General features: G+C 65.7%; 55 protein-coding genes and 1 tRNA gene (1 of these 56 running past the window's edge). 27 read left to right on the top strand and 29 right to left on the bottom strand.

All coding sequences use genetic code 11. The annotated features are described in order from the left end of the window. Positions 1-114: 114 nt before the first annotated feature. The 7 genes from QZM67_RS31555 to kdpF all read right to left on the bottom strand — a co-directional run bounded on the left by QZM67_RS31555 (position 115) and on the right by kdpF (position 8,437). Complete coding sequence (locus QZM67_RS31555) at positions 115-888, bottom strand: ABC transporter substrate-binding protein (protein WP_043178037.1); 774 nt, start codon at positions 886-888, stop codon at positions 115-117. 291 nt (positions 889-1,179) lie between these two features. Further along, complete coding sequence (locus tag QZM67_RS31550) at positions 1,180-1,914, bottom strand: response regulator (protein WP_043178039.1); 735 nt, start codon at positions 1,912-1,914, stop codon at positions 1,180-1,182. Next, the gene (locus tag QZM67_RS31545) at positions 1,911-3,617 is read right to left on the bottom strand and encodes a DUF4118 domain-containing protein (protein WP_301809307.1); all 1,707 of its coding nucleotides are present in this window, start codon (positions 3,615-3,617) and stop codon (positions 1,911-1,913) included. The genes QZM67_RS31550 and QZM67_RS31545 overlap by 4 nt, the downstream gene beginning before the upstream one ends. Before the next feature lie 80 nt (positions 3,618-3,697). Next, the gene (kdpB, locus tag QZM67_RS31540) at positions 3,698-5,722 is read right to left on the bottom strand and encodes a potassium-transporting ATPase subunit KdpB (protein WP_301809336.1); all 2,025 of its coding nucleotides are present in this window, start codon (positions 5,720-5,722) and stop codon (positions 3,698-3,700) included. 80 nt (positions 5,723-5,802) lie between these two features. After that, positions 5,803-6,504 (bottom strand): potassium-transporting ATPase subunit KdpC, encoded by a 702-nt coding sequence (kdpC, locus tag QZM67_RS31535; RefSeq protein ID WP_301809304.1) that lies wholly within the window; start codon positions 6,502-6,504, stop codon positions 5,803-5,805. 10 nt (positions 6,505-6,514) lie between these two features. Continuing rightward, positions 6,515-8,218 (bottom strand): potassium-transporting ATPase subunit KdpA, encoded by a 1,704-nt coding sequence (kdpA, locus tag QZM67_RS31530; protein ID WP_301809302.1) that lies wholly within the window; start codon positions 8,216-8,218, stop codon positions 6,515-6,517. A gap of 138 nt (positions 8,219-8,356) precedes the next feature. Further along, a complete protein-coding gene (gene kdpF, locus QZM67_RS39975) occupies positions 8,357-8,437 on the bottom strand; it encodes a K(+)-transporting ATPase subunit F (RefSeq protein WP_063623159.1) in 81 nt (26 codons plus the stop codon). A gap of 336 nt (positions 8,438-8,773) precedes the next feature. Here kdpF and QZM67_RS31520 point away from each other — a divergent pair, with 336 nt between their 5' ends. The 3 genes from QZM67_RS31520 to hutC all read left to right on the top strand — a co-directional run bounded on the left by QZM67_RS31520 (position 8,774) and on the right by hutC (position 11,272). Beyond that, complete coding sequence (locus QZM67_RS31520) at positions 8,774-9,088, top strand: hypothetical protein (RefSeq protein WP_301809301.1); 315 nt, start codon at positions 8,774-8,776, stop codon at positions 9,086-9,088. 178 nt (positions 9,089-9,266) lie between these two features. After that, positions 9,267-10,394 (top strand): porin, encoded by a 1,128-nt coding sequence (locus tag QZM67_RS31515; RefSeq protein WP_301809300.1) that lies wholly within the window; start codon positions 9,267-9,269, stop codon positions 10,392-10,394. 182 nt (positions 10,395-10,576) lie between these two features. Further along, on the top strand, positions 10,577-11,272 hold the full coding sequence (gene hutC, locus QZM67_RS31510; protein ID WP_043178056.1) for a histidine utilization repressor: 696 nt from the start codon (positions 10,577-10,579) through the stop codon (positions 11,270-11,272). Positions 11,273-11,287: 15 nt separating this feature from the next. Here hutC and QZM67_RS31505 read toward each other — a convergent pair whose 3' ends face one another. Beyond that, entirely contained in the window at positions 11,288-12,529 is a 1,242-nt protein-coding gene (locus QZM67_RS31505) for a glycosyltransferase (RefSeq protein ID WP_301809297.1), read from the bottom strand. Positions 12,530-12,623: 94 nt separating this feature from the next. Between QZM67_RS31505 and QZM67_RS31500 the strand changes: the two genes are divergently transcribed. From QZM67_RS31500 to QZM67_RS31490, 3 genes are all read left to right on the top strand, one after another. Next, the gene (locus QZM67_RS31500; protein ID WP_205824252.1) at positions 12,624-13,244 is read left to right on the top strand and encodes a TetR/AcrR family transcriptional regulator; all 621 of its coding nucleotides are present in this window, start codon (positions 12,624-12,626) and stop codon (positions 13,242-13,244) included. A gap of 155 nt (positions 13,245-13,399) precedes the next feature. After that, complete coding sequence (locus QZM67_RS31495; protein WP_301809293.1) at positions 13,400-13,810, top strand: hypothetical protein; 411 nt, start codon at positions 13,400-13,402, stop codon at positions 13,808-13,810. Positions 13,811-13,990: 180 nt separating this feature from the next. Then, positions 13,991-14,344 carry a hypothetical protein gene (locus QZM67_RS31490; protein WP_175024803.1) on the top strand — a complete coding sequence of 118 codons (354 nt, stop codon included), beginning with the start codon at positions 13,991-13,993 and terminating at the stop codon, positions 14,342-14,344. A gap of 37 nt (positions 14,345-14,381) precedes the next feature. Here QZM67_RS31490 and QZM67_RS31485 read toward each other — a convergent pair whose 3' ends face one another. From QZM67_RS31485 to QZM67_RS31465, 5 genes are all read right to left on the bottom strand, one after another. After that, on the bottom strand, positions 14,382-15,227 hold the full coding sequence (locus tag QZM67_RS31485; RefSeq protein ID WP_301809289.1) for an alpha/beta fold hydrolase: 846 nt from the start codon (positions 15,225-15,227) through the stop codon (positions 14,382-14,384). Between the two features lie 109 nt (positions 15,228-15,336). Then, positions 15,337-16,254 carry a LysR family transcriptional regulator gene (locus tag QZM67_RS31480; RefSeq protein WP_039349252.1) on the bottom strand — a complete coding sequence of 306 codons (918 nt, stop codon included), beginning with the start codon at positions 16,252-16,254 and terminating at the stop codon, positions 15,337-15,339. 181 nt (positions 16,255-16,435) lie between these two features. Further along, complete coding sequence (locus QZM67_RS31475) at positions 16,436-16,681, bottom strand: DUF3717 domain-containing protein (RefSeq protein WP_043178075.1); 246 nt, start codon at positions 16,679-16,681, stop codon at positions 16,436-16,438. Between the two features lie 264 nt (positions 16,682-16,945). Next, positions 16,946-18,481, bottom strand: coding sequence for an amino acid permease (locus QZM67_RS31470; protein WP_089453502.1), 1,536 nt, complete (start codon positions 18,479-18,481; stop codon positions 16,946-16,948). Positions 18,482-18,889: 408 nt separating this feature from the next. Then, on the bottom strand, positions 18,890-19,084 hold the full coding sequence (locus QZM67_RS31465; protein ID WP_301809284.1) for a hypothetical protein: 195 nt from the start codon (positions 19,082-19,084) through the stop codon (positions 18,890-18,892). Here QZM67_RS31465 and QZM67_RS31460 point away from each other — a divergent pair. From QZM67_RS31460 to QZM67_RS31445, 4 genes are all read left to right on the top strand, one after another. After that, complete coding sequence (locus QZM67_RS31460; protein WP_301809282.1) at positions 19,071-20,603, top strand: sensor domain-containing diguanylate cyclase; 1,533 nt, start codon at positions 19,071-19,073, stop codon at positions 20,601-20,603. The two genes, QZM67_RS31465 and QZM67_RS31460, sit on opposite strands and share 14 nt — an antisense overlap. A gap of 163 nt (positions 20,604-20,766) precedes the next feature. Beyond that, positions 20,767-21,837, top strand: a complete 1,071-nt coding sequence (locus QZM67_RS31455) for an FUSC family protein (protein ID WP_301809280.1) — start codon at positions 20,767-20,769, stop codon at positions 21,835-21,837. A 328-nt stretch (positions 21,838-22,165) separates the two neighbouring features. Beyond that, complete coding sequence (gene argG, locus QZM67_RS31450; protein ID WP_031399031.1) at positions 22,166-23,500, top strand: argininosuccinate synthase; 1,335 nt, start codon at positions 22,166-22,168, stop codon at positions 23,498-23,500. Positions 23,501-23,721: 221 nt separating this feature from the next. Next, complete coding sequence (locus QZM67_RS31445) at positions 23,722-24,219, top strand: shikimate kinase (protein WP_301809277.1); 498 nt, start codon at positions 23,722-23,724, stop codon at positions 24,217-24,219. A 36-nt stretch (positions 24,220-24,255) separates the two neighbouring features. On the opposite strand, the gene QZM67_RS31440 is transcribed toward QZM67_RS31445, so the two are convergent. From QZM67_RS31440 to QZM67_RS31430, 3 genes are all read right to left on the bottom strand, one after another. Then, positions 24,256-24,621, bottom strand: coding sequence for a nuclear transport factor 2 family protein (locus tag QZM67_RS31440; protein WP_175024797.1), 366 nt, complete (start codon positions 24,619-24,621; stop codon positions 24,256-24,258). 111 nt (positions 24,622-24,732) lie between these two features. After that, complete coding sequence (locus QZM67_RS31435) at positions 24,733-26,043, bottom strand: MFS transporter (RefSeq protein ID WP_301809272.1); 1,311 nt, start codon at positions 26,041-26,043, stop codon at positions 24,733-24,735. A 219-nt stretch (positions 26,044-26,262) separates the two neighbouring features. After that, positions 26,263-27,345 (bottom strand): tartrate dehydrogenase, encoded by a 1,083-nt coding sequence (locus QZM67_RS31430; RefSeq protein WP_301809270.1) that lies wholly within the window; start codon positions 27,343-27,345, stop codon positions 26,263-26,265. Between the two features lie 108 nt (positions 27,346-27,453). On the opposite strand from QZM67_RS31430, the gene QZM67_RS31425 reads away from it, so the two are divergent. Both QZM67_RS31425 and QZM67_RS31420 read left to right on the top strand, forming a co-directional pair. Beyond that, positions 27,454-28,362, top strand: a complete 909-nt coding sequence (locus QZM67_RS31425) for a LysR substrate-binding domain-containing protein (RefSeq protein ID WP_175024795.1) — start codon at positions 27,454-27,456, stop codon at positions 28,360-28,362. Between the two features lie 36 nt (positions 28,363-28,398). Continuing rightward, positions 28,399-28,641 carry a hypothetical protein gene (locus QZM67_RS31420; protein ID WP_301809268.1) on the top strand — a complete coding sequence of 81 codons (243 nt, stop codon included), beginning with the start codon at positions 28,399-28,401 and terminating at the stop codon, positions 28,639-28,641. Between the two features lie 22 nt (positions 28,642-28,663). Here QZM67_RS31420 and QZM67_RS31415 read toward each other — a convergent pair whose 3' ends face one another. The 3 genes from QZM67_RS31415 to QZM67_RS31405 all read right to left on the bottom strand — a co-directional run bounded on the left by QZM67_RS31415 (position 28,664) and on the right by QZM67_RS31405 (position 31,100). Then, the gene (locus tag QZM67_RS31415) at positions 28,664-29,659 is read right to left on the bottom strand and encodes a LysR family transcriptional regulator (protein ID WP_301809267.1); all 996 of its coding nucleotides are present in this window, start codon (positions 29,657-29,659) and stop codon (positions 28,664-28,666) included. 95 nt (positions 29,660-29,754) lie between these two features. Next, positions 29,755-30,174, bottom strand: a complete 420-nt coding sequence (locus tag QZM67_RS31410; protein ID WP_301809265.1) for an ATP--cob(I)alamin adenosyltransferase — start codon at positions 30,172-30,174, stop codon at positions 29,755-29,757. Positions 30,175-30,299: 125 nt separating this feature from the next. Beyond that, positions 30,300-31,100, bottom strand: coding sequence for a helix-turn-helix domain-containing protein (locus tag QZM67_RS31405; RefSeq protein WP_301809264.1), 801 nt, complete (start codon positions 31,098-31,100; stop codon positions 30,300-30,302). Between the two features lie 180 nt (positions 31,101-31,280). Between QZM67_RS31405 and QZM67_RS31400 the strand changes: the two genes are divergently transcribed. From QZM67_RS31400 to QZM67_RS31380, 5 genes are all read left to right on the top strand, one after another. Next, positions 31,281-31,907, top strand: coding sequence for a LysE family translocator (locus tag QZM67_RS31400; RefSeq protein WP_043178086.1), 627 nt, complete (start codon positions 31,281-31,283; stop codon positions 31,905-31,907). Positions 31,908-32,080: 173 nt separating this feature from the next. Next, a complete protein-coding gene (locus QZM67_RS31395) occupies positions 32,081-33,070 on the top strand; it encodes an AraC family transcriptional regulator (RefSeq protein WP_301809263.1) in 990 nt (329 codons plus the stop codon). A 371-nt stretch (positions 33,071-33,441) separates the two neighbouring features. Beyond that, entirely contained in the window at positions 33,442-34,194 is a 753-nt protein-coding gene (locus tag QZM67_RS31390; RefSeq protein ID WP_301809262.1) for an alpha/beta fold hydrolase, read from the top strand. A gap of 23 nt (positions 34,195-34,217) precedes the next feature. After that, on the top strand, positions 34,218-34,643 hold the full coding sequence (locus tag QZM67_RS31385; RefSeq protein ID WP_301809261.1) for a nuclear transport factor 2 family protein: 426 nt from the start codon (positions 34,218-34,220) through the stop codon (positions 34,641-34,643). Positions 34,644-35,156: 513 nt separating this feature from the next. Further along, positions 35,157-36,341 carry an OmpP1/FadL family transporter gene (locus QZM67_RS31380; protein ID WP_301809260.1) on the top strand — a complete coding sequence of 395 codons (1,185 nt, stop codon included), beginning with the start codon at positions 35,157-35,159 and terminating at the stop codon, positions 36,339-36,341. A 217-nt stretch (positions 36,342-36,558) separates the two neighbouring features. On the opposite strand, the gene QZM67_RS31375 is transcribed toward QZM67_RS31380, so the two are convergent. From QZM67_RS31375 to QZM67_RS31355, 5 genes are all read right to left on the bottom strand, one after another. Next, complete coding sequence (locus QZM67_RS31375; protein ID WP_301809257.1) at positions 36,559-37,101, bottom strand: MarR family winged helix-turn-helix transcriptional regulator; 543 nt, start codon at positions 37,099-37,101, stop codon at positions 36,559-36,561. Positions 37,102-37,420: 319 nt separating this feature from the next. Next, positions 37,421-38,110 carry a DUF2848 domain-containing protein gene (locus QZM67_RS31370; RefSeq protein WP_301809254.1) on the bottom strand — a complete coding sequence of 230 codons (690 nt, stop codon included), beginning with the start codon at positions 38,108-38,110 and terminating at the stop codon, positions 37,421-37,423. A gap of 72 nt (positions 38,111-38,182) precedes the next feature. Next, complete coding sequence (locus QZM67_RS31365) at positions 38,183-38,569, bottom strand: cupin (RefSeq protein WP_089453518.1); 387 nt, start codon at positions 38,567-38,569, stop codon at positions 38,183-38,185. Between the two features lie 48 nt (positions 38,570-38,617). Continuing rightward, positions 38,618-40,096, bottom strand: a complete 1,479-nt coding sequence (locus QZM67_RS31360) for a 4-hydroxyphenylacetate 3-hydroxylase family protein (RefSeq protein ID WP_175024786.1) — start codon at positions 40,094-40,096, stop codon at positions 38,618-38,620. 36 nt (positions 40,097-40,132) lie between these two features. Then, on the bottom strand, positions 40,133-40,681 hold the full coding sequence (locus QZM67_RS31355) for a flavin reductase family protein (RefSeq protein WP_205187747.1): 549 nt from the start codon (positions 40,679-40,681) through the stop codon (positions 40,133-40,135). Positions 40,682-40,936: 255 nt separating this feature from the next. On the opposite strand from QZM67_RS31355, the gene QZM67_RS31350 reads away from it, so the two are divergent. After that, on the top strand, positions 40,937-42,148 hold the full coding sequence (locus tag QZM67_RS31350) for an IscS subfamily cysteine desulfurase (protein ID WP_175024785.1): 1,212 nt from the start codon (positions 40,937-40,939) through the stop codon (positions 42,146-42,148). A 58-nt stretch (positions 42,149-42,206) separates the two neighbouring features. Here QZM67_RS31350 and QZM67_RS31345 read toward each other — a convergent pair whose 3' ends face one another. After that, positions 42,207-42,749, bottom strand: a complete 543-nt coding sequence (locus QZM67_RS31345; protein WP_301809242.1) for a MarR family winged helix-turn-helix transcriptional regulator — start codon at positions 42,747-42,749, stop codon at positions 42,207-42,209. A 128-nt stretch (positions 42,750-42,877) separates the two neighbouring features. On the opposite strand from QZM67_RS31345, the gene QZM67_RS31340 reads away from it, so the two are divergent. After that, entirely contained in the window at positions 42,878-43,468 is a 591-nt protein-coding gene (locus tag QZM67_RS31340) for a nuclear transport factor 2 family protein (protein WP_301809241.1), read from the top strand. A gap of 38 nt (positions 43,469-43,506) precedes the next feature. Here the strand turns inward: QZM67_RS31340 and QZM67_RS31335 are convergent, their stop codons facing one another. Continuing rightward, on the bottom strand, positions 43,507-43,959 hold the full coding sequence (locus tag QZM67_RS31335; protein WP_301809239.1) for an SUKH-3 domain-containing protein: 453 nt from the start codon (positions 43,957-43,959) through the stop codon (positions 43,507-43,509). A 153-nt stretch (positions 43,960-44,112) separates the two neighbouring features. After that, the gene (rtcR, locus tag QZM67_RS31330; protein WP_175024782.1) at positions 44,113-45,732 is read right to left on the bottom strand and encodes an RNA repair transcriptional activator RtcR; all 1,620 of its coding nucleotides are present in this window, start codon (positions 45,730-45,732) and stop codon (positions 44,113-44,115) included. A gap of 336 nt (positions 45,733-46,068) precedes the next feature. On the opposite strand from rtcR, the gene QZM67_RS31325 reads away from it, so the two are divergent. The 6 genes from QZM67_RS31325 (at position 46,069) to QZM67_RS31300 (ending at position 52,841) form a co-directional block, all read left to right on the top strand. Further along, a tRNA-Cys gene (locus tag QZM67_RS31325) sits at positions 46,069-46,141 on the top strand. 258 nt (positions 46,142-46,399) lie between these two features. Further along, entirely contained in the window at positions 46,400-47,542 is a 1,143-nt protein-coding gene (locus QZM67_RS31320; RefSeq protein WP_301809234.1) for a slipin family protein, read from the top strand. Positions 47,543-47,601: 59 nt separating this feature from the next. Continuing rightward, on the top strand, positions 47,602-48,825 hold the full coding sequence (locus tag QZM67_RS31315; protein WP_301809232.1) for an RtcB family protein: 1,224 nt from the start codon (positions 47,602-47,604) through the stop codon (positions 48,823-48,825). A gap of 458 nt (positions 48,826-49,283) precedes the next feature. Next, complete coding sequence (locus tag QZM67_RS31310) at positions 49,284-50,105, top strand: hypothetical protein (protein WP_301809231.1); 822 nt, start codon at positions 49,284-49,286, stop codon at positions 50,103-50,105. A 71-nt stretch (positions 50,106-50,176) separates the two neighbouring features. Beyond that, positions 50,177-50,917, top strand: a complete 741-nt coding sequence (locus QZM67_RS31305) for an Abi-alpha family protein (protein WP_301809228.1) — start codon at positions 50,177-50,179, stop codon at positions 50,915-50,917. Between the two features lie 763 nt (positions 50,918-51,680). After that, positions 51,681-52,841 carry a DUF1176 domain-containing protein gene (locus QZM67_RS31300; protein WP_235996201.1) on the top strand — a complete coding sequence of 387 codons (1,161 nt, stop codon included), beginning with the start codon at positions 51,681-51,683 and terminating at the stop codon, positions 52,839-52,841. Positions 52,842-52,850: 9 nt separating this feature from the next. Here QZM67_RS31300 and QZM67_RS31295 read toward each other — a convergent pair whose 3' ends face one another. Beyond that, a complete protein-coding gene (locus QZM67_RS31295; protein ID WP_175024778.1) occupies positions 52,851-53,519 on the bottom strand; it encodes an O-methyltransferase in 669 nt (222 codons plus the stop codon). Between the two features lie 132 nt (positions 53,520-53,651). Here QZM67_RS31295 and QZM67_RS31290 point away from each other — a divergent pair, with 132 nt between their 5' ends. Both QZM67_RS31290 and QZM67_RS31285 read left to right on the top strand, forming a co-directional pair. Beyond that, on the top strand, positions 53,652-54,947 hold the full coding sequence (locus QZM67_RS31290; protein ID WP_301809223.1) for an O-acetylhomoserine aminocarboxypropyltransferase/cysteine synthase family protein: 1,296 nt from the start codon (positions 53,652-53,654) through the stop codon (positions 54,945-54,947). 182 nt (positions 54,948-55,129) lie between these two features. Then, entirely contained in the window at positions 55,130-55,855 is a 726-nt protein-coding gene (locus QZM67_RS31285; protein WP_301809219.1) for a ZIP family metal transporter, read from the top strand. Positions 55,856-55,867: 12 nt separating this feature from the next. On the opposite strand, the gene QZM67_RS31280 is transcribed toward QZM67_RS31285, so the two are convergent. Continuing rightward, on the bottom strand, positions 55,868-56,021 hold the 3' end of the coding sequence (locus QZM67_RS31280; RefSeq protein ID WP_301809217.1) for a hypothetical protein. It continues 350 nt past the right edge of the window; 154 of the gene's 504 nt are visible here — the last part of the coding sequence; the start codon falls outside the window, past its right edge; the stop codon is at positions 55,868-55,870.

Below are 56,021 nucleotides of genomic sequence, written 5' to 3'. Positions count from 1 at the left end.
TATCTGCGCATTACCTGATGCAACCTGCTCATCAAGTCGGACGCATCACGCGAAGCGGGTTGCACCCAAAGCAGACGCGGCGCGCGCCACAGCCGGTGCGCGCCGCATGGACGATCAGCCGCCGTAGACGTCGAACGCGAAGTACTTCTTCTCGAGCTTCTTGTACGTGCCGTCCTTGATGATGTCGGCGATCGCATGGTCGATCTTCGCCTTCAGGTCGGCGTCGTCCTTGCGCAGGCCGATGCCGGCGCCGTTGCCGAGCGTCTTCGGATCGTCGATGTCCTTGCCGGCGAATTCGAAGTTCGCGCCGCGCGGCGTCTTCAGGAAGCCGATGTCGGCCTGCACCGCGTCCTGCAGCGCTGCGTCGAGGCGGCCCGACATCAGGTCCTGGTACACGCCGTCCTGGTTCTGATAAGGCACGACCTGCACGCCCTTCGGCGCCCAATAAGCCTTCGCGTAGGTTTCCTGGATGGTGCCCTGCTCGACGCCGATCGACTTGCCCTTCAGCGATTCGGCCGTCGGCTGCAGGTTCGCGCCCTTCTTCGTGACGAGGCGCGTCGGCGTGTTGAACAGCTTGTCGGAGAACGCGATCTGCTCGGCACGCGCCGGCGTCATCGACATCGACGACAGCACGCCGTCGAACTTCTTCGCCTTCAGCGCGGGAATCATCCCGTCGAAGTCGTTCTCGATCCACACGCATTTCGCCTTCAGGCGGGCGCAGATCTCGTTACCGAGATCGACGTCGAAGCCGACGACCTTGCCGCTTGCGTCCTTCGATTCGAACGGCGGATAGCTGGCGTCGACGCCGAACCGGATCGTCGACCAATCCTTGGCGTGGGCACCGACCGCGATGCAGGCAAGGGCAATACTGAGCGCGAGTTTCTTCATGGCGTTCCTGTCAGAGGCGAACTGGGCTGGGGTCCCGTCGGGCGGCGCCGCCGTGAACCCTTCCAACCCGGAGACCGCCCCTTTCGGCGACACCCCAAGTTGTACATACAACTTTGCCTTTTCTGCAGGTTCGCCAGCAATCCGTGTTTATCTCTAGTTGTCGGCGGATTGTTTCGACAATGTGATTTTTCCTTAAATTTCAATTAATTACGAATTACGTCAAGCTAAACAACAGCTTTCTTCAGGCGTACATGCGCCGCCATGTGCCGGCTTTCACTTGTCTAGACCTGGCTACACCGCGGCGCGCGGCCCGTCCGCCATCCCGACCGTTTCCAGACCGACCAGCCGGTAGCCAAATTGCAGCTCCGTCAGCAGGTGCCGCGGGCGCGCCGGCACCGGTTCGAGCTTCTGCCGCAGGTTCGTCATGTACACACGCACGTAGTGCGCGCGCTCCGCGTCGTGGATGCCCCAAACCTCCGCCAGCAATTGCCGCGCGGCGATCACGCCGCCGCGCGCGCGAATCAATGCAGCGAGCAGCCGGAATTCGAGGCGCGTCAGATGAACCGGCTCGCCGCCGCGCGCGACTTCGTGCTTGCCGAGATCGACCGTCACGTCGCCGAACCGCACGATCGACGACGATTGCCCGTCGGCCGACACGAACGCCGCGCGCCGCAACTGCGCGCGCGCCCGCGCGAGCAGTTCGGGCACGCCGAACGGCTTCGGCAGGTAATCGTCCGCGCCCGCGTCGAGCGCCGCGACCTTCTCCACTTCCTGCTGTCGCGCCGACAGCACGATCACCGGCACCGTCGACCATTCGCGCAATTCGCGGATGAACGTCTTGCCGTCATCGTCCGGCAGCCCGAGATCGACGATCACGAGATCGGGCTTGCTGCTCGACGCATACATCCGCGCCTCGCGGGCCGTCGACGCCTCGCAGGTGTCGAGCCCTTCCTGTTCCAGCGCCATCCGCACGAAACGGCGAATGTCCGATTCGTCCTCGACGATAAGTACGCGCGATCTGATCATGTCCGGCTCTCGTGTTCGATATCGGGCGGCGCGCCCAGGGGCAGGCGAATCTCGAACCGCGCGCCGTGCGGATCGAGCGGCACCGCGCGGATCGAGCCGCCGTGCGCGTTGACGATGCTGCGGCACAGCGCGAGCCCGAGCCCGACGCCGCTGATCGACGATTCCTTGCGTTCGCGCTCGAACGGCTCGAACAGCGGTTCGGTGTTGCGCGCGACGAAGCCGGGCCCGTCGTCCTCGACGAACACGTACAGCGTTTCGCCGAACACGCGTGCCCGCACGGCCACGGCCGCGTCAGTGCCCGCGTACTTCGACGCGTTGTCGAGCAGGTTCATCAGCACGCGCTCGATCAGCAGCGCGTCGACGTCGATCAGCGGCAGGTCGGCCGGCAGGTCGGCGCTCACGTCGCGGCCGGCCAGCACGCCGGCCGAATGCGCGAGCGCGCTGCCGACGATCTCGTCGAGCATGTGCCACTCGCGATTCAGCCGCACGCCCTCGCTCTGCATCCGCGCGAGATCGAGCAGGTTCACGACGAGCCCGTGCAGCGCCTCGGCCTGGTTGCGGATGCCGTGCGCGAGCGCGGCCGGCTGTCCGTCGGCCAGCCGCTCGGGCCTCTCCAGCGTCTCGGCGAGCCCGCGGATCGCGGTGAGCGGCGTCTTCAGGTCGTGCGACACCGCGGCGAGCAAAGCATTGCGCAGCCGCTCGCCTTCGATCCGGACCAGCGTGTGCTGCGCGACGCCGACGTAGTGCACGCGTTCGAGCGCCATCGCGACCGACGAGCACAGCGCGTCGATCAGGCGGCGATCGTCGGGGTCGGTGGGGACCGGCTGCGCGTCGCCGAACAGCACGAGCACGCCGCGCACGCGCATCGGCGCTTTCAGCGGCAGGTATTGCGCGGCCGCGTGCTCGAACGGCGGCAGCCCGCACCCGGCGCCGCGCGCATTCTCGTGGACCCAGCGCGCGATCGGTGCTTCGACGAACCGCGCGTGCTGCGCCGGCATCAGATGGTCATCCGCATCCGGCAGCACGAGCGCGACGCGCACACCGAGCAGCGGCGCGATCGTGCCGGTGCAGATCGATGCGATCTGCTCGGTCTCGATCGCTGCCGACAGGTCATGCGCGACCCGCGCGAGTGCGGCCGAGCGTTTCTCGTTCGCCCGTGCGGCCCGCGCCTCCGCGCGCAGGCGCGCCGCGAGCTGGCCGATCGCGAGCGCGACGGCCAGCATCAGCGCGAACGTGAACACGTACTGCGTATCGGACACCGCGAACGACAGCCTCGGCTCGACGAAGAAGAAGTCGAAGCAGCCGACGCACACGAACGCGGCCCATGCGCCGGCCAGCCGGCCGAGCCGCAGCGCGATCAGCACGACGGTCATCAGGAACAGCATCACGACGTTCGACAAGTCGAACACGCGCAGCAGCGCGCTCGCCGCGAGTGTCGCCAGCGCGCACACGAGCGTGGCGAGCAGCAGCGGCACCGCGTACTGCGATACCCACACGTGCGTGCGCGGACGCGCTTCGCGCACGGCCAGCGTCGGCCGCGGATCGGGCCCCGCGCCCGCGATGCGGTCGGCCAGCGCCGCGCACGCGCGCAGCACGCCGCGCCAGCGGTCGCGGCGCACGCCGTCCCCGCTGCGCCGGGCGGCGGTGTCCCGCGGCCCCGTTGCCCGTCGATTCGCTTCGCTCACGTTCACATTCACATCCATGATCGCTTCCGGCAATTGAAACGCCGAACGGCCCCGCGCACGCCGCGAAGGCGTGAGCGGGGCCGCGACGGCGCGTTCGGTCAGATAAACGGCGTCAACAGCATGTCGATCAGCTTGATACCGATGAACGGCGCGATGATCCCGCCCACGCCGTAGATCAGCAAGTTGCGCCCCAGCAGCTTCTCGGCCGGCTCCGCGCGATACTTCACGCCCTTCAGCGCGAGCGGGATCAGCGCGACGATGATCAGCGCGTTGAAGATCACCGCCGACAGGATCGCCGACGTCGGGCTGTGCAGCCCCATCACGTTCAGCGCGCCGAGCGCCGGATAGGTCGCGACGAACGCGGCCGGGATGATCGCGAAATACTTCGCGAGATCGTTGGCGACGCTGAACGTAGTCAGCGCACCGCGCGTCATGATCATCTGCTTGCCGACCTCGACCACCTGCATCAGCTTGGTCGGGTTGCTGTCGAGGTCGACCATGTTGGCCGCCTCCTTCGCCGCCTGCGTGCCGCTGTGCATCGCGACGGCCACGTCGGCCTGCGCGAGTGCCGGCGCGTCGTTGGTGCCGTCGCCCGTCATCGCGACGAGATGGCCCTTCGCCTGGTGCTCGCGGATCAGCCGCAGCTTGTCTTCGGGCGTCGCTTCCGCGAGGTAGTCGTCGACGCCGGCTTCCGCCGCGATCGCGGCCGCGGTGAGCCGGTTGTCTCCGGTAATCATCACGGTCTTCACGCCGACCTTGCGCAACTCCGCGAAGCGCGCTGCGATCCCGTGCTTGACGATGTCCTTCAGCTCGATCGCGCCGAGCACGCGCGAACCGTCGGCGACGACGAGCGGTGTGCCGCCGCGCCGCGCAATATCGTTGACCGCCGTCTCAACGGCGTGCGGGAATGCCCCGCCGAGCGCATCGACGTGTGCACGAATCGCGGACGCCGCACCCTTGCGCACCTGGCGCTCGCCGATATCGAGGCCGCTCATCCGCGTGCGCGCGCTGAACGGCACCGTGATGCTGCCGGCGGCCGCCGACACGTCCAGCGAGAAGCGCTGCTTCGCGAGCGCGACGATCGAGCGCCCCTCGGGCGTCTCGTCGGCCAGCGACGACAGTTGCGCGGCCTCGGCCAGCGCACGCTCGTCCACGCCCGGCGCGGGCCGGAACTGCACGGCCTCGCGGTTGCCGAGCGTGATCGTGCCGGTCTTGTCGAGCAGCAGCACGTCGACGTCGCCGGCCGCCTCGATCGCGCGGCCCGACGTCGCGAGCACGTTCGCGCGCATCATGCGGCTCATCCCCGCAATGCCGATCGCCGACAGCAGCGCACCGATCGTCGTCGGAATCAGGCAGACGAGCAGCGCGATCAGTACGGTCAGGCTCACCGCCGTGCCCGACGCGTTCAGCAGCACGCTGAACTGCGAGAACGGCAGCAGCGTCACGCACACGAGCAGGAAGATGATCGTCAGCGCGACGAGCAGAATCGTCAGTGCGACCTCGTTCGGCGTCTTGCCGCGCTTCGCGCCTTCGACCATCGCGATCATCCGGTCAAGAAAGGCCTCGCCCGGTTGCGCGGTGATCTTCACGATGATCCAGTCGGACAGCACACGCGTGCCGCCCGTCACCGACGAGAAATCGCCGCCCGACTCGCGGATCACCGGCGCGGATTCGCCGGTGATCGCCGATTCGTCGACCGACGCGACGCCGTCGATCACTTCGCCGTCGGCGGGGATCGTGTCGCCGGCTTCGACGAGCACGACACTGCCGGCGGCGAGCTCGTCGCTCGGCACGCGATGGCTGGTGCTGCCGAATTGCTTCGGCTCGTCGAGCACCTTCGCGTACACGCGCTTGCGCGCCGCACGCAGCGCGTCGGCCTGCGCCTTGCCGCGCCCTTCGGCCAGCGCCTCGGCCGCGTTCGCGAACAGCACGGTGAACCACAGCCAGCACGCGACCGCGAAGATGAAGCCGGCCGGCGCATCGCCCGTGCCGGTCAGCGCCTGCAGCCACAGCACGGTCGTGACGATGCTGCCGAGATACACGACGAACATCACGGGGTTCTTCAACTGCACGCGCGGCGCAAGCTTGCGGAACGCCTCGCGCAGCACGGCCGTCCAGCGCATCGGCGGCACGCCGCCGACCGGCATGGCCGCGGGGGTGATCGGGGTTTCGATATGGGACATGAGTGACTCCGTGGTTCCTGCTATTGCTTCGCGCCGGCCGCCTGGCCGAATGCGCGGTCCAGCGCAAGGTTCAGGTCGAGCACGCGCACGCGCGGTTCGCCGAGCACGCCGAGCTGGCGCGGTGTGGCGACGCGGTCGACCAGCGCCGTGACCTGCGCGGCGTCGACGCCGCGCGCCTGCGCCACCCGCGCCGCCTGCAGCCGCGCATTCGCGACCGAGATCTCGGGATCGAGCCCCGATGCCGACGCGGTCACGGCATCCGCCGGCACCGGCGTGCCGGCGGCGAGCGCGTTCTCCTGACGGTACGCGCGCACCCGCTGCGCGATATCCGCGAGCAGCTTCTTGCTGGTGGCGCCCTGATTGCTGGCGCCGCTGCCGGCCGCGTTGTACGGCTGGTCCACCGTCTTCGACGGATCGGCCGGATCGGCGCCGGTCGTCGCGCTCGGCCGCCCGTGGAAGTAGCCGGCGTGCGTGAAGTACTGCCCGATCACCGCCGAGCCGACCGTCGTGCCGTTCTGCTGCACGAGACTGCCGCGCGCCTGCGACGGGAACAGCACGTTCGCGACGCCCGTGGTGAGCAGCGGATACGCGATCCCCGTCACGAGCATGAACAGCACCGACGACGCGATCACGGGCCGCACGAGACCGCGCGTCGCCGCGCCGAACGAAGAACCGGGTGCCGGCGCGGCGGCGGCCGCTGCCTGGCGATTGCCTTGCATCATGATGTTTTCCTCAGAACAGTTGGCCGCCCGACATCATCAGGTGCTCGACGACCGGGCCGAGCGCGAGCGCCGGCAGGAACGTGAGGCCACCGACGACCAGGATCACGAAGATCAGCAGGCCGGCGAACAGGCCCGTCGACGTCGACAGCGTGCCCGCGCTTTCCGGCACGCTCTTCTTCGCGGCGAGGCTGCCCGCGACCGCGAGCATCGGCAGCAGCGTCAGGTAACGGCCGATCAGCATCGCGAAGCCGATCGTCGTGTTGAAGAACGGCGTGTTCGCGTTCAGGCCCGCGAATGCCGAACCGTTGTTGGCCGTGCCCGACGTGTATGCGTACAGCACTTCGCTGAAGCCATGCGGGCCGAGGTTCGCGAGGCTGTCCATCGTCGAGTGCAGCATCGACGCCACCGCGGTGAAGCCGAGGATGCTGAACGGATGCGCGAGCACCGCGAGCATCACGAGCTTCATCTCGCGCGCCTCGATCTTCTTGCCGAGAAACTCCGGCGTGCGCCCGATCATCATCCCGACCAGGAACACCGTGAGGATCGCGAACGTGAAGAGGTTGATCAGTCCGACGCCGTCGCCGCCGAACACGTTGTTCAGCATCATCTGCGCGATCGGCACGAGCCCGCCGAGCGGCGTCAGCGAGTCATGCATCGCATCGACCGACCCGGTGGTCGCGGCCGTCGTGACGGTGGCGAACAGGCTCGTCTGCGCGATGCCGAAGCGCATCTCCTTGCCTTCCATGTTGCCGCCCGGCTGCGTGGCGCTCATCTGCTGGTCGACGCCGAGCCCGGTCACGAGCGGATTGCCGTGCTGCTCGGCCGAATAGATCACGGCCAGGAAGCCGACGAACATCACGACGAACGCGCCGAGAATCACCCAGCCCTGGCGGCGCCGGCCGATCATCGTGCCAAGCGCATAGGTCAACGCGGACGGAATCAGCAGCATCGACAGCATGTGAAGCGTGTTGGTGAGCGGCGTCGGGTTCTCGAACGGGTGCGCGGCGTTCATGCTGAAGAAGCCGCCGCCGTTCGTGCCGATATGCTTGATCGATTCGAGGCTTGCAACCGGCCCCATCACGATCTGCTGGCGCGCGCCTTCGAGCGTGGTCGCCCACGCATCGGACGCGAGCGTCTGCGGCATGCCCTGCCACACGTATACGAGCGCCATCACGAAGCTGAGCGGCAGCAGCACGCGATAGGTCACGCGCGTGAAGTCGACCCAGTAGTTGCCGATGTCCGCCGCGCTCTTGCGGCTCAGCCCGCGGATGAAGCCGCCCGCGGCAGCGACCCCGGTCGCCGCGCTGACCACCATCAGGAACGTGATGACGGCCATCTGCGAGAAGTTCGACAGGCTGCTCTCGCCAGCATACGCCTGCCAGTTCGTGTTCGTGATGAACGACGCGGCCGTGTTGAACGCGAGGTCGGGGCTTTGCGCGGCGCGCCGCAGTGCGTCGAACGGCAGCGCGTCCTGGATGCGCAGCAGCAGGTAGCCGACCAGCATCATCCCGGCATTGCTGAGCAGCAGCACCATCCCGTAGCGCTGCCACGACATCGCTTCGTCGGGATTCACGCCGAGCAGCGCATAGGTACGGCGTTCGACCCACGCGTGGCGCGGGCTCGTAAAGGCGTGCGCGAGCCACTTCCCGACGACGGGCACCAGCGCCAGCATGATCGCGAGAACGATCGCGAATTGAATGAGATTGTTGAACATGTCGACGCTCGCTCAGATCCGGTCAAGGCCGGTGATGAAACCGGCCGTCAAGGCAAAGAACGCGAGCGTGAACAAAATGAAAAGCAGATCGCTCATGACATTCACCGATATTTTCGAATTCCTGTTGAATCGCGCCGATCAATACCGCTCGGGCTTGATCAACGCATGAAACAGATAGATAAAGAGCGCGAGCGACAACGCGCCGGTGATCCACAACATGGCTTTCCCCTTTTTTCATATGCGCGGCCTCGCCGCGCGATCGTCGGCGTATCGGGCCTCGCCGTGTCGGCGCAGGCCCGTGTGACGCCCCCATGCTCATCTGGCGAATGGGATGCGACAGTGTAGAAATCCGCGTATCAAAGCGGTGTTCAATTTCTTTACAAGGAATAAAAAAGCTGTAAAGACGAAAGCTGGTGGCAATGGCGTTTTTATGCGTTCTTTTCAGGGCCGGTTCGAGTCTATACACCGTATCGTCACCGCGATTCCTAGAATGGGCGGCATGTCCAAGACGAAATCTCCGCGGTGCGGAGCACGATGCGACCCGGGGGTGCCAGCATGAAACCGACCAGAATCGAATCCGCCAGTTCACGCGCGCTGCCGCCCGTTCGTTCGCGGCGCCGGTATCCTGCCGACGAACGCGTGCTGCTGTCGATCCGCGTCGAATCGGACAACCTCGCCGTCGTGCGGCGCCTGCTGCACCAGGCCGTCGGCGCCGCGCTCAATTTCTACACGGCCGCGATCGACAAACGCACCGGGCGCGCCTGCATCGAGTTCGAAGTCGCGCGATCGCAGGCGTCGCCGGCCATCCTGTCGATCCTTCGCGTGCTGCCGGCCGCCGAATTCGGCACGATCCGCCTGCTGCAGCACTAGCCGGTCTCCATTGCGCCGCGCGTGACACGCGTCACGCGCCCGCTCCCCTTTCATCGATTCGAACGCGCGTTTCCGGTGCGAGCGCGCGCGGTTCGTCACGAGCCGCGCCCGTCCGCCGCCGGCACGCGCGCCGGATCGTCGTTCCCGTCGCTACGGGCCTTTCCAGGAAGCACTCACAATGAAAAAAGCAGTCGCCGGTACCCTCTCCCTCGCATTCCTCAGCGCTGCCGCGCATGCGCAAAGCAGCGTCACGCTCTATGGGATGCTCGATGCGGGTATCGTCTATACGAACAACCAGTCGGGTAAAAGCACGTGGCAGCAAGGCAGCGGGCTGCTGTCGAATACGGTCTTCGGGCTGAGCGGCAACGAGGATCTCGGCGGCGGCCTGCATGCGCTGTTCCGCCTCGAGAACGGCTTCAACCTGAACAACGGCACGCAGTCCTACAAGAACACGATGTTCGGCCGCCGCGCATACGTCGGCCTGCAGAGCGACCAGTACGGCGCGCTGACGCTCGGCCGCCAATACGACGCCGTGGTCGACTATCTCGGCCCGCTCGCGATGGCGAACAACGGCGACGGCAACAACCTCGCGTCGCACCCGTTCGACAACGACAACATCGACGATTCGTTCTACATCGACAACGCGGTGAAATACACGAGCCCGACGCTCGCCGGCTGGCAGTTCGGCGGCCTGTACGGGTTCAGCAACGCGGCCGGCGGCTTCGCGAACAACCGCGCGTACAGCGCGGGCGTGTCGTACGCGAACGGGCCGGTCAGTCTCGGCGCCGCGTACCTGCAGTTGAACCGCGGCGGGCTGACGGCCGGCGGTGCGCTGTCGACCAACGACGGGCCGAACTTCCCGGCCGTGCGCCAGCGCGTGATGGGCGCGGGCGGCAGCTACGCGTTCGACCGGCTGACGGTCGGCGCGCTGTGGACGCATTCGATGTTCGATGAAACGGCCGCGTCGTCGCTGGCCGGCGCGCTGAACGCGCTGCGCTTCGACAACTTCGAGGTCAACGCGCGCTACGCGCTGACGCCGGCCGTCTCGTTCGCGGGCGCCTATACGTTCACCAATGGCCGCTACGACGACGCAACCGGCAGCCATCGGCCGAAATGGCATCAGGTGACGCTGATGGCCGACTACGCGTTGAGCAAGCGCACCGACGTGTACGCGGAAACCGTCTACCAGCACCAGCTCGGCGTGCCGTCGGGCGCGACGCTCGGCTTCGCGAACGTCACGGGGCTCGCGGCTTCGTCGAACAACACGCAGGTGGTCGGGACGGTCGGCATCCGGCATCGGTTCTGACCGCGCGCCGGCTGCGAAAGGCCGGCCGCTCTGTGCAATCCCGCATGGACGCGCGCCGGCCGAACAGGGATCATTCGGGAAATCCGGGCCCGCGCGTCCGCGAAACCGGTACACTCGGCGCCGGGCGCGCGCCGGATCGGCATTCGGCGGCGGGCCGCTGCCGACTCTGGAATCGTGATCCCATGACCACACCGATCTATCAGGAAATCAAGGACTTCATCCTCGCGCGCATTCATGCCGGCGAATGGGCAGAAGGCGACCAGGTGCCGTCGGAGAACGAGCTCGCACGCGAATTCAACGTCGCGCGGATGACCGTCAACCGCGCGCTCCGCGAGCTGACCGCCGAGCAGGTGCTCACGCGCACGCGCGGCTCCGGCACGTATGTCGCGTCGCCGAAGTACGAATCGACGCTCGTCGCGATCCGCAGCATCTCGGACGAAGTCGCCGCGCGCGGCCACGGCTATCGCGCGCAGGTGCTGCAAGTGGGCGCGGCCGTCGCCGATACGAAGCTCGCCGATGAACTGCAGATCGACACCGGCAGCCCGATCTTCCATTCGCGCGTGCTGCACTTCGAGAACGACACGCCCGTGCAGCTCGAGGAACGCTGGGTCAATCCGGCCTGCGCGCCGGAATACGCGTTGCAGGACTTCACGACGACGACGCCGAACCAGTACCTGACGCGCGTCGCGCCGCTGCAGCGGGTCGAATACCGGATCGAGGCCGCGATGCCCGACACCGAAACGCGCCGCCACCTGACGATGGACGACCGCGAGCCGTGCCTGCTGCTGCATCGGCGCACGTGGTCGCAGGGGCTGGTCGCGTCGGTCGCCAACCTGTGGCACCCGGGCAGCCGTTACCGGTTCACCGGGCATTTCTGACGGTGATGCGCGGGCTTACCGCGCGCCCGGCCGCCCCCATCGCTCGATCGCACTGACGGCCCGCTTCAAACCTTCCTCTTGCGCGATGCGCGCGCCGAGTTCGAACGCGCGCGCTTTCGTTTCGTCCCGTTCGGCAAACGCGATGGCCTGCGCCAGCGCGGTAGCGTCCATGCGCCGCCCCGCGACCGGCGCATCGGCCACGCCGAGTTTTTGCAGCCGGTTCGCCCAGAAGAATTGATCGCCCGCGAACGGCACGACGACCGACGGAATGCCGGCCCGCACGGCCGAATGCGTGGTGCCCGACCCGCCGTGATGGATCGCCATCGACACGCGCGGGAACAGCCAGTCATGCGGCGTATCGCCGATCACGTGAACGTGCGCGGGCAGCATCGACGCGTCGATACCGCTCCAGCCTGGATAGAACAACGCTCGCCGGCCGGCGAGCGCGCGCACGAGCGCATCGACCATCGCGACGCGATCGAAGCCGGCCATGCTGCCGAAGCCGATGTACACGGGCGGATCGCCGGCTTCGAGAAAAGCCGAGCGTTCGGACGGTGGCGCCCAGGCGTGCGCATCGATTCGCCACTGGCCGCATGCCTGCACGTTCGACGGCCAGTCGCCAGGGTCGGACAGCAGTGCCGGCGACACGCCGTACAGCATTGGATGATCGGTCCATACCCGCCTGCGCGGCGGCAATCCGCACACGCTCGCACGTGCCGCATTCGTCGCCTTCCTGAACGCCTGCCACAACAGCGCGTTCACGAACCGGTGGCTCGCGCGATTCAGCCAGCGCGGCAGCTTCTGCGGCGGCAGGAACGGTGACGCGAATGCCGTAGTGGGTGTGATCGGGATCATGCCGGTGCCGATCGCCGGCACGCCGCGAAACTCGGCGACCGACAAGCCGACGAACGATGCGAGCCCCGACACGAGGATCGCGTCGCAGCCTTCCGACGCCTCCGCGATTTCCCGCATCCACGCGACCGTGTTCGCATTGGCGATCGCCGCGAGCGCCTTCGATGTGTCGTTGAAACCCCCGCGCCCGCGCACCGCATCCGCCAACGCGCCATCCGGCGCAATCGCACGGCGGATATCGCCGGACAACGGCGCCGACGGCACGCCGAGCGCAGCGGCCGCCCCAAGCGTCGCCGCGTCGGCCAGCAACCGGACCTCATGGCCGGCATCGATCAGCGCACGGCCGAGCGCCGCGAGCGGGCGCGTGTCGCCTTCGGTGCCGTAGGTGGCGATGACGAGCTTCATGCGTGACTCCTCGTGCACGGCGGGAACGGGTGGATTCAAAAATATGCACGTCGTATACTAATGCAATTCGTGCACTTTCAGTCAATCCCTCGCCATGCCGATTTCGACCGACGATCCGGGCCGTCGCGCGCGCAAGCGCATCCAGATGCTCGCGCATCTCGCCGCCACCGGCGCACGCCTGTTCGACGCGCACGGCTACGACGCCGTCACGATGGAACAGATCGCCGCGCAGGCCGATGTCGCGAAACGCACGCTGTACAACCACTTTGCAACGAAGGAAGCCGTGCTCGCGCACTGGCTGGAAGGCGAACTCGCGCGCGATCTCGCACATCTGCAACGCGACGTCGCGCGGCGCAAGACCTTCGCGTCGCGCATCGGCTGCGTGCTCGATGCGTCGGCCGCGTGGTGCGAGCAGCATCCCGCGTACCTGCTCGCGTATTTGCGCCATCGCTTCCTGAGCATCGGCGCGGTTGAACCGGCAAGCGGTGGAGAGAACGGCAGCGATATCGCGCTCGTGTGGCAGCAACTGATCGCAGCCGGGCAGCAATCCGGCGAACTGAACGGCACACTGCGGGCCGACCAGCTCGCGACGTGGTTCCATCACCTGTATCTCGCGGCGATGCTGCGCTGGCTGACCGTGCCGGGGCTATCGCTGAAACGGGAGTTCCAGGCGGTCGCGAAACTGTTCGTCGAAGGCGCGGAAGCGAAAGGCTGAGCGGCGCCGGTGGCCCGTGGCCAGTCAGGCACTCACCGGATCACAAGCGCCCGAGCACGACCGCGAGCAGCGAGCGCCCGAAACGGGCGACCGCCACCCCGCATGCGACGAATGCCCCACCCACCTCGGTCGACACGCATCGCGAGCCGATTGTGTTGCCGGCCGTGCCCGGCACGCTCGACGTCCTGCGCGTACAGATGACCGATATCGCCGGCACGCTTTCCCGGTTGCCGCTCGATCGCATGGGTACGGATCTGAACGCCGCGCTCGTGAATACCGATGCGCTGTTCAAGCAACTCGATACCGAACTCGCCCCGCATGCGCGCGCGGCGCTGGGCACCGCGCGGCAGTCGTTCACGGCCGCGCAGGCAATGCTCGCGCAACAAGGTGCCAATACATCGAACGTCCGCCGCACGCTGACGCAATTCGCGCGCACCTCGAGCGCGCTGCGCGCGTTGGCCGGCGATCTGGAGCAGCATCCCGAGTGGTGGCGGCCGCATGCATCGAGCACCACGCAACCGGCTGGCGCCGCGCATCCGGCGAATGCACCGAATACGGCGCGATAAACGCGGCGCGCGGGCGCAGATGCATTTTTACGACGACCGCACGCACCGCATGCCAAATTTCCCGTGCAGCAGTATGCTGATGTCGTACGGCTGCGCACGACGCCTCGGGTAATCCCTTTATTTGCACGTTGTCGCGCCGCCGTCGCGACCGCAATCATGCGTTGCAAGGAGGGATTCGTGATGGCAACCACGCATCAGCATTTCCACCTCGAACTACGGCACGCCACCGCGCCGACCTATTTCATCAGCTACCTGTTTCCCGCCTTGCTGTTCGTTTACGAACTGCTGCGCGTCGGCCAATGGATCCGCGATCACGGAATGCACTTCGCCGGGTTCAAGCAGATGGGCTACGAGTATCTGCTGATGCTGCTGTTCGTCGGGCTGCAGATATTCGTCGAAGCGATCTTCCTGCTCGGCGCCGCGATGCGCCGCGACAATCGCGACTTCGAGCACCGGCTGCCGAACGTGGTCCTCGGTATCGGCTGCTCGATCGCACTGCTCGCGCTCGACCTCGCGATCCAGCTCGCGTTCTGACGGCCGGCGGGCGCAAGCCCGCCGCTGGCAGCGGCGCTCAGGCGGGCACGTCGCGCAGAAACGTCGCGACGGCGGCCAGCACGTCGTCGGTTCGCTCGCGGTGCGGCATGTGCCCGCATCGGCCGAGCAACAGATACGACGACGGCCCCGCGACGCGCGCGGCGATCCGCTTCGGATGCACGTCGGACCCGTATTCGTCGTCTTCGCCGTGAATCGCGAGCGTCGCGCATTGCACGCGCGGCAAGTCGTCGTCGAGATTCCAGTCGCGAAAGGCCGGCGACAGCCACGTATCGACCCACGCGCGCAGCACCCATTCGGCCTTGTCGCCGTGATAGCGCGCGAGCCGGTCGAGCTGGCCCGGTTCGTCGAATTGCTGCCCCGCGTCGCGAATGCCGGCCAGCGTGCGATCCTCGACGTACGCCTGCGCGGCGATCGTCACGAGCGCGCGGCAACGCTCCGGATGCGCGGCCGCACACCCGACCGCCATCCCGCCGCCGACGCTGTGCCCGAGCGCGACGAACGCGTCGACGCCCAGTTGTTCGAGCAGCGTCGCGAATGCACGCTCGGCCTCGTCGCGCACGAACGTCGTGCCGAGTTTCCCCGGATGACGATCGGAACGGCCGAAGCCGAGGCGATCGTATGCGATCACGTCGCGCTGCGTGGCGCTCGCGAGCTGCGCGGGGAAGTCGCGCCACAGGTCGACGCAGCCGAGCGAATCGTGCAGCAGCACGATCGGTGCGACCGGCGTAGGCGCGGCCGGCTCGGCTGCGCCTACATTCAACGCACCCGCTGCCGGTTGCGCCGGGCCACCGCCCCAGCGTTTCGCAAAGAGGCGCCCTTGCGGCGTCTCGACGGTTGTCTCCTCGGTCACGATGTCGGTCATGTGTCTGTCGTCTGTATGAAAGCGGCCGCCCCTCGGCGGCCACACGGGATCCTGCGATGTTGGCCCGTGCCCGCACACAGCGTCAAGCAAGCCCCCACCGCTCGCGCGTTCATTCGGGCTGCGGCGGCAGATACTCCATCTGCGCCTCGTCGTACAGCCGGTAGATCAGCGCCTGCATCGCGCGGATATCCTCCGATTCGTCGAGCATCCGCATGCTCATGATGATCGGCGACACGAGATTCGGATCGTCGAGCGGCTTGTAGCTGATGTCGTCGCGCTTCAGCCCGTACACGCTGTGCGGCACGACCGACACGCCCTCGCCCATCGCGACGAGGCCGAGCGCGATCTGCAGCTCGCGCGTCTCGTAGATCTTGCGCGGCTGCAACGCGCGATCGTGAAACGCCGCGAGCACCTGGTCCGCATAGCTCGGGCGCGGCGCCTTCGGAAAGATGATCAGCGTGTCGTTCACGAGATCGTGCAGCGACAGCACGGGCTTCGCGCTGTCGAGCGGATGGCCGACCGGCAGCGCGACGATCATCCGCTCCTCGCGCAGCACGACGCGCCGCACGCTCGGATCCTCATGGCGGATGCGTCCGAACCCGACGTCGATGCGCCCTTCCTTCAGCGCCTTGATCTGGTCCATCGTCGACATCTCGTGCAGGCTCAGCTCGACGGCCGGATACTCGCTGCGAAAGCGCCGGATGATCTTCGGCAGCATCCCGTACAGCGTCGAGCCGACGAAGCCGACCGACATGCTGCGCTCGATCTTGCCGACCCGCTTCGTCATCGATTCGAGCTCGGTCGTCTGCGCGAGCAGCTGCACCGCGTGCGAATAGAAGAAGCGCCCCGCATCGGTCAGCTTCAGCGGCCGCGCGTTGCGCTCGAACAGCGGCACGCCGAGCGCTTCCTCGAGCTGCTGGATCTGGCGGCTCAGCGGCGGCTGCGCGATGTGCAGCCGTTCGGCCGCCCGCGTGAAATTCCGCTCTTCGGCAACCGCGACGAAGTAGCGGAGGTGTCTCAACTCCATGTTCGATGCCTCCCGGACAGCGATCCGGCGTTCAACCCGGGCCGGATGATGTCGTCACGATACCGCAGGCGGCGCCAACCGCCACGCGCACGGCCCCGCGCCGCCCAAAGCAAAACGGGAAGCCCGCGAGCTTCCCGTTGTTTCATCGACGCCGCGACACGGCGGCGTCACGCGCCGTCCGTCACACCTCGGTCGCGTAGAGCGCGTCGCGCTGCGCGTCGCTCAGCGAGTCGAGCGGCACGTCCGGCAACTGGTAGCAGATCATCGTGCCGTACAGCTCCGCGAGGCAATTGCTGCCGGCGTCGAGCGCGTAGCCGTCCTCGCCGTCCGGCGCCGGCGGGTACACTTCGCGCCACGCGTTGATCGCGGCTTCGAGTCGCACGATGGAAACGGGTCCGGCCTTCCGCTCGGCGGGTGATGCGCTCATGGATTCCTCTGGGTTGCGCGCTCCGCGGGCCGGAGCGGCCCGGATGGAACGATGAAAACGCCGGACATGTCGCCGGCCGCCGCACCGCGCGCGCGCCGGATGCCGATCCGCGCGGCGCGCCTCGCGCCGGCCGGGCCGTGGCCCGGTAGGGTCGGGCAATATAACCGGCTTTGACCCCGTGCAGGCAAAAGCCGGGCAAAAAAAACGGGAAGCGCGAGGCTTCCCGTTTCGTCGCATGTCGCGCGGCCGCTGGCCGCGCCGGCGTCAGCCCACGGTTTCGCGGTTCGCCACCGGCTCCCGCTGCGCGCCGCGGCTCGCGGCGATCCACGGCGCGATTTCCATGTCTTCGTAGCGCACGAAGCGGCTCTTCTTCAGGAACCGGAAGCCAAGCCACACAACGAGGAACAGCGGAATGCCGACATAGGTCGCGGCCACGCCGGCCCAGTCGATCCGGTTCGCGAGGAACGCCTGATAGTCCTGACCCAGCGCAATCACGAGGCACAGCACGAACGCGAACAGCGGGCCGAACGGGAACCACTTCGACTGGTACGGCAGCTGGTCGAGCGAGTAGCCCTGCTTCACGTAGCCCTTTCGGAACCGGTAATGGCTGACCGCGATGCCGAGCCACGCGATGAAGCCCGTCATCCCCGACGTGTTCAGCAGCCACAGGTACACGGTCTTGTCGCCGTACAGCGACGTGAAGAAGCACAACGCGCCGACGGCCGTCGTCGCGTACAGCGCGTTGCGCGGCACGCCGCCGCGCGACAGCTTCGCGAAGATCTTCGGCGCACGGCCTTCGGTCGCGAGGTTGTAGAGCATCCGCGTGGACGCGTACATGCCCGAGTTGCCGGCCGACAGCACGGCCGTCAGGATCACCGCGTTCATCACGCCGGCCGCGAACGCGAGGCCCGCGTGGCGGAACACGAGCGTGAACGGGCTCACGCCGATGTCGGTCACGTCCGTCTTCAGCAGGTTCGGGTCGGTATAGGGAATCAGCACGCCGATCACGAAGATCGCGAACACGTAGAACAGCAGGATCCGCCAGAACACCTGGCGCACCGCGCGCGGGATCGTCGTACGCGGATTTTCCGATTCGCCGGCCGCGACGCCGATCAGCTCGGTGCCCTGGAACGAGAAGCCGGCGATCATCGCGACGCCCATCAACGCCGGCAGGCCGCCCGCGAACGGCGCGTCGCCGATCGTCAGGTTGCCCCAGCCGTTGCTCGGCGCGCCCTTCAGAATGCCGAAGATCATCAGCAGGCCGACACCGATGAACGCGACCACGGTGACGACCTTGATCAGCGCGAACCAGTATTCGGCTTCACCGAAGCCGCGCACGGTCAGCGCGTTGAGCAGGAACATCACGCCGAGGAAGGCCGCGCTCCACCACACGCCCGGCACGTCCGGAAACCAGTAATGCATCACGAGCTGCGCGGCGACGAGCTCCACCGCGATCGTCACGGCCCAGTTGTACCAGTAGTTCCAGCCGAGCGCGAAGCCGAAGCCTTCGTCCACGTATTTCGCGCCGTAGGTCGCGAACGAGCCCGACACGGGCATGAACGCCGCCATTTCGCCGAGGCTCGTCATCAGGAAATAGACCATCAGGCCGATCGCCATGTACGCGACCATCGCGCCGCCGGGGCCGGCCTGCGAGATCGACGCGCCGGACGCGACGAACAGGCCCGTGCCGATCGAGCCGCCGATGGCGATCATCGTCAGGTGGCGCGCCTTCAGCGCGCGATGAAGCTTGGGTGGGTTCGCGGGCGAACCGGGTGGGTCGGATTTCGGAATTGCGGACATAAACGAGACGAACGTTGAGCGGGCCGGCATCCGTAGCCGGCGCATGCGGAATCGGAGCGCGGTGCGCGTCCTGCGATGCATTCGATGCGGCCCCGATACGCGTTGCGCGGCGGGCGCCTGCGGCGAAGCGCGGATTCTACCTGATTCGTCACGGGGACAGCTCAGGTTCCGCCACCCGCCACTGCCGCGGAGATTTCGCAGAATCAAGGAGTTGGCCGCGTCGAACCGGGGCCTCGCCGCAGACCGGCATAAAAACCACATGCGCCGGGGGGTATCCGGCTTTCCGATCCGCCCGGTATTTCGCCGCTGTCCTGTCGCCATCCTCCCGATCCCGCGCCGACCTACATAATCGCCGGGTAATCACGGGATTATTCAGACAAAACAACCGATATCGACGATTGATTCAAATCAAATCCCCCGCGCGTAAAGCGGTAATGATGCGTAACAATTCTGAATCGCCGTATCCGCATGCATGTTTTGCATGCGCACGCGAATGTCAGGAAATCGCGAGATAATGCGAGCCAATTCGAAATAAACAGCACGCGGAATCGCCAACGACGCGAAAATCCGCCGCCCGCCGCCCCCGAGGATGAAGTCACTCACGCTGCCCGCCGCACTGCGCCGCCATACCGCGTCGATCGTGGCACGCATTCTGTCGCCCCGCGGCGTACTCGTTGCGGGGATCGTGCTGCTGATGTTCAGCTGGGGGCTTTCCACGTCGCTTTTAATCGAGGCGCGACGCGACGCATATGACCATGCGGTCGAAAATGCCCGCAACCTGATGCTGCTGATCGAACGCGATATCGCGCGCAATATCGAACTCTACGATTTGTCGCTGCAGAACGTCGTCGACGGCATGGCCGACCCGGAACTGATGACCTTGCCGCCGCGCCAGCGCCACCGGCTGCTGTTCGACCGCGCGGCGACCGGCGAGTATCTCGGATCGATCTTCGTGATGGACGCGCACGGCAATATCGCGATCGATTCGAGCGCGTCGCCCGCACGGCAAGGTAATTTCGCCGACCGCGACTACTTCGCCGTGCATCGCGACGGGCTCACGCAAGGCCTCTACATCAGCCGGCCGTATGCGGCCCGGCTGCGCGGCGGCGCACTGACGATCGCGCTCAGCCGCCGGATCAGCCGGCCCGACGGCACGTTCGCCGGCATCGTCGTCGGCACGCTCAGCATCGACTACTTCCACGCGCTGCTCGACGGCCTCGCGGTCGGCAAGCACGGCAGCGCGGCAATCGTCGAGGACAACGGCACGCTCGTGTCGCGCCTGCCGTACGACGCGCACGTGGTCGGCCTCGACCTGCACGACTCGCCGCTGTTCATCGAATCGCAGCGCGCCCGCACCGGCGCGCTGACCGGCATCGGCGCGATCGACGGCATCCGGCGCATCTATGTTTACAAGCATCTCGCCGGCCTGCCGCTGATCGTCGACGTCGCGCCCGCCGAGATCGACATCTACGCGTCGTGGCACCACCGCGCGATCTGGACCGTCGTGCTGATGTGCCTGTTCACCGGCTTCATCGCGTGGGGGTCGCTGGCGCTGTCGCGCGAGCTGAAGCGCCGGCAGATCGCCGAATCGAAGCTGTACCGGCTCGCGCACACCGATGCGCTGACGGGCCTCGACAACCGCGGCACGTTCGACTCGGTGCTCGCGAAGGAAACGCAGCGCGCGTCGCGCAGCGGCCGCCCGCTGTCGGTGCTGTTCGTCGACGTCGATCACTTCAAGGCGTTCAACGACTACTACGGCCACCCGGCCGGCGACGACGTGCTACGGCGCGTCGCGCAAACCGCGTCGCGCTGCCTGCGCCGCGACAGCGATCACGTCGCGCGCTACGGCGGCGAGGAATTCGTCGTCACGCTGCCCGACACCGATGCGAAAGGCGCGGCGATCGTCGCCGAGGCTATCCGGCGCGCGATCGTGGGGCTCGACATCGAGCACATGAACAGCCCGTACGGGCGGGTCACGGCGAGCATCGGCGCGGCGACCGCCGCCGACGGCCGCCTGAGCGCCGCGACGCTATTGCGGCGTGCCGACGAGGCGCTGTACCGCGCGAAATCCGGCGGCCGCAACCGCGTGCTGGAGGCGCAGCCGACCGCCGCGGACGCATGACATCGCCCTGACGCGACGTGAAGTCGCGCGGCGGCCGGCCAGGCCGGATGACCGCGCCGTGGACAGTCCTCCCGCGTTCGGCTAGCGTTACGTCTGCTGCGCATGCGGCGCGGCGCCGGCCCGCGCAGGCCGCCGTGCGCGTTCCGGCCACCCCAGCTCCGACATGACCGCCCCGCTCCCTACCCGGCTGCCGCCGCTCCTGCGCAACGCGCTCCGCCCGCTGCTCGACCCGTACCGCCGCTACCGGCACGCGAAGCTGATCCATGCGGCGCGCGTCTCGCTCGCGATTCTCGTGTCGATCGCGCTGTCCACCGGCCTCAACGTGCCGCACGGCGAGTGGTCGACGATCACCGTGCTGATCGTCGTCGGCGGGCTGCAGCACCACGGCAACATCCGCAAGAAGGCGGCCGAGCGCGCGCTCGGCACGTCGATCGGCGCGCTCGCGGGGCTCGGGCTGATCCTGCTCTATTCGTTCGTGCACGCGCCGCTCGCGATCTACCTGCTGATGGCGCTCGCATGCGGCTTCTGCGCGTATCACGCGATCGGCAAGGCCGGCTATATCGCGCTGCTGTCGGCGATCACGATGGTGATCGTCGCCGGGCACGGCGACAACGAGATCGTCGACGGCCTGTGGCGCGCGGTGAACGTGCTGACCGGCATCGCGATCGCGCTGGCGTTCTCGTTCGCGCTACCGCTCTATGCCACCTACTCGTGGCGCTACAAGCTCGCCGATGCGCTGCGCGCGTGCGCGGCCGTGCATGCGCGGCTCGCGGGCGACCGCCACGTGAGCGACGACGCGCACCTGAAGGAAATGGCCGCGCTGAGCGCGCTGCTGGTGCAGTTGCGCTCGCTGATGCCGTCGGTGTCGAAGGAATGCGAGACGTCGATGACGCAGCTCGAGGCGATCCAGCGCAGCCTGCGCCTGTGCATCGGCTATCTGGAGATCCTGTCGAGCGCGGTGCCGGCCCGCGACGACGTCGCGGCGCGCGAATACATGCGCGTCGACATGAAAGCCGTGAACCGGCGCATCCGCGACACGCTGGTCGGCGCGAGCCGCGCGCTCAAGTTCGGCACGCCGAGCCGGCTCGCCGCGCGCCGCCGGCCGGCCAACCCGCCGCACGACGCACCGCCGCCGCAGCTGTCAGGGTACGTGTCGATCACGGCCAAGCTGGCCGGGGAAGTCGACCAGTTGCGCGAGAAGCTGCTCGATACCGCGCAGTCGTGGAATATCTGAGGCTCGCGGGAATCCGGGCTTCGCGCACAAATCTTTCATTCGCCTTTCGTTACGGCAAACCGGCATCCTGGCGGCGACAGCCCCGCCCTTCGGCCGATCCGGCCCCGGAAACACGCGCTCGGCCGGGCGCGTCGATGCCTGTTTCTGCCGCGATTTCGCCCCGGCTCGCACGGCGTTCTCCGCCCGGTTAACCGCCCGTCAGGCCCGCCGCGACAGGCCCGACGACGGTTCCGCACCAAAATCAACCCTTGCCCCAACCTCGCGGACAGCCGATACTCGCATATTCCGCGAAATACGATCCCACCGGCTTCAATCCACGGTTATTCCTATGAGCACGATTCTCGAAAGCCTCCCGACCGGCCAGAAGGTCGGTATCGCCTTCTCCGGCGGCCTGGACACCAGCGCAGCGCTGCACTGGATGAAACTCAAGGGCGCCGTCCCGTACGCATACACGGCGAACCTCGGCCAGCCCGACGAAGACGATTACGACGCGATCCCGAAACGCGCGATCGAATACGGCGCAGCCGGCGCCCGCCTGATCGACTGCCGCGCGCAGCTCGTCGCCGAAGGCATCGCAGCGCTGCAAAGCGGCGCGTTCCACATCACGACGGCCGGCGTCACGTACTTCAATACCACGCCGATCGGCCGCGCCGTGACGGGCACGATGCTCGTCGCCGCGATGAAGGAAGACGGCGTCAACATCTGGGGCGACGGCAGCACGTACAAGGGCAACGACATCGAGCGCTTCTACCGCTACGGCCTGCTCGTGAACCCGGATCTGAAGATCTACAAGCCGTGGCTCGACCAGACGTTCATCGACGAGCTCGGCGGCCGTGCCGAAATGTCCGAATTCATGAACCAGGCCGGTTTCGCGTACAAGATGTCGGCCGAGAAGGCCTACTCGACCGATTCGAACCTGCTCGGCGCGACGCACGAAGCGAAGGATCTGGAAAGCCTCGAAAGCGGCATCAAGATCGTGAACCCGATCATGGGCGTCGCGTTCTGGCGCGACGACGTGAAGATCGCCGCGGAAGAAGTGACGGTGCGCTTCGAAGCGGGCCAGCCGGTCGCGCTGAATGGCGTCGAGTTCACCGACCCGGTCGAGCTGCTGCTGGAAGCGAACCGCATCGGCGGCCGCCACGGCCTCGGCATGAGCGACCAGATCGAGAACCGCATCATCGAGGCGAAGAGCCGCGGCATCTACGAAGCCCCGGGCCTCGCGCTGCTGTACATCGCGTACGAGCGTCTCGTCACCGGCATCCACAACGAAGACACGATCGAGCAGTACCGCGAGAACGGCCGCCGCCTCGGCCGCCTGCTGTACCAGGGCCGCTGGTTCGACCCGCAGGCGATCATGCTGCGTGAAACCGCACAGCGCTGGGTTGCGCGCGCGATCACCGGCGAAGTGAAGATCGAACTGCGCCGCGGCAACGACTACTCGATCCTGAGCACGAAGTCGCCGAACCTCACGTACCAGCCGGAACGCCTGTCGATGGAGAAGGTTGCCTCGACGTTCTCGCCGCGCGACCGGATCGGCCAGCTGACGATGCGCAACCTCGACATCACCGATACGCGCGACAAGCTGCGCGTGTATTCGCAAGTCGGCCTGCTGACGCCGGGTGAAACGTCGGCGCTGCCGCAGATCAAGGGCGACGACAAGTAAGTCGCTTCGCTCGACGCCGTGCCGCATCGTCGAATGCGGCACGGCCGGGCAGGCTGCATGCGTTAGGCATCATCACGCGCGCAGTCTGCCGCTTCTTCTCTCCCCCGCCTTTCCGCTTTCCCGCTTCCGCTCATCGCGTCGCCCCGCGTGACGGACCAACGGTACTGCACCGCCGCGCCAGTCATGGCAAGCTGCGAGTCTTCCGATTCCAGCGCCGACTCATGACCGCCCTTACCGTCATCCACCTGAACGGCCCGATCAACAGCGGCAAGACGACGATCGGTCTCGCGCTCGCCCGCATGCTGCCCGATGCGCGCTTCATCGACGGCGACGATCACGATGCGCCCGAAGATGCACCGTTCGACGTGCAGTGGGCCATCGCGCTCGAACGTCTCGTCACGCAGATCGCCATCGCTCGCGAGCGTCATCTGGTCATCGCCTATCCGATCGGCGAAACGGCGTTCGAGCGGCTGCGTGCGGCCTGCGATGCGCGTGATGCACGGTTGTTCGTCGTGACGCTCGCGCCGCCTGAAGCGGTCGCCTCGTCGAATCGCGGCTCGCGCGCGCTGACGGACTGGGAGCGCCAACGTATTGCCGAGATGTATCGCGAAGGGTATGCGGCGCGGGCGTTCAGCGATTGCGTGATCGATACATCGAAGGCGTCGGCCGATGCATGTGCGCGGGAGATTGGGCAAGGCGTCCACGCATCAAACGCATAACGGCGAGGCCCTTGCGAACGATTCGCTGCCGCCGCCTCACGCCGCGTAGTGGGCGAATGCCTCGTGCACGCGATCGCCGGCACCGAAGTGGAACACCTCGACCGCGCCGCGTCCATTTGCGCCGCGATAGTGAATGGCGACGCTATCCACGCCCGCCAGCACCGAAATGAACTCGAAACGCAGGTCCGGAATGAGTTGCAGCGCCTTCGCCCAGTACGCGCGCACCGCATCCTTGCCGCGCAGGCATCCGCTCGGCTCGCCCGCGATCCGCACGATCATCGGCGAATGCATGACGAAGGCATCATCGTAGTGCGACAGGATGCGGTCGAGATCGTGCGCGTTCCATGCGTCGATCCATTCCTGCGCAAAGTGCTGCGCGAATGCGTCGGTGATCGGTTCCATCCGGCTCGTCGTCTCCGTATCGGGCGCGGCGAGAATGCCGGCCCGTGCGCTCGAGTGTATCAGCGGCCGCACGGCTCCCGTGCACTCGCCGCGTCCAGGCATGCCCCGCCATCAATGATGGTGCTGCACGCCCGACACGACCTGCCCGCGTGCCCCCTTGCGGCTCAGCATCAGCGTAACGACTGCCGACACCGCGAGCGTGCCCGCCACCACATAGAGCCCCGCGGCATACCCGCCCGTCACGTGCTTCAGCCAGCCGATCGCGAACGGCCCGACGAACCCGCCGAGATTGCCGATCGAGTTGATCATCGCGATGCCCGCTGCCGCGCCGGCGCCCGACAGGAATGCGCTCGGCATCGCCCACAGCGGCGCCTTCGCCGCGCTGATCCCGATGTTGACGACGACCAGCGCGAGCACGGTCAGCAGCGCGGTGCTCGCCTGCCCCGCGAACACGAAGCCGATGCATGCAAGCACGCACGGAATCACGACGTGCCACGTACGCTCGCCGGTACGATCCGAATGCCGCGCCCACCCGATCATCGCGACGACGGCCGCGATGCTCGGGATCCCGGTGAGCAAGCCCGTCTGCAGCGCGGTAAAGCCGAACTGCTTGACCATCAGCGGCGCCCACAGGCCGAGCGTGTACAGCCCCGCCGACGTACCGAAGTAGATCAGCGCAAGCGCCAGCACGCGTGGATCGCGCAGCGCCTGCCACGCGCCGGCCGTATGCCCGGCATGCGTGTGGCGCGCATCGGCTTCGGCTTTCAGCTTCGCGATCAGCCAGTCGCGCTCGTCCGCGCGCAGCCACGCGGCCTGCGACGGCGAATCGATCAGGCACCTGAGCACGACGAAGCCGAGCACGACCGCCGGCAGCGCTTCGATGATGTACAGCATCTGCCAGTCCGCGAGCCCGAACATCGGTGGCATCTGCATGATCGCGCCCGACAGCGGCGAACCGATTGCGGTCGAGATCGGCGCGGCCGCCATGAACCACGCAGCCGCCACCGCACGCTGCTTCGCGGGAAACCACAGGCTCAGGTACAGGATGATGCCGGGGAAGAATCCGGCTTCGGCCACGCCGAGCAGGAAGCGCAGCACGTAGAAGCTCGTCGGCCCGGCCGCGAATGCGGACACGGCCGACACGATGCCCCACGTGATCATCACGCGCGCGATCCAGATACGCGCGCCGACGCGATGAAGAATCAGGTTGGACGGCACTTCGAACAGGAAGTAGCCGATGAAGAACAGGCCGCCGCCGAACCCGAACGCGGTCGGCGACAGGCCGATCGCCTTGTTCATCGTCATCGCGGCGAAGCCGACGTTGACGCGATCGAGAAAGCTGACGAAGTAAAGCAGCATCACGAACGGAATGATGCGCCACATCAGTTTCCGCGCGACGCGGGTTTCCAGATCCGCTTGCATGTGTCTCCTCCTTCGAGGTCGAGCCGTGCTCTGTCTGTGAATGCTCGCCGGCGCCACCGCGAAGCGGGCGGGCCGACGCCCGGCTCACGTCGGATGCGCGAGTCTCGGGGCAGGAAAATCCGGGGGACGATGAACGGGCGACGGCCGGTTACCGGTTGCGCAAGCGCGCCGCCGCTAGCCGCTACGTCGCGGCCGGCCTGCCCATTGCCGCCCTCGTCATCAGGCAGCGACCGCCGCGTTAGCGACGCGCTCGCAGACGGCCGCAGTCACCTGTGCAGTCGTCGCACTGCCGCCGAGATCGCGCGTGTGCAGCGACGGGTCGGCCGTCACCGCCTCGATCGCCTGCATCACGCGCGCGGCGGCTTCCGTTTCGCCAAGGTGCTCGAGCAGCATCACGACCGACCAGAACGTGCCGACCGGATTCGCGAGCCCCTTGCCCATGATGTCGAACGCAGAACCGTGGATCGGTTCGAACATCGACGGATAGCGGCGCTCGGGATCGATGTTGCCGGTCGGCGCAATGCCAAGGCTGCCGGCGAGCGCGGCGGCGAGATCGCTGAGGATGTCCGCATGCAGGTTGGTCGCGACGATCGTGTCGAGCGACGCCGGCCGGTTGACCATGCGCGCGGTCGCCGCATCGACGAGCTCCTTGTCCCACGTCACGTCGGGGAATTCCTGCGCGACCTGCTTCGCGATCTCGTCCCACATCACCATCGCGTGCCGCTGCGCGTTGCTCTTTGTGATCACGGTCAACAGCTTGCGCGGACGCGACTGTGCGAGCCGGAACGCGAAGCGCATGATGCGTTCGACGCCGGCGCGCGTGAGGATCGATACGTCGGTCGCAACCTCGATCGGATGGCCCTGGTGCACGCGGCCGCCGACGCCCGCGTATTCGCCTTCGGAGTTCTCGCGGACGATCACCCAGTTCAGGTCGTCGGGCCCGCAGCGCTTCAGCGGCGCGTCGATGCCGGGCAGGATGCGCGTCGGGCGCACGTTCGCATACTGGTCGAAGCCCTGGCAGATCTTCAGGCGCAGCCCCCACAGCGTCACGTGATCGGGCACGTCGGGGTCGCCCGCCGAGCCGAACAGGATCGCGTCCTTGCCGCGCAATGCGTCGAGACCATCGGCCGGCATCATCGCGCCGTGCTGGCGGTAGTAATCGGCGCCCCAGTCGAACTCCTCGAACTCGAACCCAAAGCGGTCGCTGCCGCGGGCCAGCGCTTCCAGCACCTGCTTGCCGGCCGGCACCACTTCCTTGCCGATGCCATCGCCGGGAATCGTTGCGATACGGTAGGTCTTCATGCGGACATCCTCGATTGATCGTAAGCGTGGATGCACTTTACCGAACCAGAAATGCTGGAACCGGTGCTAAACTCAAAGCACCTTTAACTTTAATTCACGAATCCCGTCATGGCGGATACCGTCCAGCCGGCCGATCTCGGCTTCTTCTCGACGCTCGCCGCGTCGGGCAGCCTGAGCGCGGCCGCGCGCGAACTCGGGTTGACCGCGGCGGCCGTCAGCAAGCGGCTCACGCAGATGGAGCGGCGCGCGGGCGTGCCGCTCGTGAACCGCACGACGCGGCGAATGATGCTGACGCCGGAAGGTGACGTGTATCTCGACTACGCGCGCCGGATCCTCGACCAGATGGACGAACTCGGCGAACTGCTCGGCAGCGCGAAGCAGCGCCCGAAGGGGCTGCTGCGCGTGAACGCGACGCTCGGTTTCGGGCGCAACCAAGTCGGCCCCGCGATCTCGCGCTTCGTCGCGCGTTATCCGGAGGTGTCGGTACAACTGCAGTTGTCGGTGATGCCGCCGCCGCTCACCGACGACGCGTTCGACGTGTGCATCCGCTTCGGCGAGCCGCCCGATACGCGCGTCGTCGCGCGGCGGCTCGCGCCGAACCGCCGGCTGCTGTGCGCGGCGCCCGCATATCTCGCGCAGCACGGCACCCCCGTCACGCCGCACGACCTGACGCGGCACAACTGCATCGGCATCCGGCAGGGGGACGAAGGTTACGGCGTCTGGCGCCTGACGAGCGGGCGCGGCACGGCACGCCACACGGAAGCCGTGCGGATCAACGGCAACCTGACGACGAACGACGGCGAGATCGCCGTGAAATGGGCGCTCGACGGGCACGGGATCCTGATGCGCGCGGAATGGGACCTGCGCGACTATCTCGCCGACGGCCGCCTGGTCGTCGTACTGCCCGACCACGAGACGCCAAGCGCCGATATCTATGCGGTGTATGCGCAGCGGCACCAGATGTCCACGCGCATTCGGGCGTTCGTGGACTTTCTGGCCGGTGAGTTGGGAGGGTAAGAGGGGCCCAACGCTTGTCGATCTGCTGCCTACGACATGAATCCCGTCGCCGCTGCTGATGGCCTCAAGCTCAACATCACCGAAGCGGACAATGCGCTCGACCTCGAACTGGCGCGCGAGGAATGCGAGTATTTTCGACTGGACCTGGGTACAGCGGACGAGATCGTCGACAGCTTCCGCAACATCGTCGGTCAATGGAGAACACTGGCGACAAGACCCGGGCTTTCCGCCCGCGAGCAGGAACGCATGGGCCCCGCGTTCCACCTTGCAAACGATTGAACCCGCCTTCGATGCTCGCCGCTCAAACCGGGACCACCTCCGTATCCACCCGATCAACACCGCCCACAACGTCCCCCGTCGGCCGCCACACCCGTGCGGTGACCATGCCCGCATGGCCGCTCACCGCCGCATCGAACCGCTCCACGATCCAGTCGACGAACGCGCGCACGCCGGGCGACACATGCGGACGTTTCACATACACCGCCGACACGGGCATCGCCGCCGGCTGCCACCGCGACAACACTTCCCGCAACCGCCCCGCGTCGATCAGCGGCTGCGCGGCGACGCGCGGCGGCTGGATCAACCCGAGGCCGTGCACGCCGCACGCCAGATACGCCTGCTCGTCGTCCACGCTGACGATTCCGTCGAGCCGCACCTTGCGCTCCGCGCCATCGACGAGGAAATCGAGTTCAGCCGTGCGCTGGCCCGGAATGGACGGCGCGCTGACCGCGCGATGCACGGCCAGATCGTCGAGCGTGCGCGGGGTGCCGTGGCGGTCGAGATACGCGGGGCTCGCGCAGGTCACGCGCTCGAGCATGCCGAGCCGGCGCGCGACGAGCGACGAATCGGGCAGTTCGCCGAGCCGGACGCTGCAGTCGATCGCGTCGCCGACGCGATCGGCCGCGCGCCCTGACACGCCCAACGTCAGCACCAGGTCGGGATGCCGTGCATGAAACTCGCCGAACGCCGGCAGCACGATCGCGGCCGCCACGGCCGCCGGCAGCTCGACGCGCAGCGGCCCGCTCGGATGCAGCGCAGCGCCGCGGATGCTGGCTTCGAGGTCGTCGACGTCCGCCGTGATGCGCACGCAGCGCCGGTAATACGCGTCGCCTTCGGGCGTCGCCCGCAGCGCGCGCGTCGTACGCACCAGCAAAGGCATGCCGAGCGCCGTTTCGAGTACCTGCACGGTCCGCGTCGCGGTGGCGCGCGAAATGCCGAGCGCCTGCGCGGCACGCGTAAAGCTGTTCATTTCGACGATGCGCGTGAAGATGCGCATCGCGCGGATCGGATTGTCCACCGGACACACCTGCATGTTTGCCGCATGCCGCAGCGCGCGCTTGCGCACCGTGCATGCGTATCGAGGAACGCCGCGCCGCCGGCGCGGCGGACGGTTCAACCGTTCGCCGCCACGGCGCCGCGCGCCGGTTCGTCGAGCAGCCGCCGCGCCAGCGCGAGTGCATCGTCGCGGTTTTCGGTCGCCTTCAGCGGATAACCCCATACCTTCTCGAACGCGCCCGAGAAGGCGTTGAGCGCCACGCGCCGCGGTGCGTCCGGCTCGATCGCGATCATCGCGGGGATCCATTCGCGCGACTGCGCGCGGTTGGCCTTGCTCCACTTCGCGAGCTGCTTGCGCAACTCGTGATCGTCCGTGCCGCGATCGTCGCCGGACGGCGCATCGTCAGTCAGAAGAACGAACGGTTTACGACGCGCCAGCAGCGCGTCGAGTTCGGCGATCAGTCGGGCGGGATCGGTGTGCGTCGAACCGGTGTAACGCAACCAGACAAACGGGAATTCAGTTGTGACGATCTGCATGTCGGCCCCCGTATGAGAACGATTCTCATTTTATGGATCGAGGCCCAGCGCGTCATTTATCGTCCCGGCCAACCGCTTGCTCAATCCGGCCAATCGCGCACGGATGGCCGCGCGGACGTCAACGTTCAGCGTTGCCGGTCGGTCAGGAATTGCGTCGGCGACTTGCCGGTCGCCTTGCGGAACATCGTCACGAAGCTGCTCGCGCTCTCGTAGCCGAGGTCGATCGCGATCTGGTGTACACGGCGGCCGGTCGTCAGCATCCGCAGCGACAGCGCGACGTGCAGCCGCCGGCGCCAGTCGCCGAGGCTCATCCCGAGCTCTTTCGCCGCGAGCCGCGTCAGGCTGCGCTCGCTGATGCCCGCGCGCCGCGCGAGTTCGGGCAGCGGCGACTTGTCGGCCGGGTCGTCGAGCAGATGGTCGATCAGCTTGCGCAGCCGGCGATCGGCCGGCATCGGCAGATACAGATCCTCGACCGGCGCCGCGACGAGTTCGTCGAGCAGCGTGGCCATCAACCGCCCCTGCGGCCCGTCGACGTCGTACAGGTTCGGAAAGCTCGCCGCCTTCAGCAGCAGTTCGCGCAGCAGCGGCGACACCGACGGCGTGCAGCACCGCGCGGGCAGGTCGAGTGCGGTGTCCGGTTCGACCAGCACCGAGTAGAACGTCGCGCCGGCCGAGCCGCGCGCCGCATGCGGGACGCCGCCCGGAATCCACACCGTGCATTGCGGCGGCGCGCTCCACACGCCGCCGTCGATCTCACAATAGACGACGCCGCTGAGCGTGTAGAGCAGTTGCGCCTGTGGATGGATGTGCCGCTCCAGCCGCCATTCGGGCTCGACGACCGAGCCGCCGAACACGACGAGCGTGCGCGGCACGTGGAAGACGTCGTCATCCGCTGCGGGATCGGTGGTCGATGGAAGCTTGCGCATGAAACGGTGGACGATGGAGGAAGCCGGACGCGCTGCCCGCGCGCTCTTTCGTGCTTATACCAGAAAGGCGCCGGCGCGGCCCTGCCACTGGGCCGCTGCCCGTGCCGCGTCTGCAACCGCACGCCGAAGCGAATACAATGCCCCGATCCCCCGCCGCTGCGTCCACCTCCCGGAGCCGCCATGTTCGACCTGACCACGCTGACCACCTTCACGGCCGTCGTCCTGGGCCTGTTCCTGATCCCCGGCCCCGCCGTGCTGCTGGTGCTGAGCCGCACCGTGCAGGGCGGCCGCAAGACCGGCATCCTGACCGGCCTCGGCGTCGCGAGCGGCGACTTCGTGCATACGTTGTTCGCGGCCGTCGGCCTGTCGGCGCTGCTGATGACGTCGGCGCTCGCGTTCAACGTCGTGAAGGTGGTCGGCGCCGCCTACCTGATCTATCTCGGCGTGCGCGCGCTGCTGGAGAAACCGTCCGATCCGTCGCTGCCGAGCGTAGCGCCCGTCACGCCGCTCAAGGCGTACCTGCAGGCGATTCCCGCCGAAGTGCTGAATCCCAAGACCGCGCTGTTCTTCCTCGCGTTCATGCCGCAGTTCGTGCATCCGGAACGCGGCTCGACGTTCGTGCAGTTCGCGGTGCTCGGGCTGATCTTCGTCGTGCTCAGTTCGCTCTACACGACGCTGATCGCGTGCTCGATCCGCCCGCTCGGCCGCCTCGTGAAGCGGCTCACGTGGCTCACGCGCTGGCAGGGGAAGATCATCGGCTCGATCTTCATCGCGCTCGGGCTGCGCGTGGCCGTGCAGCAGCGCTGACGCACGCGGCCGCATGACGTCTGCCGCGGCGCCTGCCGGCGAAGCCCTCTACACCGACCTGCGCCGCCAATCACCGAGAAACATCAGGCCTGGATCAGCGCCAACGGCCGCAAAACAGCGAACGCCAGAACGCATGAGCGATCGGTCAGGACCACCGACGATGGAGCGAGTCGATGAGCACGTCCATATCGAGAATTGCCGATAATCTCTTCCAGGCCGAGCACCTCATGCTCGCCAGTGAAGACCCGGACGCTGTCGTACGCGGCTGTGCCGAAGCGCTTCGCCCGCACCAGCTCGTTCTGAGGCGTCGGCATGGACGGATTGCCGCGCGTCTTCATCACCTGCCAATGGGGCCGTTATCGCTCAGCCGGTTACTTTACGGTGGCGATGTCACGATCGTACCGGCCATGCCGGAAGAAGACACATTCATCGTTTCGATCCCGCTGGGCGGGAAAGCCAGCTTCTCTTATGGTTCGTCGATGGCCCCCTTATCCAGGGGGTGCGGCACGATCGTCGGACCGTACCACGACTTCAAGCTTGATATCGGCGCGCGTTTTGACCAGCTCATGCTGCGTCTGGATCGACGGCGAGTCGAGTCGGTCTGCGCGAGCATGCTGGGGAAGACCACCTTCGAGCCCGTGCATTTCAACCTTTCATTAGTCGAGCTGCCCACGCCCTGGCTGACGCTCATTGAAACCGCCGTGGGCCTGACCGCACTCGACAACGCGCACGCTCACCCGCGGCTTTTCGTTCAGATCGAAGAGCTGTTGATCGAAACACTCCTTCTGGCGCAACCCCACAATTTCAGCGCGTCGATCAACGCGAATCAACAGCGGGCGCCTGCTGCACAGATCCGGCGAGCCATGACATACATGCTCGATCGCCTTGGCGAGCCCGTCAGACTCAGCGAAGTCGCCCGCGCATGCAACGTCAGCCTGCGCAGCATGCAACTGGGCTTCCAGCGAGATCTTGGCGTGACGCCCGCCCAGTGGCTGCGTACCCGGCGCCTCGAACGTGCGTACGAATCGCTTGCTTTTGCCGCACCGGGCGGCACGTCCGTGACGGATGTCGCGCTCCAGTGCGGCTTCACCCATCTTGGCGAGTTCTCGACGAGTTTCAAGCGTCGCTACGGAAAAAAGCCCTCCGAAGTCCTGAACAAATAGGCGAGACCGGGCACCCGCTCCTGCCCCCTCCTTCTGAACGCAGCGGCGCCCCGCGTCGCGCGCCACCCATTCGGCCTGACGCCACGTCCTCACCTGCGCCTGCCCTGTACCGCTCCCGGCTCAACGGGGCGATGCGTCCGGTCGCCTCCATCACGTTGCTGCGAATTGCGCGATTCCGATAGCAAGTCTTCGCGTTTCCGATAGTTCACGGATTTCCGGCCACCTACCCTGTCTTCAGAAATTGCGCACCTGGCTGTTTCGGCCAACCACCGCTGAAACGGCACCGCAATCCTCCTGAATCGTGGTGCGCTGAGGCAATCACATGCTTCGGCGCCGTCACGAGTGAATTCAACGTGATGGGGACAAAGGCAATGAAACTCGATATCGAGACACTGGGAGACCACGGCGACCGGGTCGTGATGGTTCACGGCAGCCTGAACGACGGGCGAGCGGCCTTTTCGGAACAGCGTTCGCTGGCCGAGCGAGTCAGGCTGACCATCGTGAATCGACGCGGATACGGCAACAATCCGCCGATCACCTGCGTCGATCCCGAAGCGGACGCGCTGGATATCGTCGAACTGCTGGAAGACGGCGCGCATGTGGTTGGCACATCGATGGGCGGCGTCATTTCAGCGCGTGCCGCGGCACTCGCGCCGGATCGTGTTCGTTCACTCACACTCATCGAACCACCGGCATTCCCCAACGCGGCGGGCCATCCGGTCGTGGCCGAAGCATCGCTGGCGATGCAAAGGCACTGGGCCAGCTCGTCGACTGCAAACGCCGCCACCTTCCTCGACGGATTTGCCGCCGCGCTGCAGATGCCGTTGCAACTGCCCTCGCCGCTTCCGCCGGGGCTTGCTGCGGCAACGGTCAACCTGAAGACCGAGACACCGTGGGCAACCTACATTCCGCTCGCGCAGCTCAAGCGCGCCCGGTTCCCGAAGTTGATCGTCTCCGGGCAGTGCAGCCCGGTGTTCGAAGCGATCTGCGACACGCTGGCTGCAGAGCTGAGTGCACAACGAGCAGTCTTCCCCGGCTCGACGCACGCAGTACAGCGGATCGGCAAACCTTTCAACGATGTGCTCGAACAGTTCTGGCAAAGCGCTGCTCGTGCACCCGCCTGAAGCCACCCCCAAGGAGAATCAACATGACGTTATCGGCAGAAACCAAACTTGAAGTCCAGGAAACCGTCGCGCGCGCTTATCAGGCGCTCGACGGTCACAACGCGCGCGCATGGGCCGAGTGCTTCACCCAGGACGGCAAGTTCGAAGCGATCTATGGCGCGTTCCACGGGCGCGCGGAAATCGAAGCATTCATTCAGAGCCATATCGACAAGGGAGCCGAGAACGGCGCGATGCATACCGTGACCAACTTCGTTGTGGAAGGCAGCAACGATGCGCCGGTGATTCATGGATACGTCGTGAAGTTCGGCATGGATCGGCGCCCCGTCGAGATCCTCGGTTGCGCAAAGCTGATCGGCCGGATGACACGGCGAGCCGGACGGTGGATGTTCGAGCACCTGACGTTGGCCATCACGCTTACGGCGCCTTCGCCCGCGATGCCGACCGAGTAGGCCGTCGCGAATTCTGGATGGGTTGCTCCACGCACGCCGCCGCATGGTGTCGGACGCGCTGGAGCAACAACGCGCCTCTGCTGGCATTCGCTCGCGTCGGGACACGACGGCTCAAGCCTCCCGGCAACGACGTTGGCCTGCTTTCGATATCGTCAGGCAGAAGCAGTGCGCTCGATCGCACACGGGCGACACGCGAAACCGGGCCGGGTCTTTGAGCGTGGCGACGCGCTCGCGATCCGGGTCAATCGTCTTCTCGATACACCGCGTCTTGGCTTCCTGCCATGACTGAAACCGACATTCGCGTAGACGTCGTCACCACGGGTGGAAATCGATAGGTATCGCTTCGTCGTAGCAAGGACCTCCGCTGCAGATCAATCGTTCAGGAAATCCACTTCATCATCATGATTAGGATTACGTATTCATATTCACGAACATATTAAGCCCATATCGACATAGCAAGTCGCAATGCCATTGCGACCCGAATAAAAGCAACAACAGGACAAGTGAGACAGGATGGAACAGCGCAAAGTCATTTCGCTGGCCGTGGCACTATCGGCCGGCGTGGCGAATGTATGTGTCGCCAGCACCGGAATTTATACGACCGGCTATGGCACCCGTGAGCAAGGGATGGGCGGCGTCGGCATCGCGACCGGAGAGTCGGCGCTGGCACCGGCAGAGAACCCTGCCGGCATCGCGTTTTCCGGTGATCGGGTGGAGATTGGCGGCGGTTTGTTCGCGATCCACGGCGGCGCACAAGTCAACGGAGCGACATACGACGCGAGAACGGGCATCGTGCCGATGCCCGAATTCGGCTATGTCAAGTCGCTGTCTCCGTCGCTCGTGTTCGGGGTGGCATCCTGGGCATCGGGTGCATTGATGAGTTACCGAACACCCTACGGCGGCATCCCGGGAAATTCGAACACGTTTGCGCAAGGCGTCTTCATGCACGTCGCGCCCACCGTCGCGTATCGCTTCGGCACGGAACGGAACCACTCGATTGCATTGTCCGTGGTCGGCGCACTGTCGACCATCGACGTCGAAGGTGTCGAGGCGCAGACCGGACTACCGAACCAGGGTCGCAACTGGACGCCGGGCTACGGCTTCAAGATCGGGTGGATGAGCCAGATCACGTCTCGACTGTCGGTGGGTGCGTTCTACGCATCGAAGATCCGCTACACGCCCTGGCACAAATACCGCGCGATCTTCCCTGACGGGGGCCGGTTCGCCGAACCGGAACAATACGGCGTCGGCATCGCCTTCCGTCCGACGCCGAAGTGGCTGATCGGGTTCGACTGGATTCGCTTCAACTACGGCAGCACGCGTGTGCTCGGCAATCCGGTCACCTTCTCCGCGCCGCTCGGTGCAGAGAACGGTTCGGGATTCGGCCTGACCGATATCAACGCTTACCGCATCGGCGTTCAATACGACGTGACTGACAAGCTCACGTTGCGGGGAGGCTTCGAGATCACGAACCAGCTCGTGACACCGGCGAATACGGCATTTACGTTCCTCGTTCCCATCACGCTCAATCGCACCTACACGGTTGGTGCGACGTATCGGATGAACAAGCAGTCGGAGCTGTCATTCGCGTATGCCGTCTCGCCGCGTGTGCAGGTGAATGGAACCGGTCTGAGTGCGGGAACCAACCCGTTTTTGCAAAACAATTACGTTGCGCTCACGTACACAAGGAAATTTTGACGGCGGACGATTCTGCAAAAAGGAATGCACGAACAATGCACGGCGAGCGAGCCGTTGCATTGTTCATCGAGTGTGCGATGTGACCGGTGGAATCCGTGCATGCGAACCAATCGACCAAGGACATTGCAGCAGACACGGGGGATGCCACGCGCATCCGATCCTGCCAGCTGCGGCAGCGCAACCCGACGGCGCTTCGCCATCGGCCTGAATGCGCTGGTCAGATCGTTCCCAAGTCCGCCAGATACTGGTTCAGATTGAGCGTCGCCCGATCGCCATTGATCACGAGGCGGTCGACCAGCGAGCAAAGCACCTTGAATTCGGCCGATGTGACGCCCTCGAACAGTACGTTATTGATGTCCTGTTGCCGGCGCGCCAGCCCCCGAAGCAGCCGTGAACCGGCGGACGTGATCGTCAACAGCGTTCGCCGCCTGTCCTCCGGACGGCGCTGTTTTTCGACCAGCCCGTATTTCTTGAGCTTGTCGGTCTCGACCGTGACGTACCCGACACTGAGGTGCAACTGGTCCGCCAGACGATCTGCCGTCACCGCACCATCCGACGAAAAATGGGCAATCGAGATCAGCAACGAGTACTGGATGCCTGTCAGCCCAATCAATGAACCGAAACCGTCGCGCACCGATTGCAACCGCACCGCGAACGGCAACAGCCCGTTGACCAGGCACCGAAACGCCGCATCCGTCCCGTCAACCAGACACGCTCCGGTGGTGATGGACAGAATGCGCTCGTCGTTCAAGTTCGCCATGGCAGCCACTCCTTGATGGCACATCATTTAGCTTTGTTGAATAGGTATATATCAAATCTTTTTTGATGACCAGTGCCATTTTGGGAGACTGCCAAGCCAAGCGACGTCTTCCGTCGTGCCCGCAGATCGCCCCATGCAAGCAAAGAGACTCCAACCGCATGCGCGATCCTGCCGCACCGACGAGAGGCCCGGCGGCAGGGCCACTGCGAACGGAACCGGTGCCACGATTCGTTGTGGCTACCGGGTCGCGCAAGCACGGTGCCCCGCGCAAAGGTCATCGCGAGCTGCCGCGCGTGACGGTGTTTTCGTCGAGAACGCGTCAGCCCGCGACAGGCAGCGTATCCACCGCATACGCGTGCCGGATCGTGCGGCCCAGCACCGGATCCTCCAGCTCGACCTCGAACCGCTCGGCCGGCCGAATACCGCCGATCGCCGCAAGCGTGCCGCACAGCATCGCGGTGCCGTCGACGAAACGGCCGTCGTGACGTGCAAACTGCGCGAGCAGGTCGTCCGGTGCGCGCATCGCGGTCACCTTGCCTTCCTGGTACAGCACGCGTTCGCCGTCGATCGTCGCGTACGCACGCAGCACGAGCTGATCCCAGTGCCCGGCCACGTCGTCGAACTTCCACAGCGTGTTCGCGCACGGCTTGCCGCACATCTGCTTCGACACCGTGATCCCGTACGTCTCGACTTCACGATCGGTGTGGTCGGACGCGATGCCGACGAAAGTCTCGCCGCCGTCGCGCACCAGCACAAACTCGGCTTCGCCGCTGCTCTGCCCGCCCGATACCTGGATCGCGAGCGCCGGATCGAGACGATCGGCCGCGACGCGGTAGAACACCGGCGTCGTCGCCGGGCGCTTGACGCCGAGCTCCTCCAGCTCGCGGATGTGCTTCTCCATAGCGACCGTGTCGCGGCCCGTCCAGCCCGCGATCACGAGCGTGTCGATCGCGATCGCGCGCTCGGTGCGGCCGTCGCGACCGTCGATCGCGAACGTGATGGTTTTCATCGAATGCTCCTCGTGGCGGGCAGCGCACGCGGGATGCGCCGCCGCCCGCCGTATGTCATGGATCGGCCGCGCTTACGCCGGGTCGTAGTAGTGGATCTCGAGCAGCACGCAGCCGCCATTCGACTTGAACGGGCCATGCCATGCGCCGGGCGGACGCACCGCGTACGTATAGCCGTTGAACGGCGTGCCGCCGTTGCCGTGCTCGTCGTTGCCGACGGTCAGGTCGCCCTCGACGAGAAACACCTCTTCCCAGTAGTCGTGGACGAACGGCTTCTTCGTGTGCAGCCCGGCCGGCAGGCGCAGCAGGCGCGTGCGGCTGCCGCGCTTGCGCTCGGTGTCGAGCGCGCCGGACAGGATCAGTTCCTGCGCGCCGGACGCCGGGTCATAGCCTTCCGGCAGCCGCCAGTCGCGCTGCATGTCCAGCGTATGGAATTCGTCGTGAAGCTTGTTGATGGCCATCTGTCTCTCCTGTTGCGATAGCGGGTAAGTCGGGCGCGATGCGACGCATCAGGCGGCGCGCGGCGTCGACAGTTCCTGGTTCAGCGAATAGCTGCCGAGCATCGAATCGACCAGATGCGACGCGCGCTGCCAGTCGTACGTGCGATACGCGTGCCCTTTCGTGACGAACGACGCGCCGGCATAGAACAGTTCGTACTGGTTGTGGCGCGACGCGAATTCGGAGCCGACCGCGTCCCACGCGAGCTTGAAGAACTTCACGCGCTCCTCGGACGAGCACACCGGCGACTTCTGCGTCTTCTCGATGATGCGCAGCAGGTCGGGGTTCTCGAAGTCGCGCACGCTCGACGGCAGCATGATCATTCCGCCGCCGGCGAGCTCGCGCAGCGTGTTGAGCACCTTCGAATAGAGCTGCTGCGTGACGACCTGCGAGCCGTACAGCATGTTGCGGTCGGGCACGTAGAAGCCGTTGACGACGGTGCCCTTCGCTTCCATCCCGTAGACCCACGCCTCGACCATCGACGCTTCGGCCGCGAGCTGGCCCAGCGTTTCGCGCACCTGCGGGAATGCATTCGTGCCGTTGACCTCGGAGATCTTCAGACCGAGCCCGACGAGGAAGCGCAGTTTCGTCATCAGCCGCACCTGGCACTGGTAGTTCTGGTACACGTGCGCAGGTGTCGCGTGGAACTGTTTCGCGCACATCGCCGTGTTGCCGGCGACGAAGATCCGTTCCCACGGCACCTTCACGTCGTCGAAATACAGCACCGCGTCGTTTTCGTCGAAGCGGCTCGACAGCGGGTTGTCGAACACCGACGTCGCGTTCTCCTCGTACGACTTGCGCGACAGGATCTTCATGCCCTTCGCGTTCATCGGCACCGCGAACGACAGCGCGTACATTTCGTCGCCTTCGCGCAGCGGCTGGATGCAGCTGCAGAACACTTCGTTCGCCATGATCCCGCTCGTCGCGAGCATCTTCGCGCCGCGCACCGTGATGCCTTCGGCATCCTGATCGACGATGCCGACCGCGAGGTACTTGTCCTCCTGCTCGTGCGCGGCCTTCGACTGGTTCGCCTGCGGATTCACGATCACGTAAGTCAGGAACAGGTCGTTGTCGCGTGCATAACGGTAGTAGTCGCGCAGTGCGCCCGCGCGGGCCGGGTCGTATTGCTCGAACACGTCGGCGCCCATATACATACCCGACAGACACGACGCGACGTGGTCAGGCGAGCGGCCCATGAAGCCGTAATGCAGCTCCGACCACGCCTCCATCGCGGCACGGCGTTCGACGAGTTCGTCGTAGGACGTCGGCAGTTGCCAGATCCGGCTGACGCGGTTGCCCGTGTCGGGTGACACGAACGTCATCTTCTCGACGTTCTCGTCGCGCGCCTGGTAGTCGTACAAGCTTGCGTAGCTGCGGATCGAATTGCGGAATGCCGCGTGTGCGGTCACGTCGCCGACCGGCTGGCCGTTCAGGTAGACCTGCCGTCCGTCGCGCAGCGACGCGATGTGCTGAGTCCCGTTCTTGATCATGATGTCCTCCAGGGTGGAATGAAGCGTGGGTTGCATTCAGGCAGACGGCGCGTGCATGCCGTCGAGCGTGCGATAGCGGCCGCCGAAGAAGATCAGCGGGCGCCCTTCCGAGCGCGCGCAATGCCGCGTCACGCGGCCGACGAAGATCACGTGATCGCCGCCGTCGTACTGCGCATAGGGTTCGCATTCGAATGTCGCGAGCGCGTCGGGCAGCAGCACCGCGCCGTCGTCATCGGCCGCGTCGGCACGCCAGCCCCACTTGTCGCCGTTCGCTTTCGCGAAGCTGTTCGACAGGTGCTGCTGCGTCTCGTCGAGCACGTTGACCGCATAGCCGCCTGCACCGGCCAGGTCGCCGAGGCTCAGGCTGCGACGGTCGACCGAGAACAGGATCAGCGGCGGATCCAGCGACACCGAATTGAACGACGCGACCGTGATGCCGATCGGCACCCCCTCTTTGCGCGGGGCGGTAATCACCGCGACGCCCGTCGCGAACATCGACAGCGCAGTGCGAAAGCGCCGCTGCGCGTCGGCACCCGCACCGGTTCCGGCATGGTTCTCGCTCATCTCGTCCTCCTTGGGTTGCATCACCGGATTCCGCTGCGGAATCCAGCCCAACAAAGCACCGTCATTTAGCTTTGTTATTTAGCTTTTATTAAATGTAAACACAAAGACGGGTTCAAGTTGTCGTAAACCCTGACCTTGAAAGCTTTGTTTAAAAGACAACCCTACTGGCGTGATGGATGTTGCGCGGCGCCCGCGAATGTCCACGTACACTGCGGCTACCCTGTGCCGCGGGGCTTTCATGCCCCGCGGGAGACACCGCTTTCCGGAGCCGCTTCGATGCAATCCCGTCCGATCTACATGGACTACAGCGCGACGACGCCCGTCGATCCGCGCGTGGTCGACAAAATGGTGCCGTTCCTGCACGAGCAGTTCGGCAATCCGGCTTCACGCAGCCACAGCTACGGCTGGGACGCCGAACAGGCCGTCGAGGAAGCGCGCGCGCACGTCGCGGCACTGCTCGGCGCCGATCCGCGCGAAATCGTGTGGACCTCCGGCGCGACCGAAGGCAACAACCTCGCGATCAAGGGCGCCGCGCACTTCTACCAGGGCAAGGGCAAGCACCTCGTCACGGTGAAGACCGAGCACAAGGCCGTGCTCGATACGTGCCGCGAACTCGAACGCCAGGGCTTCGACGTCACGTATCTCGACGTACGGGAAGACGGCCTGCTCGATCTCGATACGGTGCAGCAGGCGCTGCGCGCCGACACGATCCTGGTGTCGGTGATGCTCGCGAACAACGAAACGGGCGTGATCCAGCCCGTCGCCGAAATCGGCGCGCTGTGCCGCGCGCGCGGCATCGTGTTCCACTGCGATGCCGTGCAGGCGGCCGGCAAGATTCCGGTCGACGTGAATGCGTTGAACGTCGACCTGCTGACGGTGACCGCGCACAAGGTCTACGGCCCGAAGGGGATCGGCGCGCTGTACGTGCGCCGCAAGCCGCGCGTGCGGATCGAAGCGCAGATGCACGGCGGCGGCCATGAGCGCGGGATGCGCTCGGGCACGCTGCCGACGCACCAGATCGTCGGGATGGGCGAGGCGTTCCGGCTCGCGAAGAAGGAGATGGTGGAAGAAAGCCGCCGCGTCGGCGCATTGCGCGACCGGTTGCTGGCGGGCCTGTCGACGCTCGACGAGGTTTACGTGAACGGCGACCTTGCCCGCCGGATTCCGCACAACCTGAACGTCAGCTTCAATTTCGTCGAAGGCGAATCGCTGATCATGGGAATCAAGGGCGTCGCGGTATCGTCAGGCTCCGCGTGCACGTCGGCCTCGCTGGAACCGTCGTACGTGCTGCGCGCGCTGGGCCGCAGCGACGAGCTCGCGCACAGCTCGATCCGCTTCACGCTCGGCCGCTTCACGACCGAAGCCGAAGTGGACAGCGTGATCGCGCAGGTGCGCGACACGGTCGGCAAGCTGCGTGCGCTGAGCCCGCTGTGGGACATGCATCTCGAAGGGGTCGACCTGAATACGATCGAGTGGGCCGCGCACTGAGCATGGCCGATGCGTCAGGCCGGCCGGCGATCGCGGGCGGGCCTGCGGCTCGCGCGCGTCAGCCTTTTTCCTGGCGCGCGATCAGGTGTGCGAGATCGAGCGTTGCGCGGTCGCCGTTGGTGACGAGGCGGTCGATCACCGAGCAGAGTGCCTTGAATTCGGTCTTCGTCACACCTTCGAACAGCACGTTGTTGATGCGCTGCTGCGTGTCGGTGAGCGCCTTCAGCAGCTTCGAGCCGGCCGGCGTGACCGTGAGCCGCATCTTGCGCTTGTCGTCGGGATCCGAACGTTTGTCGATCAGGCCGAGCTTCTTCAGCTTGCCGGTCTCGATCGTGACGAAGGCGCCGCTCAGGTGCAGGTGATCGGCGAGGCGGTTGACGGTCACGACGTCGTCGTGCGACAGATGCGCGACCGAGACGAGCAGCGAATACTGGATGCCGGTGAGGCCCATCAGCGAGCCGAAGCCGTCGCGCACCGACAGCAGGCGGGCCGCGAACGGCAGCAGCCCGTTGATCAGATGGCGAAATTCCGTGTCCGTGCCGTCGATCAGGCAGGCCGGGTTGGTAATGGTCAGAACGGACTCCTCTTGCTGCTTGGCCATGACTTCGACGCTCCGTACGGTCATGCGAATTTAGCTTTGAAACGAAATTATACGGCAAAGGCACATCCGCCCCCGGCCAACGCCAGCCGGCGCATGCGGCCCGATTTCCCGATACAGGAGGCTCGTCCATGCCCTTCCCGCTTCATCCCGCAACGGTTCGCGCGCTGCTCGAATGCTATCTGCGCGCAAAGGACCTGAACCGGTCCGCGCTGATCGCCGACTGCTTCGCGGCCGATGCCGAGCTGAGCTTTTCGCTCGCGAACGACGATATCGATTTTCCGCCGCGCGTGACCGGCGCGGCCGCGATTGCACGCACGCTGGTGGAGGAATTCGGCGAGCGGTTCGAGCGCTGCCGGACGTATTACGTTTGCACGGAACCCGAAGTCGACTCACACGGCGTCTGCGGGATGTCGTGGCTCGTCGTGATGCGGCAGAAGGACAACGGCGCGTTGCGGATCGGGCATGGCACCTACCGCTGGCAGTTCGCGGGCAACGGCGAAAGCGAACATGCCACGCGGATTGCGGCGCTGCATATTCATATCGCACGAATGGATACGATCGACGATCCGCAGTCGGCGAAACTCGATGCGCTGCACGCGGCGTTCGGGTATCCGTGGCTGCCGGCGCACGCGTTCGCGCGCGGGCTCGCGGATGTCGCAGCGGCGCAACCGGAATGGGCATTCCTGGCCCCGTTCCGGCAGGCAGCCGCGGCCGGTTGAAGGACGGCCGGGCGAGCAACCGCATCACGGCGCGGCCGCTAACCGTCGCGCCCGGCCAGGAGCTGCGCGGCCGTCATCACGCGGGGATCGTCGCTCGTCAGATCCCCGCCGTAATAGGCGATCGTCGCGCGTTCGTCGAGCAATAGCGGAATCGCGACCCGCCCGCACAACGTCCGCTCGACCGCTTCGCCGAACGTGAATCCGCACAGATACACGCCGTCGACCACGCAATTCGTCGCGAACACACGCCCCTGCGCATCGACATAAAACTCGACGTACCCGAGATCGTCCTCGGCAACGCCGATCATCGTCGTCCCGAGCGCCCGTTCCCACGCGGCAATCTGGCGATCCTGGTGTGCCAGCGCATGAAACGCGAGCCCCATCCGCGCGCAGGTTTCCCCGCGGCGATCGGCGCGATCCGTTCCCACGATCAACCCGTCGAACGCGCGCAGGATCGTGTCGCCCGGATGGTCGCCATCGTGCGACGACACCCGGCCCTCTGCATCACCGCGCCAACCGGCCGCGCCAAATAGCGGCCTGACAGTCGAAGGAATCTCGATCACGACAACGCTCCTGAAGTTTTCGCACACGATACGGCACACGTGAACGCCCGCCGCCGTCAAGGCATCACCCCTACCGGCCCTTCACCGCACCCCGTCGAGCGCCTGCCGCACGCCTTCCCAATCCAGCCCGAACCGCGCGAGATACTTGCGCAGCCGGTCCGCATCGTTCGGCTGCTTCTTGCTCTGCCGCGACACAGCGAACAGCGTGCGCCCGGCTTCCGACAGGCTGGCCGACACGCGGCATACGTCGAGCACGCGTTCGAGCTGCGCGCGGTCGAACAGGTCGAGTTCCGCCGCACGCGCGCCGAACACCGCGTCGACGCAGGCATCGGACGCACTAGCGCCACCCGGCGACGACCATGTGCGCGTCAGCCGTTCGACTTCCTGTTCGGCGAGCGCCTCGGTGATCCGCCCCGCATCGGCCAGCGTCGCCATCCGCGTGACCGATGCCGACAGCTCGCGGAAGTTGCCGGCCCACGCCGCGCGCGGCGACGCGGCGAACGCGAGATAGCGCCGCTTCGCCTCGACGTTGAACCGCACCTGCTCGCCCTGCTCGCGGCCGAAACGGTCGAGTTCGAATTCGAGGTTCGGTTCGATATCCTCACGGCGTTCGGCCAGCCCCGGCAATTCGTATGTCCACAGGTTGATCCGCGCATAGAGATCCTCGCGGAACGTGCCGGCGGCCACCATCTGCCGCAGGTCGCGGTGCGTGCCCGCGATCAGCTCGAAATCGCTGGTCGCCTCGACGTCCGCGCCGACCGGCAGGAAGCGCTTCTCCTCGATCGCCTTCAGCAGCATCGCCTGTTCGTCGAGCCCGAGTTCGCCGATCTCGTCGAGAAACAGCAAGCCGCCGTCCGCCGCGCGCAGCAGCCCGGCCCGCGCCGTCTGCGCGCCCGTGAACGCACCCTTCACGTGACCGAACAGCGTCGACATCGCCGCGTCGCCGCGCAGCGTCGCGCAGTTGATCTCGATGAACGGCCCCGCAAGCCGATGGCGGCCGCGCTTCAGCTCGTACACGCGCTTCGCGAGAAACGACTTGCCGGCGCCCGTCGGCCCGACCAGCAGCATCGGCGCGCGCGAACGCACGGCCACGCGCTCCAGTTGCTCGATCAACGCATTGAAGCGTGCGTTGCGGGTCGCGATGCCGGCCTTCAGAAACGACACCGTTTCGTCCCGCTCGCGCGTGAAGCGCTGTGCGATCCGGTTGTAGCGCGACAGGTCGAGATCGATCACCGACATCGTGCCGGGCCCGCTCGGCCCCTCGTCGGTCTTCTGCGGCGGCGCCGTCTGCGCGAGACGCGCAGGCAGGTAGCGCGCCTCCGCCAGCAGGAACCAGCAGATCTGCGCGACGTGCGTGCCCGTCGTGATGTGGATCAGGTACTCCTCGCGATCGAGATCGAACGGGTAGGCGCGGGCGAAATCGTGCAGCGTCGCGTAGACCTCCTCGAAATCCCATGGATCGCGAATCTCCAGCGGGATGAGCCGCACGTCGGTGTGCGGCGACACGCGCTCCAGATCCTGCTTCACGCGGTTCGCGAGCCGCGCGTAGTTCGGCGAGTGCAGCAGTTCGAGCCGGTCGATCGGCGTGTCGCGCTGCTCGCACAGCGAAATCGTCGGCCGCCAGTTGCGCCAGCGGCGCTGCGAGCCGCCGCCCTGGTCGAGCACGGTGCCGAGAAAGCCGATCGCGACGGTCTTGCGCATGTTTATCCCACAAGATAATAGGCGATCCTATTGTATCGGATTTTCCGCATCACGCGACGACCGGACGTGCATACCCCACCCGTCACGAAAAATAATTTCCCCTTTTATTTCAACAGCTTGAGAAATTTTTCGAGCATCAATCCGAGCGCTGGCACGCTCCTCGCTAAATAGAAAGTGCCGGATGTCCCGCTGGCCCACGAGCCAGGGTTCACAAAACCCTGCTGGTGCGCCGCCGCCGAACCTGGTTCGTCGCGGTCGCGCATGCCGCCATGGGCAGACGAAGGCAAACGGGCGCGTACTGGAACTTCGCCCGGGTTCGAATCCCGGGGCGCCCTCCGTTCGGTAGCTCATTCGGGTAGAGCAGCCGGCGCAAGCCGGTGTGTAGCGGGTTCGAATCCCGCTCGAACACTGTCCGCAACGACAGTCTGTTGATAGAAGCAGTACCCGCCGGTGCGGGCCGCAAGGCCCGCCGCGCGTCGGACCGGTTGCGGTTCCGCGCGATCGGCCGGACGGCCGCACGGCCCGCGCGAAGGCGCACGACGACGCGATGCAGGATGCGTCGCCGTGCCCTTCAGCGCCGGGCCAGCGCGCCGCCCGCCCGGTTGCGTCGCCCCGCGATCCGCACGATGCGCGTCACCCGGCGGTCAATGAAGAAAAGGACAAGAATATGTGGATGCGACATGTCGTGAAAAAGAACGAACGCGCGCTGCTGATGAATGAGGGCGATTTCGTGAAGGTGCTGGAACCGGGCGTGTTCAAGGCCTTCGATCCGTTCAAGCGCCTGTCGGTGCAGACCGCGCGTCTTGACGCGCCGCTCGCCGACACGGCACTGGCCAATTACCTGCGTCACGACGCACCGGACGTGCTCGCCCGGTACTTCGTCGCGATGGATCTCGCCGACGATGAAGCCGGCCTGCGCTACGAAGACGACGTGCTCGTCGAGATTCTGGCACCGGGCACGCGCCGGCTGTACTGGCGCGGCCTGGCCACGCACCGTCTCGAACGCGTCGATCTCGCGCAGGACAGTGTGCTGCCGGGCGCGCTCGTGAAGCGCATCGCGCAACCGGCGCTGCGGGCGCGCGGCGTGGCGGGCCTGGCGGGCGTGCTGCTGGCGCAGGTGCCGGCGTACCACGTCGGCGTGCTGAAGATCGACGGCAAGATCGAGCGGTTGCTGGACGCGGGTACTTCGGCGTTCTGGCGCTTCAACCGTGACGTCACGGTCGAACTCGTCGACCTGCGTTTGCAGGCGATCGAAGTCGGCGGACAGGAAATCCTGACGCGCGACAAGGTCGCGCTGCGGCTGAACCTGTCGGCGACGTGGTGCTATGCGGACGTGCTGCATGCGTTCGGCCAGCTGCAGAAGCCGGTCGAACACCTGTATCGCGAGCTGCAGTTCGCACTGCGGTCGGCGGTCGGCACGCGTTCGCTCGACGAGCTGCTGGAGGACAAGCAGTCGATCGACGACGTCGTGATCGCACAGGTGCGTGCCCGCCTCGGCCATTCGGGCGTGGAGGTGCGCAGCGTCGGCGTGAAGGATATCGTGCTGCCGGGCGACATGAAGACGATTCTTGCGCAGGTGGTCGAGGCGGAAAAGTCCGCGCAGGCGAACGTGATTCGCCGCCGCGAGGAAACCGCGGCCACGCGTTCGCTGCTGAACACCGCGAAGGTGATGGAAGAAAACCCGACCGCGCTGCGGCTCAAGGAGCTGGAAACGCTCGAACGCGTCGCGGAACGGATCGACCGCATCTCGGTGTTCGGCGGTCTCGACCAGGTGCTGAACGGACTCGTCAGCATCAAGGGCGCGCAATGAATGATCGGGCACGGCGCACGGGCGCCGTGCCTCATGAACGAAGAAGCAAGGTGATGAACATGAGTGAAATGGATTACCAGGTAATGGAACTGGCCAACGGCAAGCCGGTGAAGATGTGGACGCAAGGCGTCGCCGTCGAAGACGAAGCGCGCGCGCAACTGCGCAACACCGCGCAGATGCCGTTCATCTTCCGCCACGTCGCGGTGATGCCGGACGTCCACCTCGGCAAGGGCTCGACGATCGGCAGCGTGATCCCGACGAAGGGCGCGATCATTCCGGCCGCGGTCGGCGTCGACATCGGCTGCGGGATGATGGCCGCGCGCACGACGCTGACGGCGTCCGACCTGCCGGATTCGCTCGCGGGCCTGCGCAGTGCGATCGAACGCGCGGTGCCGCACGGCCGCGCGCCGGGCCGCCGCGATCCGGGCGCATGGGGCGACCGCACGCCGGCCGCCGTGACCGAATCGTGGAAGGCGCTGCAACCGGGCTTCCAGCGGATCGTCGACAAGTATCCGAAGCTGGAAAAGACGAACCACTACGCGCATCTCGGCACGCTCGGCACCGGCAACCACTTCATCGAAGTGTGCGTCGACGAAGAGGACCACGTGTGGTTCATGCTGCACAGCGGCTCGCGCGGCGTCGGCAACGCGATCGGCAGCCTGTTCATCGAACTCGCGCAGGCCGACATGCGGCAGCACATCGCGAACCTGCCGGATCGCAACCTCGCGTATTTCACCGAGGGCAGCCGGCACTTCGACGACTACGTCGAAGCGGTCGGCTGGGCGCAGGACTACGCGCGCCGCAACCGGCAGGCCATGATGGATGCGGTGATCGGCGCGGCGCGCGGCGTGATCGCCAAACCCTTCTCGGTCGACGAACACGCGGTGAACTGCCACCACAACTATGTGCAGCGCGAACGCCACTTCGGCGAAGACGTGCTCGTGACACGCAAGGGCGCGGTGTCCGCGCAGAAGGGGCAGCTCGGGATCATTCCGGGTTCGATGGGCGCGAAGAGCTTCATCGTGCGCGGGCTCGGCAACCCGGACAGCTTCTGCTCGTGCAGCCACGGTGCAGGCCGGACGATGAGCCGTACCGAAGCGAAGCGCCGCTTCACGGTCGACGATCAGGTCAAGGCAACCCAGGGCGTCGAATGCCGGAAGGACGCGGGCGTCGTCGACGAAATCCCGATGGCCTACAAGGACATCGACGCGGTGATGGCCGCCCAGCGCAGCCTCGTCGAAGTGGTGCACACGCTGCGCCAGGTGGTGTGCGTGAAAGGATAGCGCGGTGCGCGGCCGATGGCCGGCGGCCGCGCACAACGAAAGGAAGCAACAAGAGTTGAGCGCGACCGGTCGCCGTCGTTTTCGTGTGGCAGCGACCGGTTATCTACATAGAGATTGCTTCCTGGAAGAGGTGCAAAAACGCTGAACGCATGAATCTGCTGGACTACAGGCTTCCGATAAACGAGAAACCGACCTCATTCAAATTGAATAGCTGCACCAGACCCGCATCCGCATCTGGGACCAGCGGGTCAAGCATGCGGATTCAATCGGTCGATGCAATGAATTGATAAGGCGACCAGCGTGCAACCATTCGTCAGCGCGCGCAAACTCACAAATCCGACCGATAATTAAGCATATGCTGCACAGTCGATTTATAATTCAGATCCGATATAAGAAAATCCATCACCCCACTTTAATCATATATGCGATCTAATCAATTCAATGACTTGGAGCAAGAGGTGATTGTCCTCTTGGCTGCCTGGGATATGTTGGGCGGGATGGTAAACTACGCATTCTTCGACAAACTGAAGCGTACGACCGACGTAACGCTGATGTTTTCGAATGCCAATGACCGAAGACTTTTCAATATCCTGCTTGGAGATTTTCTTTCTCAGCCGAACGAGAAAGGTGACAAAAAGAGCTATTTGAATCTTATGCAACCACCGAAAGCAGGCACACCGACTGACTACACTTTCCTGTTCTACCTTAGGCAGATGTGCGCCGCTCCGCACCTCGGCACTCAAGTCGAGCACATCGCGAAGCCTCTGAATGCGTTCTCGTCCTGGCTAGAAGATGAGTGTTTCGTGGAAAAAGTCTGGTTCGGGGACATCGATGTGGAGGCAGACATCCGCATCGAACGAATCCGCTATATCAAAATCTGCGGTGATATTTCCAAGCATAATTTTTCCAGACTTCAATCGAATGTAGAAAAGATAATACAGACGCTTCGAAAAAATGGCGTGGAGATTGATGCCGAGGCCGGATTCAAAGCACTCCCGGGATTCTATGAATGGTTTCACGACAATGTCTTCACCTACCATTCGAGCCACATAGCACAGATGTTAAACGATCTAATGTGGGGAATTTATCGGTACCTCATACCTGAATTCCAACGATCGCACAAGCAAGCGCCCGGTGAAGTGGCGTACAGCTACCAGTATCCAGAGGGATGCCATCATTCGTTCGCCCGCTCCGCGTATTGGAATCTGATGAACCACATCCGACGAGGTCCATATTTGCCAAGATTTACTGTATCTCCATCGCTGAAAAGTGAGTTTTGACGTTTTCCTCTTGCTTGACATCGCCGTTTACGCTTTGATCAGTGTTCCTTCGCCCAACGTACAGGTACCCAGTGTCCGACCCAATTCAAGCCACGTCCGATGTCGCAAAAGCGTCCGAGCAAGTTGCCAAAACAGCAGGACAGGTTGTAGAGGCAACCACTAAACTCGGCACGTTTGTGGCGAGATACATCGGAGGTCCGCTGCAACTCGCGTCAGGTATCGTCGAGGACAAGCTGAAATACATGCGATGGGAGAATCAGGTGGATCTCATGGCTCGCGCAGACCGAAAGCTAGCGCAGATCGGATTGCCCGCTCCTACGCGAACAATTCCTCCTAAGTTTGCGGTCCCTCTTCTGCAAGCAGCCTCCTTGGAGGATGACGCAGATATACGAGATCTGTGGGCAACGCTTTTAGTCAATGCCGCCAATGCCGACAGCGGCATAGATCTGAGCGCGGCATACATTTCGATTCTTAGAGATCTCACTCCTCTCGACGCCAGCATACTTCGCACGATATATGCGTTACCGTTCGACGCAATGCATCATCAAGGAGTGTTTACAGGATACCTGCCAGAGCAAGCCATTATTTGCCCGGAAGGCGGGCGCCGATCCTCGGAAAATCCAGCACCAACCAACGACGTCTGCTTATCGCTGGCAAACCTCGCGCGCCTCGGATGTCTCGCACTGACAAGAACCATGGGGGGAGGTCAAATGATGGACAGCGTCAATCCAACGTATTTGGGTTCCTTTTTCATTGCCGCATGCACGTTATCTCACCGGAGCAATTCAACTGCCCCGTCGGGATCGCAATAAGGCCATAGGCTCGAACCCTATCCCAGATACGGGTCTCATCATGTCGGCTCGGACGACCTCATCGGCGGCCTTGACCAGAAGACTACATGTCAGTAATACATATGCGCTCGCCCCGCGACGCCATAGCGGGGCAATTGGCTAACTGTACGTTGCTCAGAAGCACAATCCTTCGGCGCGTGGAAAGCGACACGAGAAAGCGGCTTCGCCACTGAAATCATAGGACGTCAACGGGGCGATAACATGTGTGGCCGCTAACTCAGTCTTCCGAACCAGGACCATCCGCGTTGCCGTAGATCACGACGTCTACACGTTGAAGAGTCGCAGCGCTCAAGATCTTCAACTCGCTCGCCCCTTGATCACTGGAGTGAAGAACAACACCGCACGCCGAAGCCAGCTTAGATTTCTTGAACGGAGTGCGGCTCCTTCTAGGCTCAAGGGCGTATTACGCGACATCGATAACGAGCTCGACGCGTTCCTGCGCGACGTGGTCGACGGTCGATGAAAAGCGAACGGCGCGATGCCTGCGGGGATCGCGCCGTTTTTTTTGCACCCGCACTTGTCCGACCAATACCGGGCAGCAATGTCCGTGCCCGCACACTACGCGTCGTCGACGCGATCGCAACGCATTGCGGCGGTATACTCGATGCCGTTCGGTCACGCGCGCCGCCGCATGCGCCGCAGCCCTCGACCTGCCCCGCTTGCTGACGATGCGCTTGCAGTCCGACGTCTTCCGCCCGCCCATCCACAGCCGATCCGAACCGTCATGTCGCACCGCCTTTCGCTCGCCATCGCCGCCCTCCTCGCCGTTTCCCCGATCGTTGCCCAGGCTCGCCCGCTCGCGCGGCCGCCGGTCGAGCGCAACTTCAAGAACTGGTCGGTCGTCTGCGACAACGGCAACCGCTGCATTGCCGAAAGCCACACGGACGATATCGACGACGCACGCACGCGCGTCATCCTGCGCGTGACGCGCGATGCCGGCCCGGACGCACAAGCATCGCTCGACCTCTACGCGACGGTGCCGCTGGACCTGCGCACCGCACGCGTCGACGGCCGGCCGTTCGATGCGGCTCCCGCACAATGGCAGGCGTCCGGCGACAAGAACGACGACGCGCCCTCGTTCTGGACGCGTGCCCGGATGCGGACCAGCGATCCGGCAACGGTTGCCGCCTGGCTCGCCGCATCGCGCAACGGGCAACTGCTGAGCTTCGGCGATCCGGCGTCGGCCCATACCGCCCGCACGCCGTTGTCGGGATTGAGCGCCGCGCTGCTGCTGATCGACGACACGCAGGGCCGCGTCGGCACGGTCACGGCGCTGCTGCGCCCCGGCACCCGGCCCGCGTCGTCGGTGCCGGCCGCACCGGCACTACCGCCCGCCGTCGTGCCGGCGCCGCTGCCGGCCGCCGGCGTGTCGGCCGCCGAACAGGGCCCGCTCGTCGACGCGGTGCTCGCGAAATTCGGCAGCGACGTGAAGCAATGTGCGGCCGACGTCGAAGACGAAATGTCCGCCAGCGATCGCAGGAAGGCGTCGTTCGCCTACGCGATCTCCGCCGACGAGGCGCTCGTCTCGATTCCGTGCCAGACCAGCAGCCTGTATAACCACACCGACCTGTGGTATCGCGTGCGACGGACGGCACCGTTCACGCCGACGGCGATGAATTTCGGCGAGAACGCGAATGCGGGACTCGATTCGGCGTCATTCGCGAACGAACTGACCGACGCCGGCTACGCCGTGATCGGCTCGATGCTGTCGAGCAAGGTCAGGCTGCGCAGTGCCGGCGATTGCGGCTCGACTGCAACGTGGGTCTTCGACGGCCGGCACTTCGTGCTCAGCGATATCGCCACGCACGGCACCTGCAACGGCCTGTTCGACAATCAGTGGCCACGCCTGTATCGACGGGCCGACGCGGCAGCCAGCCAGCACTGACGCACCACGTCACGCGCCGACGATCGAGATCGAGAACCCGTCCCAACCCTTCTGCCCGACCGTCTGCACGGCCGTGGTCGTGACGTTCGGGGCGGCCACGAGACGCGCGAACCCGTCGCGCACGCCGACCACGTCGGGCTCGCGATTGTCCGGATCGGCCACGCGCCCGCCGCGCACGACGTTGTCGACGACGATCACGGTGCCGGGCCGCGACAGCTTCAGCGCCGCGTCGAGATAGACCGGGTTGTTGTCCTTGTCGGCATCGATGAAGATGAAATCGAACGGCGCGCCACCCGCGTCGACGAGCCGCGCGAGGCTGTCCTTCGCGCTACCCACCACCACCGTCACGGCCTCCGCGAACCCGGCACGCGCGATGTTCTGCGTCGCGACCTTCGCGTGTTCGGGGTTCAGTTCGAGCGTCACGAGCGTGCCGCCCGGCGGCAACGCGCGCGCGAGCCAGATCGTGCTGTAGCCGCCGAGCGTGCCGACCTCGAGGATCCGGCGCGCGCCGCGGATCGTCGCGAGCAGTTGCAGCAGCTTGCCCTGGTTCGGCGCGACGTTGATCGCGGGCAGTCCGGCCGCGTCGCTCGCCGCCAGCGCGGCGTCGAGCACGTCGTCGGACGGCACGAGCGTCGCGGAGAAATACGCATCCACCTGGTTCCAATGATCCTGATTCATCGCGCACCCCTTGTTTGCGGAACAGGCATTTTATGCGGCGCCCGGCCATAAGCAACAAACCATTCGTTCTAAGAGGCGTCGCGCGCGTGCTCCTATAATCGCTCGACCACCACAACAACACACGGAGCACCCATGACCGATCAGGCCTCTTCGAACTGGCGTCTCGAAACCATCGCCGTGCACGGCGGTTATCGTCCCGACCCGACCACACGCGCGGTCGCCGTACCGATCTACCAGACCGTTGCGTACGCATTCGACGACACGCAGCACGGCGCCGACCTGTTCGATCTGAAGGTGCAGGGCAACATCTACACGCGGATCATGAATCCGACGACGGACGTGCTCGAGCAGCGGATCGCCGCGCTCGAGGGCGGCATCGGCGCGCTCGCGCTCGCCTCGGGTCAATCGGCCGTCACGTATGCGATCCAGACGATCGCGGAAGCCGGCGACAACATCGTGTCCGCGAGTTCGCTGTACGGCGGCACCTACAACCTGTTCGCGCATACGCTGCCGCAATACGGGATCACGACGCGCTTCGCCGATCCGCGCGACCCCGCGTCGTTCGAACCGCTGATCGACGCGCGCACGAAGGCGATCTTCGCGGAATCGGTCGGCAACCCGCTCGGCAACGTCACCGACATCGCCGCGCTCGCGGAAGTCGCGCATCGCCACGGGATCCCGCTGATCGTCGACAACACGGTGCCGTCGCCGTACCTGCTGCGTCCGTTCGAGCACGGCGCGGATATCGTCGTGCACTCGCTGACGAAGTATCTCGGCGGGCACGGCACGAGCCTCGGCGGCGCGATCGTCGATTCGGGCAAGTTTCCGTGGGCCGAGCATGCGGACCGCTTCAAGCGGCTGAACCAGCCCGACGTCAGCTATCACGGCGTCGTCTATACGGAAGCGTTCGGGCCGGCCGCCTATATCGGCCGCGCGCGCGTGGTGCCGCTGCGCAACATGGGCGCGGCGATCTCGCCGTTCAATGCGTTCCAGATCCTGCAGGGGATCGAAACACTGGCGCTGCGCGTCGAGCGGATCACCGACAACGCACTGAAGATCGCGCAGCATCTCGCACGCCACGAAAACGTCGAGTGGGTGAATTACGCGGGCCTGCCCGATCATCCCGACCATGCGCTCGTCGCGCGCTACCTGTCGGGCCGCGCGCCGGGCATCCTGACGTTCGGCGTGAAGGGCGGTCGCGACGGCGGGGCGAAGTTCCAGGACGCGCTGAAGCTGTTCACGCGGCTCGTCAACATCGGCGACACGAAATCGCTCGCGACGCACCCGGCATCGACGACGCACCGGCAACTGTCGCCGGCCGAACTCGCGAAGGCTGGCGTGAAGGAAGAAACGGTACGGCTGTCGATCGGCATCGAGCATATCGACGACCTGCTCGCCGATCTCGACCAGGCGCTCGTGCAGCTTTGACCGGCACGGGCGCGCCGGCTGGCCGGTGCGCCCGGCATCGAATGGGTTGACCTTGAAGCGGCTTCAAGGTGTTCAATCCCCGGTTGAAGCCGGGGCACCGCCCGGTGTGTACGAACCGTACCAGCCGGCCGGGCAGCCAGACGCCAGGCCCGCTGCGGTACGCCAACCGTTCGAGAGGCCTCATGACACCGACCGCGAAGCTCGCGCTGCTCACGTTACCGCCCGTGCTGGCGGCCTGTTTCGGGGCCCTCGCAGCGGCGTGGCGCGCCCCCGGCCCGAAAACGTCGAGCGTCATCCAGCATTTCACCGGCGGCATCGTGTTCTCGGCCGCGGCGCTCGAACTGTTGCCGCAGGACCGCGCGCATGCGCTGTTTCCGGTCGTCGTCGGCTTCGTGCTCGGCATCGCGCTGATGCTCGCGATCCGTGCGCTGTCGGGCGCGATCGAGACGCGTTTCGAGGCAGCGCAGCTGCCCGTGAGCCTGATCATCGTCACCGCGATCGATCTCGTCGTCGACGGCCTCGTGCTCGGCATCGCGTTCTCCGCGAGCGACGAAAGCGGCATCATCCTGACCGTCGCGCTGACGCTCGAGGTGCTGTTCCTCGCGCTGTCGGTCAGCGCGGCACTTGCGGCCGCCGGCATCGGCCGCATGCTGTCGATCGTCGTACCGGTCGGGCTCGCGGCGCTATTGAGCATCGCAGCCGTGGCCGGTAACGCGGCGTTCGCCGGGCTTCCGGCCAATCTCTACGCGGCGCTGCTCGGGCTGGGCACCGTCGCGCTGCTGTACCTCGTCACCGAAGAACTGCTGGTCGAAGCGCACGAGGTACCCGAAACGCCGTTCGCGACGGCTGCGTTCTTCATCGGCTTCATCGTGTTTTTCCTGATCGAAGGATCGGTGAAGGCCGGATAAGCCGGACGCCGGCTACCACGTCGTCGCGCCCGTCGGATACGGTTCGACGACGCGCGTGCCGTTGACGGGCGTCACGCCTTCGTTGCGCAATGTGGCCCACAGGTCGATCGCATGCTCGCGCGACTTGCGGCTGCCGTCGTCGGTCAGCACGTTCAGCGCGATCACT

The organism is Burkholderia sp. AU45251 (genome assembly GCF_030482905.1).
Taxonomy (GTDB): domain Bacteria; phylum Pseudomonadota; class Gammaproteobacteria; order Burkholderiales; family Burkholderiaceae; genus Burkholderia; species Burkholderia aenigmatica.
This window is presented reverse-complemented; position numbering and strand designations above follow the sequence as displayed.

What these genes read in the sequence shown, in the direction of transcription:
- QZM67_RS31405 (WP_301809264.1), bottom strand. Translation starts at nt 31,100, where the DNA reads ATGCGCAAGCTTCCATCGACCACCGATCCCGCAGCGGATGACGACGTC.
- QZM67_RS31515 (WP_301809300.1), top strand. Translation starts at nt 9,267, where the DNA reads ATGAAAAAAGCAGTCGCCGGTACCCTCTCCCTCGCATTCCTCAGCGCT.
- QZM67_RS31315 (WP_301809232.1), top strand. Translation starts at nt 47,602, where the DNA reads ATGAGTGAAATGGATTACCAGGTAATGGAACTGGCCAACGGCAAGCCG.
- QZM67_RS31505 (WP_301809297.1), bottom strand. Translation starts at nt 12,529, where the DNA reads ATGAAGCTCGTCATCGCCACCTACGGCACCGAAGGCGACACGCGCCCG.
- QZM67_RS31500 (WP_205824252.1), top strand. Translation starts at nt 12,624, where the DNA reads ATGCCGATTTCGACCGACGATCCGGGCCGTCGCGCGCGCAAGCGCATC.
- QZM67_RS31460 (WP_301809282.1), top strand. Translation starts at nt 19,071, where the DNA reads ATGAAGTCACTCACGCTGCCCGCCGCACTGCGCCGCCATACCGCGTCG.
- QZM67_RS31295 (WP_175024778.1), bottom strand. Translation starts at nt 53,519, where the DNA reads ATGAATCAGGATCATTGGAACCAGGTGGATGCGTATTTCTCCGCGACG.
- QZM67_RS31320 (WP_301809234.1), top strand. Translation starts at nt 46,400, where the DNA reads ATGTGGATGCGACATGTCGTGAAAAAGAACGAACGCGCGCTGCTGATG.
- QZM67_RS31555 (WP_043178037.1), bottom strand. Translation starts at nt 888, where the DNA reads ATGAAGAAACTCGCGCTCAGTATTGCCCTTGCCTGCATCGCGGTCGGT.
- QZM67_RS31470 (WP_089453502.1), bottom strand. Translation starts at nt 18,481, where the DNA reads ATGTCCGCAATTCCGAAATCCGACCCACCCGGTTCGCCCGCGAACCCA.
- QZM67_RS31395 (WP_301809263.1), top strand. Translation starts at nt 32,081, where the DNA reads ATGAGCACGTCCATATCGAGAATTGCCGATAATCTCTTCCAGGCCGAG.
- QZM67_RS31290 (WP_301809223.1), top strand. Translation starts at nt 53,652, where the DNA reads ATGACCGATCAGGCCTCTTCGAACTGGCGTCTCGAAACCATCGCCGTG.
- QZM67_RS31420 (WP_301809268.1), top strand. Translation starts at nt 28,399, where the DNA reads ATGAATCCCGTCGCCGCTGCTGATGGCCTCAAGCTCAACATCACCGAA.
- QZM67_RS31550 (WP_043178039.1), bottom strand. Translation starts at nt 1,914, where the DNA reads ATGATCAGATCGCGCGTACTTATCGTCGAGGACGAATCGGACATTCGC.
- QZM67_RS31345 (WP_301809242.1), bottom strand. Translation starts at nt 42,749, where the DNA reads ATGGCCAAGCAGCAAGAGGAGTCCGTTCTGACCATTACCAACCCGGCC.
- QZM67_RS31440 (WP_175024797.1), bottom strand. Translation starts at nt 24,621, where the DNA reads ATGGAACCGATCACCGACGCATTCGCGCAGCACTTTGCGCAGGAATGG.
- QZM67_RS31370 (WP_301809254.1), bottom strand. Translation starts at nt 38,110, where the DNA reads ATGAAAACCATCACGTTCGCGATCGACGGTCGCGACGGCCGCACCGAG.
- QZM67_RS31375 (WP_301809257.1), bottom strand. Translation starts at nt 37,101, where the DNA reads ATGGCGAACTTGAACGACGAGCGCATTCTGTCCATCACCACCGGAGCG.
- hutC (WP_043178056.1), top strand. Translation starts at nt 10,577, where the DNA reads ATGACCACACCGATCTATCAGGAAATCAAGGACTTCATCCTCGCGCGC.
- QZM67_RS31285 (WP_301809219.1), top strand. Translation starts at nt 55,130, where the DNA reads ATGACACCGACCGCGAAGCTCGCGCTGCTCACGTTACCGCCCGTGCTG.
- QZM67_RS31425 (WP_175024795.1), top strand. Translation starts at nt 27,454, where the DNA reads ATGGCGGATACCGTCCAGCCGGCCGATCTCGGCTTCTTCTCGACGCTC.
- kdpB (WP_301809336.1), bottom strand. Translation starts at nt 5,722, where the DNA reads ATGCGCTGGACGGCCGTGCTGCGCGAGGCGTTCCGCAAGCTTGCGCCG.
- QZM67_RS31485 (WP_301809289.1), bottom strand. Translation starts at nt 15,227, where the DNA reads ATGACCGACATCGTGACCGAGGAGACAACCGTCGAGACGCCGCAAGGG.
- QZM67_RS31365 (WP_089453518.1), bottom strand. Translation starts at nt 38,569, where the DNA reads ATGGCCATCAACAAGCTTCACGACGAATTCCATACGCTGGACATGCAG.
- kdpF (WP_063623159.1), bottom strand. Translation starts at nt 8,437, where the DNA reads ATGTTGTGGATCACCGGCGCGTTGTCGCTCGCGCTCTTTATCTATCTG.
- QZM67_RS31480 (WP_039349252.1), bottom strand. Translation starts at nt 16,254, where the DNA reads ATGGAGTTGAGACACCTCCGCTACTTCGTCGCGGTTGCCGAAGAGCGG.
- QZM67_RS31430 (WP_301809270.1), bottom strand. Translation starts at nt 27,345, where the DNA reads ATGAAGACCTACCGTATCGCAACGATTCCCGGCGATGGCATCGGCAAG.
- QZM67_RS31340 (WP_301809241.1), top strand. Translation starts at nt 42,878, where the DNA reads ATGCCCTTCCCGCTTCATCCCGCAACGGTTCGCGCGCTGCTCGAATGC.
- QZM67_RS31400 (WP_043178086.1), top strand. Translation starts at nt 31,281, where the DNA reads ATGTTCGACCTGACCACGCTGACCACCTTCACGGCCGTCGTCCTGGGC.
- QZM67_RS31350 (WP_175024785.1), top strand. Translation starts at nt 40,937, where the DNA reads ATGCAATCCCGTCCGATCTACATGGACTACAGCGCGACGACGCCCGTC.
- QZM67_RS31445 (WP_301809277.1), top strand. Translation starts at nt 23,722, where the DNA reads ATGACCGCCCTTACCGTCATCCACCTGAACGGCCCGATCAACAGCGGC.
- kdpA (WP_301809302.1), bottom strand. Translation starts at nt 8,218, where the DNA reads ATGTTCAACAATCTCATTCAATTCGCGATCGTTCTCGCGATCATGCTG.
- QZM67_RS31545 (WP_301809307.1), bottom strand. Translation starts at nt 3,617, where the DNA reads ATGGATGTGAATGTGAACGTGAGCGAAGCGAATCGACGGGCAACGGGG.
- QZM67_RS31410 (WP_301809265.1), bottom strand. Translation starts at nt 30,174, where the DNA reads ATGCAGATCGTCACAACTGAATTCCCGTTTGTCTGGTTGCGTTACACC.
- QZM67_RS31490 (WP_175024803.1), top strand. Translation starts at nt 13,991, where the DNA reads ATGGCAACCACGCATCAGCATTTCCACCTCGAACTACGGCACGCCACC.
- argG (WP_031399031.1), top strand. Translation starts at nt 22,166, where the DNA reads ATGAGCACGATTCTCGAAAGCCTCCCGACCGGCCAGAAGGTCGGTATC.
- QZM67_RS31390 (WP_301809262.1), top strand. Translation starts at nt 33,442, where the DNA reads ATGAAACTCGATATCGAGACACTGGGAGACCACGGCGACCGGGTCGTG.
- kdpC (WP_301809304.1), bottom strand. Translation starts at nt 6,504, where the DNA reads ATGATGCAAGGCAATCGCCAGGCAGCGGCCGCCGCCGCGCCGGCACCC.
- rtcR (WP_175024782.1), bottom strand. Translation starts at nt 45,732, where the DNA reads ATGCGCAAGACCGTCGCGATCGGCTTTCTCGGCACCGTGCTCGACCAG.
- QZM67_RS31435 (WP_301809272.1), bottom strand. Translation starts at nt 26,043, where the DNA reads ATGCAAGCGGATCTGGAAACCCGCGTCGCGCGGAAACTGATGTGGCGC.
- QZM67_RS31385 (WP_301809261.1), top strand. Translation starts at nt 34,218, where the DNA reads ATGACGTTATCGGCAGAAACCAAACTTGAAGTCCAGGAAACCGTCGCG.
- QZM67_RS31475 (WP_043178075.1), bottom strand. Translation starts at nt 16,681, where the DNA reads ATGAGCGCATCACCCGCCGAGCGGAAGGCCGGACCCGTTTCCATCGTG.
- QZM67_RS31520 (WP_301809301.1), top strand. Translation starts at nt 8,774, where the DNA reads ATGAAACCGACCAGAATCGAATCCGCCAGTTCACGCGCGCTGCCGCCC.
- QZM67_RS31300 (WP_235996201.1), top strand. Translation starts at nt 51,681, where the DNA reads ATGTCGCACCGCCTTTCGCTCGCCATCGCCGCCCTCCTCGCCGTTTCC.
- QZM67_RS31455 (WP_301809280.1), top strand. Translation starts at nt 20,767, where the DNA reads ATGACCGCCCCGCTCCCTACCCGGCTGCCGCCGCTCCTGCGCAACGCG.
- QZM67_RS31355 (WP_205187747.1), bottom strand. Translation starts at nt 40,681, where the DNA reads ATGCAACCCAAGGAGGACGAGATGAGCGAGAACCATGCCGGAACCGGT.
- QZM67_RS31360 (WP_175024786.1), bottom strand. Translation starts at nt 40,096, where the DNA reads ATGATCAAGAACGGGACTCAGCACATCGCGTCGCTGCGCGACGGACGG.
- QZM67_RS31380 (WP_301809260.1), top strand. Translation starts at nt 35,157, where the DNA reads ATGGAACAGCGCAAAGTCATTTCGCTGGCCGTGGCACTATCGGCCGGC.